Genomic DNA, 57,671 nt, shown 5'->3' with positions numbered 1-57,671 from the left:
CGGCAAGCCGAGCTGGTGCAGCGCCAGGCGGTGTCACAGGCGACACTCGACACCTCAACGTCCAACCGCGACAACGCGCAGGCCAGTCTCCAGCAGGCGCAGGCCAACACCCGAATTGCCGAGGTCAATTACGGCTACACCAAGGTGACCGCGCCGTTCGACGGCGTCGTCAGCGCCCACATGGTCTCGATCGGCGAGCTCGTCGGCGTGTCCTCCCCGACCCAGCTCGCCACCATCGTCGCGATGGACCCGATCTACGTGAACTTCACCGTCAACGAGCAGGACGTACTGCGCATCCGCGCCGAGGCGGCTCGCCGGGGACTGACGCCGGCCGACCTCAAGCAATTTCCGATCCAGCTCGGCCTCCAGACCGAGACCGGCTATCCGCATGAAGGCCATCTCGACTACGTCTCGCCGACCCTCAACCAATCGACGGGCACGCTGGCGGTGCGCGGCCTCGTCCCCAATGACAAGCGGGTGCTATTGCCCGGCTATTTCGTCCGCGTTCGCGTGCCCTTCGATCAGGAGAAGACCGCGCTGCTCGTTCCCGACACCGCGCTCGGGAGCGACCAGGGTGGCCGCTATCTGCTGGTGGTCAACAGCGACAACGTCGTCGAGCAGCGCAAGGTGCAGATCGGTCCCGTCGACAATGGCCTACGCGTGATCGAGAGCGGCCTGAAGCCGGAGGACCGCGTGGTCATCGCAGGGTTGCTGCGGGTGATTCCGGGTCAGAAGATCGACCCGCAAACAACGAAGATCGAGCAGCCGCAGGCGTCTGCCAAGTAATATCTGCCAAGTAAGTTCTGCAAGTGAGGGGTCGCCAGCCATGATCTCAAAGTTCTTCATCGAGCGGCCGGTCCTCTCGAACGTAATCGCGCTTCTGATGATCCTGATCGGCGGCGTCGCGCTGTTCAACCTCGCGATTGCGCAATATCCCGACGTGGTGCCGCCGACGGTGCAGGTCACCACCCGCTATCCCGGCGCCAGCGCCAAGACCGTGATCGACACCGTGGCGCTGCCGATCGAGCAGCAGGTCAACGGCGTCGAGGACATGCTCTACATGCAGTCCTACAGCGGCTCCGACGGCACTTATACGCTGACTGTCACATTCAAGATCGGCACTGACCTCAATTTCGCGCAGGTGCTGGTGCAGAACCGCGTCTCCAGCGCGCTGTCGCAACTGCCGCAGGCGGTGCAGAACCAGGGCGTCACCGTGCAGAAGCGGTCGACCTCGATCCTGCTGTTCGTGACCCTGACCTCGCCCGACGCGAAGTACGACAGCCTGTATTTGAGCAACTACGCCACCATCAACATTCGCGACGAGCTCTCGCGCCTGCCCGGCGTCGGCAACGTCACGGTGTTTGGCGCAGGCCAATATTCGATGCGAGTCTGGCTCGATCCGAACAAGCTGCAGGTCCGTGGCCTCGTGCCGCAGGACGTCATCCAGGCGATCCAGCAGCAGAGCCAGCAGGTCTCCGCCGGCCAGGTCGGCGCGCCGCCGACGCCGCCGGGCCAAGCGTTCCAATACACACTCAACGTCAATGGCCGGCTCGACGACACCAGCCAGTTCGAGAATATCATCGTCAAGACGGGCAGCAGCGGCGACGTCACGCGCGTGCGCGACGTCGGCTGGGTCGAATTGGGCGCGCAGACCTATAGCCAGATCTTCTCGCTCAACAAGCAGCCGGCAGTCGGCATCGGCGTATTCCAGTCGCCCGGCGCCAACGCGCTCCAGGTCGAGCAGGCGGTCGAGAAGAAGATGGCGGAACTCGCCAAGCGCTTCCCGGAAGGCATCAAGTACGACACGCCGTTCGACACCACCAAGTTCGTGGAGGCCTCGGTGCACGAGGTCTATATGACGCTGATCGAGGCCGGCTTGCTCGTGCTGGTCGTGATCCTGGTTTTCTTGCAGGATTGGCGCGCGATGCTGGTTCCGGCGACCACCGTGCCGGTGACCATCATCGGCGCATTCGCTGCGATGGCGGCGCTCGGCTTCACCATCAACATGTCGACGCTGTTTGCGACCGTGCTCGCGATCGGCATCGTCGTCGACGACGCCATCGTCGTGGTCGAAGGCGCCGCCCACAACATCGAGCAGGGCATGAACGGCCACGACGCCGCGATCAAGGCGATGGATCAACTGTTCGCGCCGATCGTCGGCATCACCCTGGTGCTGATCTCGGTGTTTCTGCCGGCCTCGTTCCTCGCGGGGCTGACCGGGCGCATCTATTCGCAATTCGCGCTGGTGATCGCCGCGACCGCTCTTCTATCCGCCATCAACGCGGCGACGCTGAAGCCGACGCAGTGTGCGCTCTGGCTGCGGCCGGCGGTGCCGCCGGAACAGCGCAATTTCTTCTACCGCGGCTTCAATGCCGTCTATAACAGGCTCGAACGCGGCTACACCCGCTTGATCGGCTTCCTGGTCAGACACGCCACTGTCTCGGTCGCGGTAGCGCTGGTCCTGATCGGGATCGGCGGCTATGGCCTGTCGCGGGTGCCGACCGGCTTCCTGCCGATCGAGGACCAGGGCTATCTGATCGCGGCCGTGCAGCTGCCCGACGGCGCCGCCCTGGAGCGGACCCAAGCCGTGCTCGACAGAGCCAGCGAGCTGATCAAGGACACGCCCGGCGTCCAGCAGGTCATCACCATCGCCGGCATCTCCGCGCTCGACAACAGCGCCAGCCTCGCCAATACCGGCGTCGCCTACATCATCCTGAAGGATTGGGAGGCGCGCAAAGGACCCGGAGAGGATTTGCGCTCGCTGGTGTACGGGCTCAACGACAAGCTCGCGACTATCATGGAGGCGCGCACCATCGTCTTGCCGCCGCCGCCGATCCAGGGCATCGGCAATGCCGCCGGCTTCTCGATGCAGGTCGAGCTGCGCGACGGCAATAGCGATTTCGCCAAGCTGCAAGCGATCACCGGAGCGATGGTCAGTAACGGCCAGAGTCAGAGCGCGCTGCAGCGCGTGCAGTCCTCTTTCCGCTCCTCGGTGCCGCAATTCAACGTCGAGATCGACCGCGTCAAGACCCAGACGCTGCATGTGACCACCGATCAGGTGTTCTCGGCGCTATCGACCTATCTGGGGTCGTCCTACGTCAACCAGTTCAACAAGTTCGGCCGCGTGTTCCAGGTCTACACCCAGGCCGATCCGGCCTTCCGTGTCACCGAGCGCGACATCGCCAACATGCAGGTCCGCAACTCGAACGGCGACATGATCCCGATCGGCACCGTCGCCAAGATCACGGCGGCCACCGGTCCGTCGCTGATCAGCCTCTACAATCTCTATCCGTCCTCGACCGTGATCGGCCTGCCGGCGCAGGGCTATTCCTCCGGGCAGTCGCTGAAGCTGATGGAGGAGATCGCGGATAAGACGCTGCCGCCGGGCACCGGCTATGAATGGACCGCGATGTCCTACCAGGAGAAGGCGGTCTCTAACCAGATCTACTGGGTGTTCGGCCTCGCCATGCTGCTGGTCTATCTCGTGCTCGCCGGGCAGTATGAGAGCTGGTACGCGCCGATCTCCGTGATCCTCGCCGTGCCGCTGTCGCTGCTCGGGCCGATGCTGATCCTCAGCGGGCTCAAGATCGACAACAACCTCTATTGCCAAATCGGGCTGATCCTGCTGATCGCGCTCTCGGCCAAGAACGCGATCCTGATCGTCGAGGTCGGGCTCGAGCTGCACGGCCGCGACGGCAAGCCGATCCTGGACTCCGCGATCGAGGCCGCGCGCGCCCGCTTCCGTCCGATCCTGATGACGTCGTTCGCCTTCATCCTTGGGGTGGTGCCGCTAGTGCTGGCCACCGGTGCCGGCGCCAGCGCGCGCAAGTCCATCGGCATCACCGTGTTCTCGGGCATGCTGGCCTCGACCTGCCTCGCGGTGTTGTTCGTGCCGGCCTTCTTCGTGGTGGTGCAGCGCTTCGAGAACTGGCGGGCGTCGAAGAAGGTGGTGAAGGTGAAAGCGGCGGCGGAGGTGAAGCCTTAAGCGCCGTTGGGTGCACCGGCGAGGCTCCGGGCTCGCTGCGACCTCTCCCGCTTGCGGGAGAGGTCGACGCGCGGAGCGCGGCGGGTGAGCGCTCTCTCCTCTTGGGGAGTGTCCCGATGAGGAGACACCCTCTCCCCGACCCTCTCCCGCAAGCGGGAGAGGGAGCGCACCGTCGGCGCGGCTCCAGTCCACCCCACTAAGCCTTCTCCGCCGGCGGCCGCTGCGCCTCGCCGCTCGACACCAGCAGCACCGAGGCCTTCGACTGCCTCAGCACGGCGGCGGCGACGCCGCCGAAGGAGAGATGATTGGCCTCGATCCGGTCGACGCCCATGACCACGAGGTCGACGTCGGTGGTGTCGATCTCGCGCAGGATCGCCGCCTCCGGCGCCCGGTTCACGCGCAGCGTCGTGGTGATGTCGACCTCGTAGCGGGCGGCGAGATCGCTGGTGTCCTTGAGGATGCCGGTCTCCTGGCTCAATCCGCGGGAGGTGCCCCGCTGCGCGCCCTTGTCGCGCGTCGTCGCCACATAGATCACGCGGAGCGAGCCTGAGCCGGCCTGCGCCAGCGCCACCGCGACCTCGGCGCCGCGCTTGGAGATGCCGCTGCCGGAAACCGGAACGAGGATGTTGAGGGCGTCGGGTATCGGCTGCTTCAGGTGCTTGCCCTTGGCCGCCACGATCGCGAGCGGCCCCTCGAACTCGGCGGCGATGTCCTCGATCTTCCGATTGAAGCGATCCTTGGCGGCAGCGACCTTGTCGATGCCGACGACGAGGAGATCAAAGCCCTTGCGTGCTTCGTCGGCAATGGTTTCGGCCAGCTCTGCGCGCCTGGCCCGGGTAACGACATCGACGCTGCCGGCATTCCCGTCACCACTGGCGGAGACGGTTTCGGCGGCCTTCTTCACCACGGCTTCGTGGCTCTCGTCCTCGCCCTTGTCCTTTTCCTTGGCGCGCTCGCCGATGTGCAGAACGGTGATCGGCAGGCCGCGCATGCCGGCGATCAGGCCCGCGACGTGGGCGGCGAAGGTGGCGTTGACGCTGTCGTCGACAGCGAGCAAAGGACGTTCGAGATTGGCGATGAAGCCGCGTCTCTCGAATTCTTCCCGCTCCAGCCGCTCCCTCTCCTCTTGGTTCATCGGCAGCTTTGCCAGCGCCGCGCGCAGCATCGGCGGCATCGCCATCGTGGTCAAGATCGCCATGGTCACGATCATCGTGAACAGGTTCTGGCTGAGCACGCCGATGGAGAGGCCGATGGTCGCGATGATGACCTCGGTCGAGCCGCGCGCGTTCATGCCGCTGGCGAGCGCCAGCGATTCCCTCGCATTCAACCCGCCCACGGTGCCGCCGACGAACGCGCCGCCGAACTTGCCGACGCTGGCGATCACGACCAGCAGGCCGGTGAGCATCAGCAGATTGGGGTCGCGAAGCACCGAGAGATCGGCGCTGAGCCCGGCGAGGCCGAAGAACACCGGCATGAAGAAGCTCGAGATCAGGCCGCGCAGGCGCTCGTCGATCTGCCGGGTCAGGATCGGGGACTCCCCGACCAGGATGCCGGCGACGAAGGCACCCAACACGGTGTGCACCCCGATCAGATGCGTGATCATTGCCATGACGCTCATCAACAGCAGGATCACCGTGATGACCGCGGCTGCGCTGACGAGATTGTCGTTGGCCCAACGGATCAGTTGGAACACCAGGCGGCGGCCGATGGTGAAGCTGACGGCCAGGAAGGCGAGCGTCCCCAGCACGGCTTTCGCCACGGAGCCGAAGTCAAGCGTGCCGTGCGAGGCCAGGCTGAAGATGACGGCGATAATGATCCAGCCGATGGTGTCGTCGATGACGGCGGTCGCGACGATGATCTGCCCGACATTGCGGCGCATGAAATTCATCTCGCGCACGACCACGGCGACGATCTTCACAGACGAGATCGACAGCGCCGTGCCCATGAACAGCGAGGCCACGAGGCGCGCTTGCGGATCGGGCAGCAGCGCATCGGGGAGGAATTCGCCGAGCGCAAAGCCGCAGGCGAAGGGCACGAGGATGCCGGCAATCGAGATCGCGATCGCCGCCCTGCCGACCTTCCGGACCAGCTTGAGGTCGGTCTCCATGCCGGTCAGCAGCAGCAGCAGCAGAATGCCGAACTGGGCGATGCCGTCGATCATCGCCTTCTGTTCGGGCGTCTTGGGAAAGATCGCGTGCTGGGCCTCGGGCCAGATCCAGCCGAACAGCGACGGCCCCAGGATGATGCCGGCGAGCAGTTCGCCGATCACCGAGGGCTGGCCGATGCGCTGCATGAGCTCGCCGAGACCGCGGCCGACCGCGATCAGCAACACGATCTGCGCCACCAGGAGGAATTCGGACGGGCCGGCCGATTTGCCGCCCTCGGCACTCGCCGCAATGGTGGTGAGGACAAGCGCCGCGGGGACAAGGCCGACCGGTCGGAGCAGGCTCCACTGCATGCAGGTGTCATTCCCCCTTCATCTGTCCGGCGCAGCGCCGGGGCGAGAGGGGTAGAACCCGCAGGAGGCGGAGCGGGTTCCGCGCGCGCGGCGGAGTCAAAAAACGAAAAGCGCGAAAACAACCCCATGCACAGTAGAGATGGAGTTGAGAAACCTCACGAAATCTCGATTTTACCGAAACGGCTTGCTACGTCGGGCAAAACACTGGCAGAATGGCATCGTAGCTGGCATGGGCCGGGTGCCTCCTCATCTTCCGTCATTGCGAGGAGCTCTTGCGACGAAGCAATCCAGAGTCCCTCCGCGGCAAGATTCTGGATTGCTTCGCTTCGCTCGCAAAATGACGATGTGGAGAGAGTCCCCGCCTTAGGCCCGTTCGTGCCGCGGACGCAGCGCGTAGCCGGGATGAAGCGCAGCGAAATCCGGGTTCTAGCCGCGCGGTGAAACGCCTCGGATTGCGCTTCGCTCGATCCGGGCTACGGGACGGAGCCACGCGGCGCGAGTCGGCTACCTCACGCCGCCTGCGATGTCCGGATCTCGCGCGGCAGGATTAGCGCGGCGGCGATCGCCAGCAGGCAGAGGGCGGCGAAGGCGTGCAGCATGGTGACGAAGCCGCCCTGCTCGTAGAGCCAGGCGACCAAGCCGACCGAGGCGCCGGCCGCGGTGAAGCCGACGAAATAGCGCACCGCATAGGCGCGCGAGCGCCACTCCTCCGTCGTGTATTTGCCGACCATGGCATCGTTCACCGTGACCTGCCCGAACGCGCCCATGACGATGCCGATCGAGACCACGATCAGCGGCAGATTGGACATGCTGGCGGCCAGATACAGGAATGGCGCCAGCATGAAGGACAGCGGCAGCGCCACCGTCTTCAGCGAATAGCGGTCGAGCAGCCGCCCGATCGTATACTGCGTCATCGCGCCGAACACGTAGACGCCGGCCGCGATGACACCGAGCAGCGCCGGGCTCTTGGTCAGGTCCGAGAGCCGCTCGGCAAACAGCTTTGGCAGCGCCACCGTAACGGCGTTGAAGGTCGTCGAGATCGCGATCACCACGATCAGCAGCGCCAGGATCACGCGCCACATGTCCTGCTTGGCGACGCGCGCCTGCGCCGCCGCCTGCTTGGCACCCTTGCGGTCCTCATGCACGACCGTCAGCGCAAAGGCGATGCCGATCAGGATGGTGACGACGCCGGGAACGATGAAGGCGAAGCGCCAGCCGAGATATTGGCCGATCACGCCGGTGACCAGCGCTGAGGAGGCAACGCCGAGATTGCCCCAGACGCCGTTGAGCCCCATCTCGCGGCCGAGCTTATCGGCATAGGACACGATCATCGCGGTGCCGACAGGATGATAGATCGAGGCAAAAATGCCGATCGCGAGCAGTGCCGCGCCGAGCTGCGCCGGGCTCGTCGCGAAGCCGACCGCGATCATGGACGCGCCGATGCCGACGAAGAAGATCAGCATCATGTGGCGGCGGCTCCAGCGGTCGCCAAGCCAGCCGGTGAGCAGCGAGCCTGCACCGAAGGCGACGAAGCCCGGCGTCGCATAGGGCAGAAGTTCCGAATAGGCCATGCCGAGCGCCGGCCCCATGATGATCACGGCGGCGGCAAAGATCAGCATCGCATAATGGTCGATGAAATGGCCGGCATTGACGAAACTGATGACCCGGCTGGGGTTGTTCATACGAATCCTCTCCTGCACCGAAATCAGTTATATGTCGGGCGAATGATGGGATGCCGCCAATGAGTGTCGTCGAAACGCCAATCCTCCGGGAGGTCCGGGGCAACCGCCGCTCGACCGCGGGCGTGCACCTGGTCGCGCGCGACTATCCCAAAGGCTTGCGGCTCGATCCGCATCTGCACCGCGAGGCGCAGCTGGTCTATGCCGCCAAGGGCACCATGCAGGTGACGACGCCCGGCGGGCGCTGGCTGGTGCCGCCGGACCGCGCGGTCTGGGTCCCGGCCGGGCTCGAGCATGCCATCGACCTGCTCGCCGACATCGAGATGCGCACGCTGTATTTCGACCTGCCCTGGCTCAAGCGCGAGCAGCGTTACGAGGGACTGACCAAGGAGTTCGTGGTGCGGGTGTCGCCGCTGCTGCACCAGGCGATCCTGGCGCTGTTCGACGCCCGCAACACCGAGGCGCGAACCGAACTGCTGGTTCGCCTCGTGATGCTGGAATTGCACCAGGCCGAGGATTCCGCGACCTTCGTGCCGTTGCCGCGCGAAGTGCGATGCCGCCGCGCCGCGATGATCGTGCTCGACGATCCCACCGGCCTGCACGACATCGACACGCTGGCGCGCGAGGTCGGAACCTCCGCGCGCACGCTGTCGCGGCTGTTCTCGACGGAAACGCAGCTCAGCTTCAAGAGCTGGTGCCAGCGTGCCCGCATCGCCGCGGCGATCCAGCTTCTGTCGACCGATGCCACCGTATCGGTGAAGCAGCTCGCCACATCGCTCGGTTATGCCAGCGTGCCGGCGTTCTCGGCCGCGTTCCGGCAGGTGACGGGGCGCACACCGACGGAATTTGCGGGGAAGGGGTAAGGCGGCCGTACCCTCCGAACCCGTCATTGCGAGGAGCCCTTGCGACGAAGCAATCCAGACTTTCTCGGCGGAGGGACTCTGGATTGCTTCGCTGCGCTCGCAATGACGGTGTTTGAGGGAGCTTCGTTCTTCTCCAAATGTCACCGGATGCCCGCTCCCACCGGGCATGCCGCCATTCTCCCAACGCAGTGCCCGACGAAAGATGCCGCATTCCCCTGCTTGATTGTGATCGGCTTCGGCCTAAATCCGATGTAAGCTCCCGCATCGCACAAACCTGACACGAAAGCCCAGATGGCCAACGCCTTCTTCTCCGACCTGCTCGCCACCATCTCCGAGCGCGGCCGCACGCTGCTTCGCCGCAGCGACGGCTTGAACACCAGACGCGATGCCGCCGGGCTGATCGCGCTTTGCGACGCGCTGCTCTCGGGCCGCGGCGAAGCCTCGGGCACCGCGATGGCGCGCGAGGTGCTCGACCTCTACCGGGAATTGGATGCGGCCGGACGCCGTGCCTTCTTCGAGGCGCTGGTGCGCGATTTCGGCCCGGATCGGGAACGGCTGTCCAGGGCGATCGAGAAATGGCGTGCCCAGCCCACCGATGAGGACGCGAGCTCGCTGCATTTCGCTTCCGAGCCGCGGCGGCAGGAGCTGATCCGCCGCCTCAACCGCGCGCCGGGCGGCACCGGCGATCTCGTCAGCATGCGGGCCGACCTGCTCGGCATGATGAACGGGCACACCGATCTCGCCGCGCTCGACCGCGACGTCTCGCATCTTCTCTCTTCGTGGTTCAACAGGGGGTTTCTCGTGCTGCGCAGGATCGACTGGTCGACCCCGGCCAACATCCTCGAAAAGATCATCCGTTACGAAGCCGTGCATGAGATCTCCGATTGGGACGATCTGCGCCGCCGCATCGATCCGGTCGACCGCCGCTGCTACGCCTTCTTTCACCCCGCGATGGTCGACGAACCCCTGATCTTCGTCGAGGTGGCGCTGACCGAGACCATTCCGGGGGCAATCGCGCCATTGCTTGCGGTCGATCGCCAGCACCTGCCGATCGAGCGCGCGCGCACCGCGGTGTTCTATTCGATCTCCAACACCCAGCGCGGCCTGGGCGGCATTTCCTTCGGCAGCTTCCTGATCAAGCAGGTGGTGGAGGAGCTGCGCCGCGAGCTGCCGAAGCTCGACACTTTCGTGACGCTGTCGCCGGTGCCGGGCTTCATGCCATGGGTGAAGCAGGACAAGGAGCTGCCGCTATCGGACGAGGACCGTGAGATGTTGAAGCGTCTCGACGATCCCAAATGGTTCGAGAACCCTGAGACGACCACGCTGCTCCGCAGCGTTCTGGAACCGCTCGCGGCGCACTATTTCCTGAAGGCGCGCACGCCGAAGGGCAAGCTGATCGATTCCGTCGCCCGCTTCCATCTCGGCAATGGCGCCAGGCTCGAGCGCATCAACTGGTTAGGGGACCTCTCGCCCAAGGGCGTGCGCGAGTCCGCCGGCGTCATGGTCAACTATCTCTACCGCCTCGACGACATCGAGAAGAACCACGAAGCCTACGCCAACGACGGCGAGGTCGTGGCGTCGAGCGCGGTGAAGAAGCTGCTGAAGGGCGAAGGACGAAGGCTGCTGGATATGCGGTTGTCGTAGGGGGGCGCTTGCTCGCGCCACACCGTCATTGCGAGGAGCTCTTGCGACGAAGCAATCCAGACTGCCTCCGCAGAGAGACTCTGGATTGCTTCGTTTCGCTCGCAATGACGGAGTGCGTTGCAGCAACTCGCCTATCCCGACCTGCCATTCGCGGAGGACCAAGGCGTCCGCGTGGCTCTCGCTCTCTCCACCGTCATTGCGAGGAGCCCTTGCGACGAAGCAATCCAGACTTCCTCCGCAGAGAGACTCTGGATTGCTTCGCTTCGCTCGCAATGACGGAGTGCGTTGCAGCAACTCGCCTATCCCGACCTGCCGTTCGCGGAGGACCAAGGCGTCCGCGTGGCTTTCGCTCTCTCCACTGTCATTGCGAGGAGCCCTTGCGACGAAGCAATCCAGACCGCTGCCGCGGAACGATTCTGGATTGCTTCGCTGGCGCTCGCAATGACAGGGTGCGTGGCGACTGTCTCGCCCAGCCGCCCCCCTGCAGTCAGATCAGCGTCTCGTACAAATCCATCCAGTCTGGATTAGCGCTCTCGATCAGCGCGAGCTTCTTGGCCCGGCTACCGCCCTTGATCTGCTTCTCGCGTGCTATCGCGTCGGTCATGGTCGCGTGCAGCTCGTACCAGACGAGGAGCTTGCAACCGTACTTAGACGAGAACCCCTTCACCAGACCCTCGCGATGCTCGAACGCACGACGCGGCGGATTCGAGGTGACGCCCGTGTAGATCGTCCCGTTGCGCCGACTGGCGAACATGTAGACGCAGGGCTGCTTCATGACCACCCTCTTTTGCGAGAGAAGGCTATCACAACCAAGAGGCGATTGCGAGCACAGGCTGCGAGTGGCGCGACAAAGCGCACGCTGTCACCACCTCGTCATTGCAAGGAGCGAACCGACGAAGCAATTCAGACTGCTTCCGCCGAAGGATTCTGGATTGCTTCGCTGCGCTCGCAACGACGGAGATTGTAGCGCGGCCGTCGCGCCTCAACCCAACACTACTCCGCCAGCGCCTTCATCTCCTTGTAGAGGTCCGACTTGCCTTCGAAGCCGATGCCGGGGAGGTCGGGCATGGTGATGTGGCCGTTCTCGACGCGGACGCCGGCCGGGAAACCGCCGTAAGGCTGGAACAGGTCGGGGTAGCTTTCGTTGCCGCCGAGGCCCAAGCCGGCCGCGATGTTGAGCGACATCTGGTGGCCGCCATGCGGGATGCAGCGGCTGGGGGACCAGCCGTAGGTCTTCAGCACCTCCAACGTGCGCTGGTATTCGCACAGGCCATAGGACAGCGCGCAGTCGAATTGCAGCCAATCGCGGTCGGGGCGCATGCCGCCGTAACGGATCAGGTTGCGGGCGTCCTGATGGCTGAACAGGTTTTCGCCGGTCGCCATCGGGCCCGGGTAGAACTCGGCGAGCGCGGCTTGCAGCGCGTAGTCGAGGGGATCGCCGACCTCCTCGTACCAGAACAAGGGATAATCGCGCAGCATTTTTGCGTAGGCGATGCCGGTCTCGAGGTTGAAGCGGCCGTTGGCGTCGACGGCGAGCTGCGCGTCCCTGCCGATCTCCTTCAGCACCGCCTCGATGCGGCTGCGGTCCTCCTCGATCGCCGCGCCGCCGATCTTCATCTTCACGACGTTGTAGCCGCGATCGAGATAGCCGCGCATCTCGCCACGGAGCATCGACAGATCCTTGCCGGGATAATAATAGCCGCCGGCGGCATAGACGAAGACGCGCGGATTGGCGGTCACGCCGTGACGCTCGGCAAGCAGGCGAAACAGCGGCTTGTCGGCGATCTTCGCCACCGCGTCCCACACCGCCATGTCGATGGTGCCGACCGCGACCGAGCGCTCGCCATGGCCGCCCGGCTTCTCGTTGGTCATCATCGCGGCCCAGACCTTATCGGGGTCGAGATTGTCGCCCGCGGCATCGAGCAGCGACTTCGGATCGGCTTCGAGAATGCGCGAGGCAAAGCGCTCGCGGATCAGGCCGCCCTGCCCGTAGCGGCCGTTGGAGTTGAAGCCGTAGCCGACGACGCGTTTTCCCTCGCGCACGACGTCGGTGACGACGGCAACCAAGCTCGTCGTCATCTTGGTAAAGTCGATATAGGCGTTGCGGATCGGCGAGGAGATCGGTTTTGTGATCTCGCGGACGTCGACGATGCGGACGGACATGGGGGTCTTCCTGGCTGGATCTCTCCGCTCGTCATGGTCGGGCTTGACCCGGCCATCCACGTCTTTGCCACGGAGCAAGTTCGAAAATGTGGATGCCCGGGTCAAGCCCGGGCATGACGACAGAGTGTGGGGCGAACGGCGTGCTTACTTCTTATCCCGGAAGTACGGCTCGACCGGCCCGTGCACCTTGATGGTCAGCGGGTTGCCATAGCGATCCTTGGCGTTGCCGGCGGCGACGCGGACCCAGCCTTCACTGATGCAGTATTCCTCGACATTGGTTTTCTCGATGCCCTTGAAGCGGATGCCGACATCGCGCGCCAGGATGTCCGCGTTGTAATAGGGGCTGTTCGGATCGACCGACAGGCGGTCTGGAAATTCGTCGCTCATGATTGTCTCGCTCACAACAGTGTTTCGATTTGATTCCGCAATCCTTCGGGCCGCGCGGTCGGCGCGTAGCGCGCGACCACCTTGCCGGCACGATCCACCAGGAATTTGGTGAAATTCCATTTGATGGAGGCGCCGAGAAGTCCGGATTGCTGCCGTTTCAGGTACTCATACAGAGGGTGCGCATTGGCGCCGTTGACGTCGATCTTCTCGAATAGCGGGAAGGTGACATCGTAGTGGGTCGAACAGAATTCCTGGATCTCGCTCGCCTGTCCCGGCTCCTGCGCGCCGAACTGGTTACAGGGAAAGCCGAGCACCGAAAAGCCGCGCGGCGACAGATCGCGATAGAGATCCTCCAGACCGCGATATTGCGGCGTGAAGCCGCATTTGCTCGCGGTGTTGACGATCAAGAGCACCTGCCCCTCGAAGCGGCGCATCGGCACCTCCTCGCCGGCAAGCGAGTTGGCCTTGAAGTCATAGATGGCAGTCATCGCTAGCCCACGGGATCGATCGGCGACGGCGGCACGCCGCCGGCCTCGATCGCCTCGCCCGCGAGCAGGCACAGATCCTCGCGATAGCGGCCGGAGACGATGTGTACGCCGACCGGCGCCTTGCCGACGAGACCGGTGGAGACCACGAGGCCTGGCAGGCCCATGAAGGGAATCGCGATCTGTGGCAGCTGCGCTTCCCAGACGCGCTTGAAGGATTCATCGCCCTTGCGGTCGAGATGATCGGGGAACGGCAGCTCGCCAGAGACCGGCGTCAGCAGCACCGCATATTGTTCGAAGAACAGCATCCATTCGCGGGTCAACGTGGCTCTTCGGGTCAGCGCCTTCGCGTAATTCGCCTGGTCCATTGGTGTTACCCTGCTGCGGTTGCCGCGCAGGCACGCCAGCGCGCCGGGATCGCCCTCGCGCTCGGCCATCTCAAGCTGCGCCTCATAGCCATCGCCGAGCCAGAGCTTGATCTGCCACTCGACCGCTTCGCGCATCGGCGGCGTGTCCTCGATGATGTCGACGGTCCAGCCCGCGCGCTCCAGTCGCTTGCCGGCATCGCTCACCGCGGCCTTCACCTCCGGCGCGGTAGCAAGGCCGCCCGGATTGAGGCAGAGCGCGGCGCGCTTCGGCCTGGCCGGGCCTTCCAGCGGCACCGGCACGAACCAGGGATCACGGACGTCGCGGGCCGACATCGCGGCGAGTGAAATTCGCAAGTCGTTGACGGTGCGCGCCAGGGGGCCGGACACGGCCATGATCTGCGGCCCGATCGGGCGCTCCGGCAGCGCCGGATTGAAAGCGGGAATGCGGCCGAGCGTCGGCCGCAGGCCGTGCACGCCGCAGGCATAGGCGGGATAGCGGATCGAGCCGGCAATGTCGGTGCCGTGGGCGATGTGGCCGATGCCGGCTGCAACCGCCGAGCCGGCGCCGCCGGAGGATCCGCCTGGAGTCAGCGAGGCATCGCGGGGGTTCTTGGTGTCGCCATGGATCAGATTGGTGGTGAACCAGCGATAGGAGAAGGCGGGGCAATTGGTGCGGCCGAGCAGGATGGCGCCCGATTTCCGGAAATTGGCGACCACCGGATTGTCCTCGCGCGCGATCACGTCGCGCTGGAGCTTTAAGCCGTTGGTGGTGGCAAAGCCCTCCTGGTCGACATTGGCCTTGATGGTGACGGGCACACCGGCGAGAACACCGGGGTCCTCGCCCCGCGCAATGGCGGCATCGACGGCGTCAGCCTGCTTGATCACGTCGTCCGGGCGGTGGTCGATCACCGCATTGAGCGCGGGATTGACGGCGTCCAGGCGGGCGAGACCAGCTTGAGCTGCCTCCCTGGCGGACACCTTTTTGGACTTGACGAGAGTGGCGAGGTCGGCGGCCGACAGGCGCCAGAGATCTTGCATGACATGCTCCGTATGACCGGGGTCTTTTAGCGCCGGGAAGGCGGCAAAGCCATGCGGATTTCGCAGGGATGAAGGCCGGGTGCTAGTGCGGATTGGATTGGCCGACCGGGCTGCTCGCGAGCGTCTAATGCCGCGTCGCGGACTGGTCGGGTATGTCCAGCAGCGCCTCGGTGAAGGGAAACTCCAGCACGATTTCCCCGTCGTCGTCGGTCACCTCGATGACGGCCTCGAGCAGGGCCGGCTGGGCGCCCTCCGACTTCACCACCTCCAGGATCATCTGGCGCGCGACCTCCCAGGCGCGATCGGGATTGCGCAGATCCTCGCCGTCGGGATCCACGATCAACTCGTCGCCGATACGGGTGTTGAAGAAATATCTGGGCATTACCGAGTTCCAGTTTGGGTCGCCGGTACCGGATTGAAAGCTGCACTGCACTCACAACCGCTTTATCAGGACAGGGTTCGCGACCGAATGCGCCATGCGCAAGGCAGGGTCATCAGAAGTGACGTTCCCCGACATTTTTCGCGATGCAACATGGGCTTCTCGGGAAAATTTCACTGGCGAACTTTTGCGCCCGCATTACTTTACCAGCGGGCGGATACGTCCGATTTCGCGAAAATGGAGAGCCAAAATGGCCTGGAAAGCCCCGAAAATCGTCGAAGTGCCCTGTGGCATGGAAATCAACATGTATGTGAGCGCCACCCGCAAGTAAGCGGTAGGCGATTGCGTTCAGCGCAGGTGGATCTTTCGGTCACAATAGGTTGCCGGAAGACACGATGTGTGTCGGCGTTCGGTGTCGACCCGAGATCCACCTCGCAGCGTTCCCTCCAGGAGACGGATCATGCTTCGCGTCGTCGTCCTGGGCGCCGCAGCCGGCGGCGGAGTGCCGCAATGGAATTGCGGCTGCGAGGGCTGCCGAGCAGCCCGTGCCAGCGGCCATGAGCTTCAGCGAACCCAGGCGTCGGTCGCCTTCAGCGGCGACGGCGAGCACTGGTTCCTGATCAACGCCTCCCCCGACCTCCGCCAGCAATTGAACGCCACGCCGCAGCTGCACCCGAGGGCGGGCGCGCTGCGCCATACGCCGATTGCGGGCGTGATCCTCACCAACGGCGAAGTGGACGCGGTCGCAGGCCTGCTGTCGATGCGCGAGGGCTCGCCTTTCACGGTCTATGCGCATGAGAAGGTGTTGGCGATCCTGAAAGCCAACAGCATCTTCAACGTGCTGAACGAGAAGAACGTGCGGCGCCAATCGATCGGAATCGGCGAGCCGTTCGAGCCGCGGCTGCCTGACGGCGCGCGCTCGGGGATCGAGGTGCTGCCGTTTGCGGTATCAGGCAAATCGGCCTGGTATCTGGAAGGCAAGGCGCATCCCGGCGGGGCGACCGGCGACGGCGACACGCTGGGCCTCAAGGTCACGGACAAGACAACCGGCAAGTGCTTCTATTTCATCGCCGCCTGCGCCGAGGTGACCGACGCGCTCAAGGGCGAGATCGACGGCGCAGCGCTGGTGTTCTTCGACGGCACGGTATGGCGCGACGACGAGATGATCAGGGCCGGGCTCGGCCACAAGACCGGCAAGAGCATGGGCCATGTCGCGATGTCCGGCGACGACGGCGCGATCGCGCGGCTTGCCGATCTCGCTATCGACAGGAAGATATTTCTGCATATCAATAACTCGAACCCGGCACTGCTGCCCGCTTCACCCGAGCGGAAAGCCACTGAACAAGCGGGCTGGCAAATACCCGCTGACGGAACGGAGATCGTGCTGTGAATGCCGCGTCACTGACAGGAATGACCGCGCTCTCGATCGGCAAGGACATCAAGCTCAACTCGGCCGAGGAGCTCGAGGCGACGTTGCGCCATATCGGGGCGACGCGCTATCACAGCCTGCATCCGTTCCATAAGCTCTTGCACGGCGGCAAGCTGAACAAGGGCCAGGTGCAGGCCTGGGCGCTCAACCGCTACTATTACCAGAGCACGATCCCGATCAAGGACGCGGTGGTGATCTCGCGCTTCCGCGACCGCGCCACACGGCTGGAATGGCGCCACCGCATCGAGGACCATGACGGCGATCTCGGTAGCGAGGGCGGCATCGAGCGCTGGCTGAAGCTGACCGAAGGCCTCGGGCTCGACACGACTTACGTGGAATCGACGGAAGGCATCTTGCCGGCGACGCGCTTTGCGGTCGAGGCCTATGTCCATTATTGCCGCGAGAAGAGCCCGCTGGAGGCGATCGCCTCCTCGCTCACCGAGCTGTTCGCGCCCAACCTGCACGAAGAGCGCATCTCCGGAATGCTGGAGCACTACGACTTCGTCAATCCCGATATCATGAGCTACTTCGAGCGGCGCCTGGCGCAGGCGCCGCGCGACGCCGGCTTTGCGCTCGACTACGTCAAGGCGCACGCCAAGACGCCGGAGCAGCGCGCGCAGGTCTGCAATGCGCTGATCTTCAAAACCAATGTGCTGTGGGTGCAGCTCGATGCACTCTATCATGCCTATGTCGAGGGCCACATTCCACCGGGCGCCTTCGTGCCCAAAGCGAGCTGAAGAGGAACTGTAATGGCCGGGCCGCGGAACATCAGCGTCAGCGAGGCAAGCCGCCCCGTGCTGCCGCGGCACGCCAAGCTCAAATATGACGAGACCCGAAAGGTCTGGGTGATCCTAGCACCGGAACGGGTGCTGGCGCCGGACGAGATCGCAGTCGAGGTCTTGCAGCTTTGCGACGGCCAGCGCAATGTCGGCGAGATCGCCGATCGGCTGGCGGCGAAATACGCCGCGCCGCGCGAGGCGATCCTCGCCGACGTCATCGTCATGCTCCAGGATCTCGCCGAGAAGGGCTTTCTCACTGAGGCCCGGGAGAAGACGCCATGAGCGATGTGCTCGGCATTCCTACCATCCCGCCAGACGCCAGCGACAGCCTCGCGGTGCTGGAGAAGCAGCGCTCGACGGCGGAGACGTTTGGCATTCCGCTCGCGGTGCTGCTCGAGATCACCCATCGCTGTCCGCTGCAATGCCCCTATTGTTCCAATCCGGTCGAGCTCGACCGCGCGGGCAAGGAGCTGACCACGGATGAGTGGAAGAAGGTGTTGAGCGAGCTCGCCGAGATCGGCGTGCTCCAGGTCCACTTCTCTGGCGGCGAGCCGACGGCGCGGAAGGACCTGGTCGAACTGGTCAAGCACGCGAGCGATGTCGGGCTCTACACCAACCTGATCACCTCGGCCGTGCTGTTGACGCGCGAGCGGCTGAGCGATCTCGCGGATGCCGGGCTCTGCCATGTACAGATCAGTTTTCAGGGCGTGGAGGAAGGCCTCGCGGATCGAGTCGCCGGCTACAGGAATGGCCACCGCAAGAAGCTGGAAGTGGCGAAGTGGACGCGTGAGCTCGATTTGCCGCTCACCGTGAACGCGGTCATGCACCGGCAGAACCTGCATCAGCTCCCCGACATCATTCAGATGGCGGTCGATCTCGATGCCGACCGGCTCGAGGTCGCCAACGTGCAATATTACGGCTGGGCGCTGAAGAATCGCGCCGCCTTGATGCCGACGGTGGCGCAGCTCGACGAGTGCACTGAAATCGTCGAGGAGGCGCGCGAGCGGCTCAAGGGCCGGCTTACGATCGACTACGTCGTTCCCGACTATTACGCGCTGCGGCCGAAGAAGTGCATGGGCGGCTGGGGCCGGCAGTTCTTCAACATCTCGCCCGCCGGCAAGGTGCTGCCGTGCCACGCCGCCGAGAGCATCACCGGGCTCGAGTTCGAATCCGTGCGTTCCAATCACTCGATCGCCTGGATCTGGCAGAACTCCGACGCCTTCAACCGCTATCGCGGCACCGGCTGGATGAAGGAGCCGTGCAAGAGTTGCGAATTCCGCGAGATCGATTTCGGCGGCTGCCGCTGCCAGGCCTTCGCGCTGACTGGCGACGCCGCCAACACCGACCCGGCCTGCGCGCTGTCGCCGCTGCACGAAACCATCTTCAAGCAGGCCGAGCGCGAGGCCGAGGGCGAGACCAACCGCTTCCTCTATCGCAACTTCGCCGGCGGCACTCTGGAATCCGAGAATGGGACCTGACGTCGACGCGGCCGCATCCGCCAGACGCGCCGATCCCTTTGCGCCGCTGACGTCCGACATGCTCGATGTCGGCGAGGGTCACGAGCTCTATGTCGAGAGCGTCGGTCGCGCGGACGGCATTCCCGCGGTCTATCTGCATGGCGGACCCGGCAGCGGCTGCCAGCCCGATCATCGCCGCCTGTTCGATCCCGACCGCTTCTGCGCGGTATTGCACGACCAGCGCGGCTGCGGCCGCAGCCGGCCGAAGGGATCGCGCGAGCACAACACGACGGCGCACCTCATCGCCGACATCGAGAAAATCCGAGAGAAGTTCGGCTTCGACCGCTGGATCGTGGTCGGCGGCTCCTGGGGCGCGACGCTGGCGCTGGCGTATGCAGAGGCGCATCCCGAGCGCGTCTCTGGCATCGCGCTGCGCGCGACGTTCCTCGGCACGCGGGCAGAGGTCGAAGCGGCGTTCACGTCGCGCCTGTCGCAGTTCCATCCTGCGCTCTACGAGGATTTTCTTGGCGTGCTGCCGCTCGAAGAGCGCGCGCGGCCGGTGGAGGCCTATTGGCGCCGCATCCTTGATGCTGATCCCGCCGTGCACGGTCCGGCCGCGCGGGCTTGGCACGACACCGAGCGCACCTTGTCCGAGCACAAGCCCGCAAAGACGCGGCTCGATCTCGCATCGCTGAACGTGTGGCGCACGCTGCCCGCGACCCCATTCATGGAGGCGCATTATTTCGTCAGCGACAGCTTCATGACCGAGAGCCAGCTGTTGCGCAATGCGGGGCGGCTCAAAGGCATCCTTGGCATCATCGTCCAGGGCCGCTACGATCTGTTGTGCCCGCCCGAGACGTCGCAGGCGCTCGCGAAAGTTTGGCCGGGTTCCGAGCTTCGCATCGTGGAAGAAGCCGGCCATTCGCTCTATGATGCCGGCGTGAGAGACGCGGTCATGAAGTCGATCGCAGACCTCGCCTCGAAGACCGCGCGATAACAGGATAAGAAAAATGCCGCTCGCCGGGAAAGGCATGCTGCTGACCTCGATGAACATCGAGGCGGCCGACGAGGCCGATTTCAACCGCTGGTACGATCGCGAGCATCTGGAAGAGCGCGTCGCGATCGACGGCTTCCTGGAGGCGCGGCGCTATGTCGCGCATGCCGCCAATCCCAAATATCTCTGCCTGTATTCGACCGCCACGCTCGACGTGCTCGACAGCCCGGCTTACCGCGCGCGGCTTGCGAGCCCGACCGACTGGTCGCGGCAGAGCATGGCGCGTTTCAAGGACATGCTCCGCGTCGTCGCGCGCATCACCATCAGCAACGGCACCGGACGCGGCGCCGCGCTCGGCGTGGTGCGGCTGCGGCCAAGGCCCGACAACGCAGCGCCATGGCGTGATGCACTGCAAGACAAGCTGGCGCCGGACACGTGCGACGGCATCGTCTCCATGCACCTCCTGGAGAGCGAGCCCGAATTGTCGGGTGCAACGGCGGAAATTCCAGCGGTACGCCATGAAGGCGCGCGCGACTGGTTCGTGCTGATCGACGGCACCCATGTCGGCGCGGTCTCGGCCGTGATCGCCGAGCGCTTCACCGGTCCCGCCGCGGCGCCCTTTCCGCTTCCGATCTCCGTCGGCACCTATTGCCTGATGTGGGACCTCGCGAAGAGTGACCTTACGCGCAGCTAGCGCGCACACGCATCGCAACATGTTGCACCGCACGCACCTCGCGCGCCGCGTTGATGCTGTGCGCGCGTGGCTCCTATGAAAGGCGGTGATCGCGTAAATTTGCCGTTGTACTTCGGAGCCGTTCTAATAAGCTAACCCAATGATGCCATTCAGAAACCAGATCGAGACGCAATAAGCGTCCGCCAAGCTCAAGAAAAGGCCGCGGGGTCTTTGAGCCTGCGCGGACAGGGTAGGAATGAAACCGACCGATATCGCGGCCCCCGACTACTTTCACAAAGTGGTCGATTGCCAATGGGCCTGTCCTGCGCACACCCCGGTTCCCGAATACATCCGACTGATCGCACAAGGCCGCTACAGCGACGCCTACATGATCAATTGGAAATCGAACGTGTTTCCCGGAATTCTGGGACGCACCTGCGACCGTCCATGCGAGCCGGCGTGCCGCCGCGGACGCGTCGAGGAAACTCCGGTCGCGATCTGCCGCCTCAAGCGCGTCGCCGCCGACTTCAAGGACGATATCAAGCAGCGCCTGCCGCGACCCGCGCCGAAGAACGGCAAGCGCGTTGCGCTGGTCGGCGGCGGTCCCGCCTCGCTGACCGTGGCGCGCGATCTTGCCCCGCTCGGCTATCACTGCACCGTGTTCGATGCCGATCCGGAAGCGGGCGGCATGATGCGCACGCAGATCCCGAAATTCCGCCTGCCCAATTCCGTGATCGACGAGGAGACCGGCTACATCCTGGCTCTCGGCATCGAGTTTAGAGGCGGCCATCGCATCGATAGCATGAAGGCGCTGCTTGGGGAGAATTATGACGCGATCTTCGTCGGCTCCGGCGCGCCGCGCGGCCGCGAGCTCGACATTCCCGGCCGGAAAGAGGCAGCCGCCAACATCCATATCGGCATCGAGTGGCTGGCCTCGGTGTCGTTCGGTCATACCGACAAGGTCGGCAAGCGCGTGATCGTGCTCGGCGGCGGCAACACCGCGATGGATTGCTGTCGCACAGCGCGCCGCCTCGGCGGCGAAGACGTCAAGGTCGTCGTGCGCTCCGGCTTCGAGGAAATGAAGGCCTCGCCCTGGGAAAAGGAGGACGCGCTCCACGAGGACATCCCAATCCTCAACTTCCTCGTTCCCGTCGCCTTCATCCACGACAATGGCAAGCTCACTGGCATCACCTTTCAGAAAGTGAAGGCCGAATACGACGCCAAAGGCCGCCGCAACCTCGTTCCATCAGGTGAGCCCGACCAGACCTTCGAATGCGACGACGTCCTGGTCGCGGTCGGCCAGGAGAACGCCTTTCCGTGGATCGAGCAGGATTGCGGCATCGAGTTCGACAAATGGCACATGCCCAAGGTCGATCCGAAGACCTTCGTCTCGACCAATCCAAAAGTCTTCTTCGGCGGCGATGCGGCGTTCGGCCCGAAGAACATCATCTGGGCGGTCGCGCACGGCCATGATGCCGCGCTGTCGATCCACAAGATGCTCTCGGGCGAGGCTATCGAAGATCGCCCGCTGCCGGAGGTGCACGTCTCCTCGCAGAAGATGGGCATCCACGAATGGAGCTATGACAACGACATCTCCATCGACAAGCGCTTCAAGGTGCCGCATCGCGACAAGGTCGTCGCGTTGAAGGACATCCGCGCCGAGGTCGAGCTCGGCTACGACGTCAAACTCGCGCTCGGCGAGGCGCATCGCTGCCTGAACTGTGACGTGCAGACCGTGTTCTCGACATCGCTCTGCATCGAGTGCGATGCCTGCGCCGACATCTGCCCGATGGATTGCATCACCTTCACTGACAACGGCGAGGAAAGCGACCTGCGCCAGCGCCTGAAGGCCCCCGCGCCGCATCCCGACCAGGACCTCTACGTCTCCTCGGATCTCAAGACCGGGCGCGTGATGGTGAAGGACGAGGATGTCTGCCTGCATTGCGGGCTGTGCGCGGAGCGTTGTCCCACCGGCGCCTGGGACATGCAGAAATATTTCATCGAGATGACCCACGCAGGTTCAGCATGCCCGACAAAAAGCCGATCAGCAGCGTAAACGACTTCGTCGTCCGCTTTGCCAACGTCAACGGCTCGGGCTCGGCCAGCGCCAACGAGATGTTCGCGCGCGCGATCCTGCGCCACGGCGTTCCGGTCTCCCCACGCAACATCTTCCCCTCCAACATCCAGGGCTTGCCGACCTGGTACGAGGTGCGGGTGACGGAAGACGGCCATCTCGGCGCCCGCGGCGGCGTCGACATGATGGTGGCGATGAACCCGCAGACCTGGGACAAGGACGTCGCGGGCATCGAGCCCGGCGGCTATCTGTTCTACGATTCCACCAAGCCGATGCCGTCGAGCAAATTCCGCGACGACATCACCGTGATCGGCGTGCCGCTCACCGCGATCACCAACTCGACCTACACCGATCCGCGCCAGCGCCAGCTGTTCAAGAACATCATCTATCTCGGCGCACTCAGCGCGCTGCTCGACATGGATCCGAAGCTGATCGAGCAGCTGATCGGCGAGCAGTACAAGGGCAAGGAGAAGCTCTTGTCCTCCAACGTCCACGCGCTGCATCTCGGCCGCGACTGGGCACTCCAGAACCTGAAATGCCCGATCGGGCTGCGCGTGAAGAAATCGGACAAGGTCGGCGACCGCATCTTCATAGAAGGCAACAGCGCCGCCGCGCTCGGCGCCGTCTATGGTGGCGCCACGGTGTGCGCCTGGTATCCGATCACGCCGTCGTCGTCGGTGGCGGAGGCCTTCACCGCCCATTGCAAGAAGTACCGGCATGATCCTGAGACCGGCAAGGCGAAATACGCGATCGTGCAGGGCGAAGACGAACTGGCTTCGATCGGTATCGTCATTGGCGCCTCCTGGAACGGCGCGCGCGCCTTCACCGCGACCTCCGGCCCCGGCATCTCCTTGATGACCGAGTTCATCGGCCTCTCATATTTCGCCGAGATTCCGGCCGTGATCATGAACATCCAGCGCGCCGGCCCTTCCACGGGCATGCCGACCCGGACCCAGCAATGCGACATCATCGCCTGTGCCTATGCTTCGCATGGCGACACCAAGCATGTGCTGCTATTCCCGGAAGATCCGGCGGAAGCGTTCGAGTTCGCGGCTGCCGCGTTCGACCTCGCCGAGCGGCTCCAGACCACGATCTTCCTGATGCTCGATCTCGACATCGGCATGAACCACCGCCTCTGCCGTCCGCTGAAGTGGGACGATTCAAGGCAATACGACCGCGGCAAGGTGATGACCGCGGAAATGCTGGAGGAAGGCCGCGATTTCGGCCGCTATCTCGACGTCGACGGCGACGGCATCCCCTACCGCACCTATCCCGGCACACATCCTACCAAGGGCTCCTACTTCACCCGCGGCACCTCGCGTGACCGTTACGCGCGCTATTCCGAGGAAGGCACGGTTTATGCCGACAACATGCAGCGCCTGGTCCGCAAGTTCGAGACCGCCCAAGACCTGGTCCCGCGGCCGCTGCAGGCCAATGCGGAACGGCCGACCAAATACGGCGTGATCTATTTCGGCTCGACCTCGCCGGCGATGGACGAAGCCATCGGGCTGTTGGAAGCGCGCGGGCATCAGCTCGACCGCCTGCGCATCCGCGCCTTCCCGTTCCACTCCAGCGTCGCCAGCTTCCTCGCCGAGCACGACTTCGTCTACGTGGTCGAGCAGAACCGCGACAGCCAGCTGCGCCAGCTCATCGTCAACGAGAACGGCATCGACCCGGTCCGGCTCGTGCCGATCGTGCATTACGACGGCACCCCGATCACCGCCCGCTTCATCGTAAAAGCCATTGGCGACCATCAGGATCACCTCAAGGTGACCCCGCTCCGCAAGGCCGTGTCATGACCTACATTGCTAAGCCGAAATTCCATCATCCCGGACTGAAGCAGAACGAGCTCGGCTACACCCGCCGCGATTACGAAGGCAAGATTTCGACACTGTGCGCCGGCTGCGGCCACGATTCGATCACCGCCTCGATCATCGAGGCCTGCTATGAGCTCTCGATCGAGCCGCACCGGGTCGCAAAAATCTCCGGCATCGGCTGCTCATCGAAGACGCCGGACTATTTCCTCGGCAACTCACACGGCTTCAACTCCGTGCACGGCCGCATGCCCAGCGTGCTGACCGGCGCCAACCTCGCCAACCGCGATTTGATCTATCTCGGCGTCTCCGGCGACGGCGATTCCGCCTCGATCGGCTTCGGCCAGTTCGCGCATTCGATCCGGCGCGGCGTCAACATGACCTATATCGTCGAGAACAACGGCGTCTATGGCCTGACCAAGGGCCAGTTCTCGGCGACGGCAGACCGTGGCTCGAAATCCAAGAAGGGCGTCACCAACACCGACAACGCCATCGACCTCGTCGCGATCGCGCTGCAACTCGGAGCCACCTTCGTCGCGCGCTCGTTCTCCGGCGACAAGAGCCAGCTCGTGCCGCTGATCGCGGCCGCAATCCGGCACAAGGGCGCGTCCTTCATCGACGTCATCAGCCCCTGCATCGCCTTCAACAATCACGCCGGCTCGACCAAGAGCTTCGACTATGTCCGGGAGCACAACGACGCGGTGAACCGGCTCGACGTGCTGGTCGGCCGCGATCCGATCGCGGTGGACTATGCGCCGGGCACGGTGCAGCTGGTCGAGCAGCATGACGGCAACAAGATCGCCCTGCGCAAGATCGATGCCGATTACGACCCGCACGACCGTCTCGGCGCGATGACATTCCTGCAGAAGCACGCCGCCAAGGGCCAGATCGTCACCGGCCTGCTCTATGTCGACCCCGACGCGGACGATCTGCACGAGCACCTCAACACCGTCGAGACGCCGCTCAACTCGCTGGAGGCGGATACGCTCTGCCCAGGCTCGGCAGTGCTGGACAAGATCAATGCCAGCCTGCGGTGATCATTTGCTCCGCGCCGAGACCGTCGGCCGGATGCGTATCGTGATCTTCTCCGACGCGACGGGGGGCTCGAACGGATAGTGCTTGGCGTCGCCGAGCACCAATTGGAGCGTGTGAGTCCCCGGTGGAAGGTCGAGCATGGTTTCGGTCTGCCCTGCACCGAAATGCAAGTGCGACTTATCCTGCGGGATCGGCTCCTTGGGATCGATGGGATCGTTGACGTCGACCAGCAGATGGTGATGACCGGCGTTCTGGTAGTCGTCGCCGGCATGCGTCACGCCCATGTTGCGCAAGCCGAACCGGACCCAGAATGCACCGCGAATCTTTTGTCCGTCGCGCGGCGTGATGAAGTACAGCTTTGCATCCTTCGGCGCGGTCTTGCCCTGCGCACAGGCTGCGCCCGGGAGCAATGCGATGGCCGCCGCCAGTGCGACACAAGAAATGATCTTCATCAAATTGACTCCTGCACTTACGGACTGAGTGCGACACGGAATCCATGCGTGGGGTAACGGACATTGGTGTCGTAACCATCGCGGTTTGACGGCCGCACATATCTTGAGTCGTTCTTCCAAGAGCCCGACCTCAGGACATGAGAGCTGCAATCTCCGCTGCTCCACGCCGAGCCGTCGCTCGGCGCGCCCTGATAGGTCCTGTGCCAGCAGTCCTCGACCCACTGATCGATGCCGCCGCCCATGTCATAGAGCCCGAATGGATTCGGCTTGAAGCTGCCGACCTTGGCCGGCTGCTCGGTCGCAAGATCACCGCAATCCTTGCACCCGGCCATGCCCGGCTGAAGCTTGTCGCCCCACCAATATTTCGTCTGCGTTCCGCCGCGCGCCGCATATTCCCATTCGGCTTCGCTCGGAAGCCGGTAGGGCTTCTTCGTCGCCTGCGCAAGCCACGTGACATATTGCTGCGCATCGGTCCAGCTCACATTGCTGACCGGGGCATCGTCCTTGCCGGTGGCCGTGAATCCGCACGCCTTGGCGGCGGCGCATTCGTTCCACTCCTGCACCGTCACCGGATATTTGCCGATCGAGAACGGCTTGACCGTGACCTGGTGGACAGGCCGTTCGGTCGGATCGTCATTGCTTCCCATCGCGAAGCTGCCGCCGCGAATGGCGATCATCCCGGGTTCGCGGGGCGGCGCCGCCGATGGGCTGGGTGCCGGTGACGGCGACGCAGCCAATGACGGAGATGGTTGCGGCGTCTGGGTCGCCGCCTCGCGCGGCAGCGGCTGGGGGATCGGTGATGCGGCCGGAGAAGCGGTTGGCGTGGCGGCGTGCTCGTCGATCCTGCCGGGCTGCGCCAAGAAATACCAGAGCACGCCTGTGGCGATCACCATGACGGTAATGCTCAGGAGGAAGATCAGGACATTCTCGCGCCGGCCTCGCGTCCTGCCGACAGCATCTGCGTCCGGCAGCACGCGATAGACGCGCACCGGATCGGTGATGTTCTTGACCTTGCGGTCCCCAAGCGACTCATAGCCGCACACCACCTTGTGCTTGATCTGCTCGTAGATCGCGCCCGAAATATAGACCTGACCGGGCTCGGCAATGCCCTCAATGCGTGTGGCAATGTTGACGCCATCGCCGTAGACATCGTCCGGCTCTACGATCACGTCGCCGAGATTGACGCCAATTCGGTATTCGAGCCGCGAATGCTTCGGAAGCGAGGCGTTGCGGCCGAGGAGATTTTGTTGAATGACAATGCTGCATCGAACGGCCTCAACAGGACTGTCGAAAATGGCGATGAAACCATCGCCCGTCGTCTTCACCAGACTTCCGTGGTGCTCGACGATGCTGGGCTGGATGATATCCCGCTCGATCCGCTTGACCCGGGCATGCGTTCCCTCCTCGTCAGCCTGCATCATGCGGCTGTAGGAGGCGATGTCGCCGACGATGATCGCCGCGAGACGACGAGGCATGGGGCCGTGCGGGGGCGGCCCATCCTGATTTCCGGATCTGAAGTTGCGAATTTCGCCCATTGCGGGGGGACTCCACAAACTTACAAGGCAGCCCCAGCTTACGACAGCCAAGGCCGTCGTTCTGTGAAGGCTACCACATTGACGAACCGAGACAATGTCGCAGCAATCGCCAGCATCGAGTTCCGAAGGATCGAAGCGCAACACCGCTTGAACCTTCTTGATCCCGCCGATGACTAAGGCCCGGCGCGAAAGCACAGGGCCGAGGCCGCGCCGCCGATGGTCGCACGAGCGACTTGCTCAGCTTGAACGCGGTGCGCCTCGCCTGCGTCTAACAGACAGCAGTTCTGTCCGGGTGCGGTCGAGTTGTCACGCGCTCGAGGGCATCATGAAGCTCTCGATCGTTGCTGCCCTGACTTTGGCTGCGCTGAGCAGCGTCGCCCGTGCCGACAAGGCCGACGAATATCCGTGAGGCCAGCAAGGCCGAAGCCGAAACCTTCAATGCGCGCATGTATGCCGGCGCGCCCGGCAACAAGGCCTATGCCTGCTTCGTGCGGCGCTACGATACCGAGCACCTGGCGCGGCACCCGAAGCAGAAGGTCGCCGCGATGAAGCTGCTGATCTCCGCAGAGATCGAGGAGGACCAGGAGCTCCACAACTCCTTCCGCCTCGGCTTCAGGTACCGTCACCGCCCCGGCGATTTCGATTCCAGCGGTTCGTGTAGCCACGCCGTGTTCACCAAGAGCGGCAACGAGGTGCGTCGACTGCGAGGGCGGCGGCATCGGTGTTGCGCTATCGAAGGACGACAAGTCGGCAATCGTGCGGCTCGAACGGGTGCGGGTCTAGCAGAACAACAAGCCGGACCACGAGGCCGAACAATCGCTGGTGGCCGGCGCGGACGACAGGATTTTCCGCCTCGACCGTACCGACACGAGCGAGTGCGCCTCTCTCGTGACCGACCGCAAGGAACTCGCCGCATTGCGTCACGACTGATATGTCTCCGGCGAATTCGGTCAGTCGAGCGAGATCGCCGTGAACCGCCGCAACCTCTTGTGGAGCGCCGTCTCGGCGCTGGGCGCGGCGCTTGAGCCCTCGCCTGCACAAGCCGCCACCGAAGCCAGCGCGGGCAGCAGGTTGAGGACCTCACCCGACGCTTCGCGTCGACCTCTCCTGCAAGCAAGCGGGAGAGGTTAGAGGGAGCCCCCGGTGCCGACTTCTCACTCATTCGCATCGCACTTGACGCATCCATAACTCTATGGTTATGAGTTCATCATAACTTATGAGTTATGGATCCTCCATGTCCGCCGCTCACGACCTCCTATTCAGGACGCTCGCCGATCCGACGCGGCGGGCGATCTTCGAGCGGCTGTGCCGCGAGGGCGAGCAGACGGTCGGAGCACTGACCGCGCGATCCGGCGTGTCACAGCCGGCGGTCTCGAAACATCTCGGCGTCTTGAAACAGGCCGGGCTGGTGCGCGACCGCCACGAGGGACGCCAGACCCATTACAGCGCGCAGCCCGGCGCGCTCAATCCGCTGATCGACTGGACCAGCCAGATGGCCGGCTTCTGGCAGAGGCGGCTCGACGCCCTCGACGATCTCCTGAAGAGGATGGACCAATGAACGAAGCCTCAAGCGAAACGCGCTCCGTGGTGATCGAGCGCGAATTTGCCGCCCCGGCGGAGCGAATCTGGCGCGCGCTGACGCAGCCGCATCTGATCGAGGAATGGCTGATGAAGAACGACTTCAAGCCCGTCGTCGGCCACCGCTTCAATCTTCGCGGCGAATGGGGCGGCGTGCTGGATTGCGAGGTGCTCACTATCGAGCCGGAAAAGACGCTCGCCTATACCTGGAATTTCTCGCATCAGGATGCGGCGTTCGACCTGAAAAGCGTCGTGACCTTCACGCTGACACCGACGGGCGCAGGCACTCATTTGCGTGTCGAGCAGGCGGGCTTCAGCCCGACGCAGAAGCAGGCTTATGGCGGCGCGCATGCCGGCTGGAAGCAGTTCTTTGCCAAGCTGGACGAGCTGCTGGCGCGGGCAGGCTAGCTCCGTCGGCGTCCATCCGATCCATTTCAAAAGGAGGTCCCAATGAGCACGCATATCTGGATTCGACAGATTCATCGCTGGCTGTCGATGGCTTTCACGCTCGCCGTCATCGCGAACATCGTCGCCATGGCCATGCAGGTCCAGGCGCTCTGGATCGGCTTCCTGGCGCTCGTCCCGCTCATTCCGTTGCTTGCGACCGGGCTATATTTGTTCGCGCTGCCCTATGTCAGCCGCAGCAACGCGTGAACGAGGCGAGATGATGAAAAACGTTGGCAGCGCGAAGAAGCACAGCACGACAGACTCGACTGAAGCTTCACCCTCCAAGCTGATCGATGGCAGGATCAAGGAGCTTGGCGACTGGCGCGGCGAGATGCTGGGGCGAATTCGCGAGCTGATCAAGGAGGCCGATCCTGATGTCGTCGAGGAGTGGAAGTGGCGCGGCGTTCCCGTGTGGGAGCACGACGGCATCATCTGCACCGGCGAGACCTACAAGGCTGTGGTCAAGATGACGTTCGCCAGGGGCGCGGCGCTGGAGGATCCGGCGGGCCTGTTCAATTCCAGCCTCGACGGAAACGTGCGGCGCGCGATCGATATTCGCGAGGGCGAGAAGCTCAACGAGAAAGCGTTGAAGGCACTGATCCGCGCGGCGGTAGAGCTGAATGCGAGCAAGGTGAAGAAGAGACCGGTGAAGCGGCCGGCTTAGAATACAACGGCCATGTTGGTCACTTGAGCAGCCGCGGGCTCGCTTCAACCTCTTCCGCTTGCGGGAGAGGTTGGCGCGTAGCGCCGGGTGAGGGCTCTCTCGTCTGGGGGAGTCCCACTGCGGAGACACCCTCTCCCCAATCCTCCCCCGCAAGCGGGGAGGGAGCGCACCTTCGCCGGCGTCTAGCTGAGTCTCAGCCAATCAGGCGTCGCGCGTACCAAACCGCCTCAGGCTGCCGCGGTGATCGGGCGCGGGCTCACGACATATTCGCGCAGGACCTTGTCGTTCGCGTCGACCTCGATCAGTGCGACGTCATACGTCCAGAGATCGGCCAGGTGCTGGAGCACGCGCTTGGCGTCGGTCTCGTTGAGCTGCGAGCCTTTGATGACGTGGTGATGCAGGATCAGCCGGCGGTCGCCGGAGAGATCGACGTCGACGACCTCGATATTGGCGTCGATGTAGCCGACATCGTGCTGCCGTGCCAGCTCGCGGCGGACGCGGCGGAAGCCGCGCTCATCGTGGATGGCGTCGACCCGGATCCCCGCGCGCTCCTCGGGATCGTCATGCAGGTGGAACATGCGGAAGTGCCGCATCAGCTTCGGGCTCAGGAACTGGCCGACGAAGCTCTCGTCGCGGTAATTGGCCCAGACGTCGCGCAGCACGCCCATCACGTCGTTCTTGCCGGCGATATCGGGGAACCATTCGCGGTCCTCATCTTCCGGCCTGGTGACGATGCGCTCGATGTCCTGCATCATGGCGAAGCCGAGCGCATAGGGATTGAAGCCGGAGAAGCGCGGATCGTCGAATTCTGGCTGGAACACCACGTTGGTGTGCGACCCCAGGAACTCGAGGAAGTTGCCGTCGGTGATGCGGCCCTGCTCGTGCAGCTTGGTCATGATGCGGTAGTGGACGTAGGTCGCCGTCCCCTCGTTCATGACCTTGGTCTGGCTCTGTGGATAGAAATACTGCGCGATGTGGCGGACGATGCGCAGCAATTCGCGCTGCCACGGGGCCAGCCGCGGTGCGCTCTTCTCCAGGAAGTACAGCAAATTCTCCTGCGGCAAGCCGAGCAGCTTGCGGCGGCGTTCGACGCTGAGTGCGGACCGGCTCTTGGCAACCCCCTTCGGGACCGTGCGCCAGAGATCGTTGAAGACCTCCTCCTCATGCTGACGGCGGCGCCCTGCCCGCTTCTCTTCAGCGCGCAAATCGAGCTTCTTCTTGCCGGGATAGCGGTCGATACCGTGCGACATCAGCGCGTGCGCAGCGTCGAGCGTGCGCTCGACCTCGATGCGGCCGTAGCGCTCCTCGCAGCTCGCGACATAATTCTTGGCGAAGTCGAGATAATCCAGGATGCCGTCGGCGTCGGTCCACTGCTTGAACAGATAATTGTTCTTGAAGAAGTGGTTGTGGCCGAAGGCCGCGTGCGCGATCACCAGCGTCTGCATCGTCGCCGTGTTCTCCTCCATCAGGTAGGAGATGCAGGGCGAGGAGTTGATCACGATCTCGTAGGCGAGCCCCATCAGGCCCTTGCGATAGGAGGCCTCATGGAACGCAAAATGCTTGCCGAACGACCAGTGCTTGTAGAACAGGGGCATGCCGACCGACGAGTACGCGTCCAGCATCTGCTCGGCGGTGATGACCTCGATCTGGTTCGGATAGACGTCGAGCCCGAGATCCTGCAACGCCACCTCCTCGCAGGCATCGGTGATACGCTGCAAGGTGTGGAAATCCCAATCCGCGCCTTCGAACAAGCGTTCCGTCATGGAGCGGCCTTCTCCTGGCTGGTTTCGCGGCGTTGGAACAGGTCGTGGAACACCGGAAAGATCTCGCTGCGCTCCGAGACCTTGCGCATCGAGAGCGGTGCGCCGCTGCTGCGCAGGCGCTCGTAAAGGGTCCAGAGCGAGGAGTCGGAGAGATCGAAGGCACTACCGCCGGACTCGCCGACCTCGAGATAGGCAAAAAACTGACAGACCGGCAGGATCTTATCGGTCAGCAGCAGGCCCGTGAGCTCGCCGTCGGAATAGGAATTGTCGCCGTCGGAGGCTTGCGCGGCATAGATGTTCCAGTCCGCCGGATTGAAGCGCTCGCGCACGATCTCGTGCATCGCCTGGAGCGCGCTGGAGACCAGCGTGCCGCCCGAGGCCGGGCCGTAGAAAAAGGTCTGCTCGTCGACCTCCTCGGCGCGGTCAGTGTGCCGGATGAAGACGATCTCGACATGCTTGTAGCGGCGCTTCAGAAATACGTAGAGCAGCATGTAGAAGCGCTTGGCGAGATCCTTCATGTGCTCGGACATCGAGCCCGAGACGTCCATCAGGCAGAACATCACCGCCTGCGCCACCGGCCGCGGCACCGTCTCGAAGCGGCGGTAACGGATGTCGAGCGGGTCGATGAAAGGGATGCGCTTGGATTTCGCCTTGAGTTTTGCGAGCTTGTCGAGCAACTCGACGCGAACCTCCTCGTCGGTGCAGGCGGCGATCTCGGCCTCCAGCTCCTCGATCTCGCTCTTGCGGGGACGCCGGAGCGCGATGCGGCGGGCGAGTGCGAGCTGAACCGTCCGGCTCACTGAGATGTTGGCCGGCGAGCCCGAGGTGGTGTAGCCGGCGCGCTGGATGCCCTCGCTCTCGGTCTGCGCGATCTTGCGCTTGGCAAGATCGGGCAGTTCGAGGTCGTCGAGGAAAAGGTCGACGAACTCGTCGCGGCTCAGCACGAACCGGAAGGCATCCTCGCTGTCGCCCTCGCCCGGACCGGAATCCTTGGCGCTGCCCTGGCCCGAGCGCTGGAGATAGTCTCCCTCGACGAACTTCTTGTTTCCGGGCAGCACCATGTCGCGCGTGCCGCCCTCCCGGCGGAAGCGCGGCTCGTGCATTCCGTCGAGCGGGATCGTGACCTCACCACCCTCCAGGACGTCCTTGATGTCGCGTTCCTGCGAGGTCTTCTTGACGGCGCCCTGCACCAGGGATTTGGCCCGACGCAAGAACCGCTGCCGGTTCTCAAGACTCTTGCCGCCTGGATTCAGGCGCCTGTCAATAATGTGAATGGCCACTTTCCCATCCGCCTCAACCGGCCTGCTTCACGCGCATGTACCATTCGACGAGCCGGCGAACCTGACGCTCGGTGTAGCCGCGCTCCACCATGCGTGCGACGAACTCGCCGTGCTTCTTCTCCGTCTCGCCGTCCTTCTTGGACCCGAAGGAGATGACCGGAAGCAGATCCTCGACCTGGGAGAATATCCGCTTTTCGATCACATCGCGAATCTTCTCGTAGGAGGTCCAGGTCGGGTTCTTGCCGCCGTTCTGGGCCCGCGAGCGTAACGAGAATTTGACGACCTCGTTGCGGAAGTCCTTCGGGTTGGCAATGCCCGCCGGCTTCTCGATTTTGGTCAGTTCCTGGTTCAAAAGCTCGCGATCGAGCAGCTGGCCGGTGTCGGGATCCTTGAAGTCCTGATCCTCGATCCAGGCGTCGGCGTAATCGACGTAGCGGTCGAACAGGTTCTGGCCGTAATCGGAGTAGGATTCGAGATAGGCCTTCTGGATCTCGTTGCCGATGAACTCGGCATAGCGCGGCGCGAGCTCCGCCTTGATGAACTCGAGATAACGTTTCTCGGTTTCCTCCGGAAGCTGCTCGCGGCGGATCGCCTGCTCCAGCGCGTACATCAGGTGCACGGCGTCGGCGGCGACCTCCTGCGGGTCGTGATTGAAGGTCGCAGCCAGGACCTTGAAGGCGAAGCGGGTGGAGACACCGTCCATGCCCTCGTCGACACCGGCGGCGTCGCGATATTCCTGGACGCTGCGCGCCTTCGGATCGGACTCTTTCAGGCTCTCACCGTCATACACCCGCATCTTGCCGAACAGCGTGGAGTTCTCGTGCTTGCGCAAGCGCGACATCACCGAGAACCGCGCCAGCGTCTCCAGTGTCGACGGCGCGCAAGGAGCCGATGCGAGCTCGGAACCCTGGATCAGCTTCTCGTAGATCTTCTGCTCTTCGGTGACCCTGAGGCAGTACGGCACCTTGATGACGCAGATCCGGTCGATGAAGGCCTCGTTGTTCTTGTTGGCCTTGAAGCTCGCCCACTCGGCTTCGTTGGAATGTGCGAGGATGATGCCGGTGAAGGGGATCGCGCCGATGTTCTCGGTGCCGATATAGTTGCCTTCCTGCGTCGCGGTCAGCAGCGGATGCAGCATCTTGATCGGCGCCTTGAACATCTCGACGAACTCGAGCACGCCCTGGTTGGCGCGATTGAGGCCGCCGGAATAGCTGTAGGCGTCCGGATCGTTCTGCGCATAGGTCTCGAGCTTGCGGATGTCGACCTTGCCGACCAGCGAGGAGATATCCTGGTTGTTCTCGTCACCGGGCTCGGTCTTGGCGATCGCGATCTGCCGAAGCCGCGACGGCTGGATCTTGGCGACGCGGAATTGCGAGATATCGCCGCCGAAGGCTTCCAGCCGCTTGTAGCACCACGGGCTCATCAGTCCGGTGAGGCGCCGGCGCGGAATTCCGTACTTCTCTTCCAGCATCGGCCCGAGCTGATCGGGATCGAACAGGCTGAGTGGGCTCTCGAACACGGGCGAAAGTTCATCGCCGGCCTTCAGCACGTAGATGGGGTGCACTTCCATCAGCGACTTCAACCGCTCGGCGAGCGAGGATTTGCCGCCGCCGACCGGGCCGAGCAAATAAAGGATCTGCTTGCGCTCCTCCAAACCTTGCGCGGCGTGGCGGAAGAAACCGACGATGCGCTCGATGGTTTCTTCCATTCCGTAGAAGCCGGCGAAGGCCGGATAGGTGCGGATCGTGCGGTTCAAAAAAATACGGCCAAGGCGTGGGTCCTTGGCCGTGTCAATCGTCTGGGGTTCGCCGATGGCAGCTAGCAGGCGTTCGGCCGCGTTCGCGTATTTCATGGGATCGCTTCGACACGATTCCAGATATTCCGCCATCGATAAGTCGTGCTGGCTTCTCGCCTCGAACGACCGAGCGAAAGCGTTGAATAGAGAATCGTTGTACATGATCCCTCTCCGCGTGAGTTCCGCTACAAGCTGAAACGAATGCAGTTACCGGACCGTTCCTCAGGCCGTTTCGAATCAGCGTGAGCACATGACGATCATTGGACACCCGGGTGCCGGCTCGACGCAACGCACAACGTAGGCACTCGTTGAGTTACGAACAGGCACATGCCTGTAATTTGAGCGAATCTACATCCATATTGGCTCATTTCCAGAAAATGTCACTTGCTCGCAACATCCGGGCATTACCGGGGAGAAAGCTCATCCGGCGCTGCAGCATAGCGGTCTGCCAGCGGCGATCTTATGACGCTTGTACGGCGAAGCCTTGAGCGCCGCGTTCATCTTCCTGCTGCAATGCGGTGCGTGGACCGGCGGCAGCAATCGGGACAAGCGTGCAGCGACGTATCCAAATCGGTCGAACGGCTCTCCGATCGAAGACGATGCGATTGCCACGCGCAGATTTCTGCGCGCCGCGATCAACAGCCGCAGTGCGTCACGGGTTACGTCACTTCAGGATCGCAGCAGCCTCGATGCTCGTGGCCGGCGCAACGGATTGCGGAGCTTGGCAACGACGAGCATGAGAACGTCAGGATGTGCTGCATGCTTCTCAGCACAGCCATTTCGCCGCCGCGCGACAGACGGATCGGAGGCCGCCGGTGGCACTCCATGTCGCTGCCGGCTGCTGCCGCCTGGATCGCCATGATCGCGGCCCAGTTACACCTGAGGGTATGACTCCCGTCCCCTTGATTGGTTCCCTCGCGGGGGCATGTAAGCTAGAGCATAGCGCGTCAGGACCGGCGCGGAAACCCCTCGCCCGCAGGCTTGGAGATAGATAAACATCATGAATCCCGTCAAAGAACTGGAAAAGCACGGACAAGCCGTCTGGCTCGACTTCCTGGCCCGCGGCTTCATCGCCAAGGGCGACCTGAAGCGACTGATCGATACCGACGGCGTCAAAGGGGTCACCTCCAATCCCTCGATCTTCGAGAAGGCAATCGGCAGCTCGGACGAATACGATGCGCCGATCGGCAAGGCGCTGAAGCGTGGCGACCGCGCCGTGGCCGACCTGTTCGAAGCCGTTGCGGTCGAGGACATCCAGAACGCCGCCGACGTGCTGCGCCCGGTCTACGACCGCCTCAAGGGAGGCGACGGCTATGTCAGCCTGGAGGTCTCGCCCTATCTGGCGATGGACACCGCCGGCACGGTCACCGAGGCGCGGCGGCTCTGGAAGGACGTCAACCGCAAGAATTTGATGGTGAAGGTACCGGCGACGCCGGAGGGCCTGCCGGCGATCGAACAGCTCATCGGCGACGGCATCAGCATCAACATCACGCTGCTGTTCTCCAGGGACGTCTACCTGAAGGTCGCCGAGGCCTATCTCGCCGGTCTGGAGACATACGTCGCCGGCGGCGGCGACCCGTCGCATGTTGCGAGCGTCGCGAGCTTCTTCGTCAGCCGGATCGACTCGGTGGTCGACAAGCAGCTCGACGAGAAGATCGCCCGCGCCAACGATCCCTCCGAAAAGGAACGGCTCGCCGCGCTCAAGGGCAAGGTCGCGATCGCCAATGCCAAGATCGCCTATCAGGATTTCAAGCGCCTGTTCTCGGGGCCACGCTGGGACAAGCTCGCCACCAAGGGCGCCAAGCCGCAGCGCATGCTGTGGGCGTCCACCGGCACCAAGAACAAGGATTACAGCGATGTCCTCTATGTCGAGGAACTGATCGGCCCCGACACCATCAACACGGTGCCGCCGGCGACGCTGGACGCGTTCCGCGATCACGGCAAGCCGCGCGACAGCCTGGAAGAGAATGTCGACGACGCCCGCCGCGTGCTCGAGGAGCTGGAGCGCTCCGGCATTTCGCTCGATGCGATCACCGAGGAGCTGGTCAAGGACGGGGTCAAGCAGTTTGCCGATGCCGCCGACAAGCTCTATGGCGCCGTCGCGCACAAGCGGGCCGTGGTGCTCGGCCCGGCGCTCGACCGCCAGCTGCTCTCGCTCGGCGACGGGCTCGGCAAGAGCCTGGCCAAGAGCACCGAGGAATGGCGCGCATCTGCCAAGATCCGCAGGCTGTGGGCGCGCGACAAGTCGGTCTGGACCGGCACCGACGAGGACAAATGGCTGGGCTGGCTCGACAGCGCGGCAAGGGCCGACATCGCCGACTACGAGGACTATGCGGGCCGCGTGAAGGGGCAGAAATTCTCCGACGCCGTCGTGCTCGGCATGGGCGGTTCGAGCCTCGGGCCGGAGGTGCTGGCCGAAACCTTCGGGAAAAAGCCCGGCTTCCCAAAACTGCATGTGCTGGATTCCACCGACCCGGCCGAAGTGCGGGCAGTGGAGGCCAGGATTGACATCGCCAACACCGTCTTCATCGTCTCCAGCAAGTCCGGCGGCACCACCGAGCCGAACGCGATGAAGGACTATTTCCATGAGCGGGTTGCCAAGGCGGTTGGGCCGAAGGTGAAGACCGGCCACCGCTTCATCGCGGTGACCGATCCGGGCTCGTCGCTGGAGAAAGCCGCGAAGAAGCTGAAATACGCCCGCATCTTCCACGGCGAACCCACGATCGGCGGCCGCTATTCGGTGCTCTCGCCGTTCGGCCTGGTGCCGGCGGCAACCGCAGGCATAGACGTCAAGACCTTCATCAAGCATGCGCTGGCGATGGCCCGCTCCTGCGGACCGGACGTGCCGCCATCCGAGAACCCGGGCGTGCAGCTCGGCCTCGCCATGGGCCTCGCCGGCCTTGAAGGCCGCGACAAGGTGACGATCCTGGCATCGAAGAAGATCGCCGATTTCGGCGCCTGGGCCGAGCAGCTGATCGCGGAATCGACCGGCAAGGAGGGCAAGGGCCTGATCCCGATCGAGGGCGAGCCGCTGGGCGAACCCGCGATTTACGGCGACGACCGCTTCTTCATCGACATCCGCATCGAAGGCGAGGCGGACGCGGCCCATGATTCCAAGCTTGCCGCGATCGAAGCCGCCGGGCATCCCGTGGTGCGGATCGTCATGAAGTCGATCGACCATCTCGGCCAGGAGTTCTTCCGCTTCGAGATGGCGACGGCCGTGGCCGGCAGCATTCTCGGTATCAACCCGTTCGACCAGCCGGACGTGGAAGCGGCCAAGATCAAGACCCGCGAGCTCACTTCAGAGTTCGAGAAGACCGGCGCGCTGCCGGCCGAGCAGCCGGTGGTCAGCACCGATGAAGCTGACCTCTACACCGATGAAGCCAACGCCACGGCGCTGCGCGCCGCCGGCGCCAATGGCGACCTTACCTCATGGCTGAAGGCGCATCTGTCGCGCTCGGGCCACGGCGACTATGTCGCCCTGCTCGGCTACATCGCGCGCGACAAGACCACCATCGACGCACTTCAGGCCATGCGGCTCGAAGTGCGCGAGAAGCGGCATGTCGCGACCTGCGCCGAATTCGGACCGCGCTTTCTGCACTCCACCGGGCAGGCCTACAAGGGCGGGCCAGATAGCGGCGTGTTCCTCCAGATCACCGCCGACGACGCCAAGGATCTGCCGGTGCCGGGCCAGAAGGCGAGCTTTGGGGTGATCAAAGCGGCGCAGGCGCGCGGCGATTTCGACGTGCTCACCGACCGGGGCCGGCGCGCGCTGCGCGTCCACCTGAAGGGCGGGCTCAAGAAAGGTCTCGCGGCGCTCAACACGGCGCTTAACGACGCATTGGACTAAAGGAAGCTCTCACATGCAACTCGGCATGATCGGCCTCGGCCGGATGGGCGGCAACATCGTTCGCCGCCTGATGCGTCACGGTCATTCGACCGTGGTCTACGACAAGGACGCCAAGGCCGTCGCCGGCCTTGCCGCAGATGGCGCGATCGGCTCCGCGACGCTCGAGGAATTCATCTCGAAACTCGAGCGGCCGCGCACCGCCTGGGTGATGCTGCCTGCGGGGCGTATCACCGAGACCACGATCGAGACGATCGCGGGCGTGATGCAGGCGGGCGACGTCATCATCGACGGCGGCAACACCTTCTGGCAGGACGACGTCCGCCGCGGCAAGGTGCTGAAGGAGCGCGGCATCCACTATGTCGACGTCGGCACGTCCGGGGGAGTGTGGGGGCTCGACCGCGGCTATTGCATGATGATCGGCGGCGAGAAGCAGGTGGTGGACCGGCTCGATCCGATCTTCGCCGCGCTCGCGCCCGGCGCCGGCGACATTGCGCGCACGCCGGGGCGCGAGGGCCGCGATCCCCGCATCGAGCAGGGCTACATCCATGCCGGCCCTGTCGGTGCCGGCCATTTCGTCAAGATGATCCATAACGGCATCGAATACGGTCTGATGCAGGCCTATGCCGAAGGTTTTGATATCCTCAAGAATGCCAATATCGAGGCGCTGCCGGCGGACCACCGTTACGATTTCGATCTCGCCGACATTGCCGAGGTGTGGCGGCGCGGCAGCGTGATCCCATCCTGGCTGCTCGACCTCACCTCGACGGCGCTCGCCGACAGCCCGGCATTGGCGGAATATTCCGGCTTCGTCGAGGATTCCGGCGAAGGACGCTGGACCGTGAATGCGGCGATCGACGAGGCGGTGCCTGCCGAAGTGTTGACCGCGGCCCTCTACACACGTTTCCGCTCCCGCAAGGAACACACCTTCGCCGAGAAAATTCTCTCCGCAATGCGCGCCGGGTTCGGCGGCCACAAGGAGCCGAAGCAGCCCGGCGTGCCGAAGTCCAAATAGTTCGAAGCTGCAGTGAAACGTACTCAAGCGAAGGCCAACAATTCGTGACAAAAGACCCGCAGCCAAAGCGCAAGCCGGAAAATTGCGCCTTCGTCATCTTTGGCGTGACCGGAGATTTGACCCATCGGCTGGTGATGCCATCGCTCTACAATCTCGCCGCCGAAGACCTTTTGCCGGAGAAATTCTGCGTCGTCGGCGTGGGCCGCAAGGCACAATCGGATGACGAGCTGCGCGACAGCCTGATGAAGGGCCTGCGCGAGTTTGCAACGCGCCCGGTTGACGACGTCGTCGCAAAACAGCTGCTGCAATGCGTGACCTTCGTCGAGGCGGATGCGAAGGATCCGCCGTCGTTCGACCGCTTGGGCGAGCATCTCGACACGCTGGAATGCTCAGAAGGCACCGGCGGCAACCGGCTGTTCTATCTCGCCACCCCGCCAGCGGCTTTCGCGCCGACCGCGCGCGAGCTCGGCCGCACCGGCCTGATGAAGCAGAACGGCACCTGGAGGCGCCTCGTGATCGAGAAGCCGTTCGGCACCGACCTCGCCTCGGCGCGCGCGCTGAACGCCGAACTTTTGAAGATCATGGATGAGCACCAGATCTACCGGATCGATCATTACCTCGGCAAGGAGACGGTGCAGAACATTCTGGTGCTGCGCTTTGCCAACGGCATGTTCGAGCCGATCTGGAATCGCAACCATATCGACCACGTTCAGATCACGGTAGAGGAGAAGCTCGGCGTCGGCCATCGCGGCGGCTTCTACGATGCCACCGGTGCGCTCCGCGACATGGTACCGAACCATCTGTTCCAGTTGATGTCGCTGGTGGCGATGGAGCCGCCGAGTCGTTTCGACGCCCATTCCGTCCGCTCGGAGAAGGCCGAGGTTCTCACCGCGATCCAGCGGCCGAGCCAGCAGGAAGCGTTGAGGAGCTCGGTGCGCGCGCAATATCTCGCCGGCCGCATCGGCGACGAGGAGATTCCGGACTATCGCAAGACGGCGGACGTCAAGCCCGGCAGCACCACCGAGACCTATGTCGCGCTCAAACTGATGATCGACAATTGGCGCTGGGCCGGCGTCCCCTTCTATTTGCGCACCGGCAAGGCGCTGAGCCACAAGCGCACGGAGGTCGCGATCAAGTTCAAGCAGGCGCCGCTGTCGATGTTCTCAGGCACGACGGTCGACCGCCTGTCGCAAAACTTTCTCACCATTGGCATTGCACCGACCGAGACCATCGAGCTCCAGTTCAACGCCAAGATCCCGGGACCGAGCGTCACCGTCGACGGCGTCGAGATGAAGTTCCGCTATGGCGATTATTTCCACGCCGATCCCTCGACCGGCTACGAGACACTGATCTACGATTGCATGATCGGCGATAACATCCTGTTCCAGCGCGCCGACGGCATCGAGGCCGGGTGGGATGCGGTGCAGCCGTTCCTGGACGCCTGGCAAAGCGCGGGCACCAACGGCATCGAGACCTACAAAGCCGGCAGCGACGGCCCGGCCTGCGCGGACGAGCTGCTCCGGCGCGACGGACGAAGCTGGCGGAAGTACTCGTGATGGAAGCAGCCGAGCAGCCGAAGCTGATCGTCGCGGCCGACGCCGAGGCGTTGGCGCTTACCGCGGCCGAACGGGTTATGGCGCGGATCGCCGCCAATCCCTCGCGCATCGCAATCTGCCTCACCGGCGGCTCCAGCCCGAGGAAGCTCTATCAATTGCTCGGCAGCGATGCCTGGCGCGAAAGAATTCCGTGGGAGCGCGTGCACTGGTTCATCGGCGACGAGCGTTTCGTGTCGGAAAGCGATCCCCTCAACAACATGGCGGCCGCCCGCGCGACCTTCCTCGATCGCAGTGCGCCCTCAGGCCATATCCATCCGATCCCAACCACGGCCGAAAATCCTGATCGCGCCGCCGAGGCCTATGCTCGCGAGCTGCAAGCCTTCTATGGCGCTGACCGGCTCGATGCGGCACGGCCGCTGTTCGACATGGTCCTGATGGGCGTAGGCCCGGACGGCCACACCGCTTCGCTGTTTCCCGGCTATTCCGAAGTTGAGGAGACCGAACGCTGGGTCGTCGGGGTGCCCAAGGCCAGTGTCGCGCCGTTCGTCCCGCGGGTCTCGCTCACCCTGCCCGTTCTGGCATCCTGCCGCGAAATGCTGTTCGGGATCGCCGGGCACGACAAGCGGCCGATCTTGACGCGCCTCCTCAATGGCGAGACTCTGCCGGCGTTGCGCGCGCGTTCGAATGGTGAGACCGTTTGGCTGGTGGACCAGGCCGCGCTTCCGGAGGGAATTCGTGGCGGGCGTTGAAGCACCTTGTGCATTGATCGTGATGGGCGTGTCTGGCTCGGGCAAGAGCACGATTGCGGCGGCGCTCGGCGAGCGCCTCGGCTGGCGCTTCAAGGACGGCGACAGCTTTCATCCCGCCAGCAATGTCGAGAAAATGAAGGCGGGCCATCCGCTCACCGACGAAGACCGCTGGCCTTGGCTCAATGCCATCGCCGACGAGATCGCGCGGGTCTGCGGACGCGGCGAGCACGTCATCATCGCCTGCTCGGCGCTCAAACACGCCTATCGTGACGTGCTGCTGCGCGGACGCGACGACGTCCGCTTCGTCTTCCTGAAAGGCACGAAGGAGCTGATTGCCGAGCGGCTCGCCCACCGCAAGGGTCATTTTATGCCGCCCGAGCTGTTGACCAGCCAGTTCAACACGCTGGAGCCGCCGGAGGCGGGCGAGCACGTCATCACCGTCTCGATCGACGAATCCGTCGAGGCGATCGTGGACGGCGTGGTGCGGCAATTGAGGTTGGGCGGGGCGAAGCGCTAAGGCCAAGATATCTGAATAAGAAAACCTGAATTAAGGTCCTGCCATGACGAAGATCTCACTGGTCGTCTCCGACGTCGACGGCACGCTGCTGACCAAGGACAAGACGCTGACGGAGCGCGCGAGGTCTGTCGTGCAGCGGCTGCACCAGGCAGGCATCGGCTTCACCATCACCTCCAGCCGCCCCGCGATCGGCATGCGCTTCCTGATCGAGCCGCTGGCGCTCTGGCTTCCGGTCGGGCCGTTCAACGGCTCCTCGATCGTCGATCCCGAGATGAGACCGGTCGAGCAGCACCTTATCCCGGCGGGCGCGGCCGAGAGATCGCTGCGGATCCTCCGCGAATACGGCGCCGACGTCTGGCTCTTCACCACCGACAAATGGCTGATCGACAATCCCGAGGGCAGCTACGTCGCGCATGAGCAGCGCACGATCCGCGCCGATCCGACCATCGTGACGGATTTTTCGCCGTACCTTGCGAGCGCCTGCAAGATCGTCGGCGCCAGTGCCGATGCCGCCGGCCTCGAGCGGTGCGAGAAGGCGATGCAGGAGGCGCTCGGCAACGAGGCCACAGCAGTACGTTCGCAAACCTACTATCTCGACATCACCCCGCCCGGCTTCAACAAGGGCACCTTCGTGCAGGCGATGGCCAATCGCCTCGGCATTTCCACCGACGCGGTCGCCACCATCGGCGATATGCAAAACGACCTCGCGATGTTCCGCGTCAGCGGCGTCTCGATTGCCATGGGTAATGCCGCTGACAACGTCAAGGACCACGCCACTCACGTCACCGCGACCAACGAGCAGGACGGTTTTGCGGAGGCGATAGAGATGATCTTGAAGCGGAATGGGGTGGGCTGAGTTTGCCGCCAGCTGGTTTCAACCTCTCCGCTTGCGGGAGAGGTCGCCGCGTAGCGGCGGGTGAGGGTTCTCTCCTCTTAACTGTTTTCGCCCAGCGGAGACACCCCCCGCAAGCGGGAGAGGGAGCGCACCTCGGTAGCGGAAGCAATTAACCTACTCTCGGCAGGCGCCCGCTGCGTCACTACTACTGCGAGCGCTGCACGGCCGGCTTCTCGCTCTCCTGCCTGGCCGCCGACAGATTATGCGCAGTGTTGATCAGCGCGATGTGGGTCAGCGCCTGCGGGAAGTTGCCGGTCTGGCGCCGTGCCACGGAATCATATTCCTCCGCCAGCAGCCCGACATCGTTCGCAATGCCCACCACGCGATCGAACAACACTTGTGCTTTGTCGAGATCGCCCGACAGCACATGAGCATCGGCCAGCCACAGCGTGCAAGCCAGGAACGCGCCTTCGAGCGGCGGCTGCCCCGCCGGCAGCTCGCGCGGGTCATGCCGCAGCACGAAGCCGTCGCGCATCAGCCATTTCTCGACAGCGGCGATGGTGCCGCGGATCCGTGGATCCAATGGCGACAGGAACCCGACGGCAGGCAACAGCAGCACGCTGGCATCGAGCAGCTTCGAGCCGTAGGACTCGACGAACGTGTTTTCGCCCGCATCGAAGCCGTGGTTGCAGACGTCACGATGAATGGCCTCGCGCAAGGCCTGCCAGTGCAACAGCGGCGCCTTGAAGCCGAAGGTCTCGGCACTCTTGATGCCGCGATCGAAGGCGACCCAGGTCATGACCTTGGAGAAGACGTAGTGCTTGGGCTGCCCGCGGCGCTCCCAGATGCCGTGATCGGGCCGGTCCCAGACCTCGGCGAGATGATTGAGCACCGCGCATTCCAGCGCCCAGGTCTCCTCGTCGAGCTTGAGCTTGGCCATGCGCGACTGGTGGAAAGCGTCAATCAACTCGCCATAGACGTCGAGCTGAAGCTGCGCATGCGCGGCATTGCCGATGCGCACCGGCTTGGCGCCCTCATAGCCGTCGAGCCAGCCCGCCTCCCATTCCAACAGCCGGCGCTGGCCCCAGATGCCGTACATGATCTGCATGTTCGACGGCGAGCCGGCGGCGGCGCGCAGGAGCCAATTGTGCCACGCCAAGGCCTCCTCGGTGTAGCCCGAGTTCATCAGCGCCAGCAGCGTGAAGGTGGCATCGCGCAGCCAGCAGAAGCGGTAGTCCCAGTTCCTGCTGCCCCCGAGCTTCTCCGGCAATGACGTGGTCGGTGCCGCGACGATGCCGCCGGTCGGGGCGAAGGTCAGCGCCTTCAGCGTGATCAGCGAGCGCATGATGAGATCGTGATAGTTGCCATCGCGGGTGCAGTGGCTGCACCAGTCCTGCCAGAACCTTTCGGTCTCCTCGAGCGCGATCTCTGGATCGATCGACTCGGCCGGCGGCAGATGCGAGGGGCCGTAGGTCAGCACGAACGGTACGGTCTCGCCGGCCGTCACCTTGAAGTCGGAAACCGTGGTCAGATTCTCCCCGCGGGTCTCAACAGGCGTGCGCAGCACAGTCATGTCCTGGCCGGCAATTGCCATCAGGGAATGGTCGATCCGTCGCACCCACGGAATGTCGGCCCCGAAGCCGAAGCGGATCACGAGCTCCATCCGCATCTTCACCGCACCCTTGATGCCGCGGACCAGCCGCACGATATCAGACGCCTTGCCGCGCGGCGGCATGAAGTCGATCAGCGCGACCGTGCCACTGTCCGTTTCGAAGCGGGTTTCGAGGATGAGTGAATCGCCAAGATAACGGCGCGACGTAGCCGTGACATCCTCGCTGGGTGCAATCAGCCAGCGGCCGTTCCTGTGGGTGCCGAGGATCGCGACAAAGCAGGCGTCGGAATCGAAGGCCGGCCAGCACAGCCAGTCGATCGAGCCGTTGCGCCCGACAAGCGCGGCCGTCTCGCAATCGCCAATCAGCGCATAGTCCTCGATCTTCTGAGACAAAGTCGTCGAGCCTAGATTTCAGCTTCCGCCATTCAATGAACGTTCCCGCGTCGCGGCCTTCAAAGCCGCGAGATCGATCTTGGACGCGATCTTGTCGAGCGTAACAGGGAGCCGCTGGCGCCAGTTCGGATGCTCGTCGATCGTGCCGGGAATGTTGGGCTGGTCGATCACGCCGAGCAGATCCTCCAGCGACACCGCGAGCAGCCGCGACGGCGTGCGCGACAGGAAGGCGAGCACCGAATAGAGGTCGTTCGCATTGATGCCGTTCTGGCGCAAAATCTCGTCGAGCCTGCCGAGCGCATCCCAGCGCGCCTGATCGTTCTCGCCGGGATCGATACCGAGCGAGCGCTTCATCCTGAGATCGCCGAACGAGCGCCAACCGGCATAGGTCGACAGGTCATGGGTGTTCAGCGTGACCAGTGCGTTGGGCCGGTAGTGGTCGACGTTGCGGAAATGGCCGGTATCGTCGCGCTCGAACATCATGACGAGGTAGGACCAGATGCCGAAATCCTGCATCATCTCGCGGAAGCCTTCCGGCACGGTGCCGAGGTCCTCGCCGATCACGATGCATTTATGGGCCGCGCTCTCGCACGCCACCGCCGCCAGCAGCGCCTCGAACGGCATCTGCACATAGGCGCCGTTGTCGGGCTTGAAGCCGCGCGGCACCAGATAAAGCCGCTTCAAGCCGAGCACGTGATCGAGCCTGATGGCCCCAGCATGGCGCATCGAAGCGGCGAGCATGTCGGCGAACGGCACGAAGGATTGAGCTTCCAGGCCGCCTGCGTTGAAGCCGGCAAGACCCCAGTCCTGGCCGACGGTATTGAGCACGTCGGGCGGCGCACCGACGGCGAGATGGCGGGAAATCGCCATCTGCTCGTTCCAGGCATCGAAGCCGTTGGATTGCACGCCGACGGCAACGTCGAGATAGAGTCCGACGCGCATGCCGAGCTGGCTCGCCAGCTCCTTGGCCGCGTGCAACTGGCTGTCAGCCGTCCATTGCACGAATTCGACGAACTCGACGTCGCGCTTGTCGGCCCCATTGCGCAGCTCGGCGCATTGCGCATCGTCAGGCTTTTGCCATTCCACCGGCCATTCCCACCATGGCGCGGTGAAGCGATGACGCAGCACCTCGAAGCAGGCAAAGCGGGACAACAGCGGCGCGCGGGCGGCGCGGAAAGCGTCGAACTCCTTGCGGCGCGCTTCGCTCGCGCTCGTCACGAAACTGTTGTAGGCAGCGCGCAGGCCCAGCCATTTCAACGCCGCCATGTCCGTATAGGGCACACGGTCGCCTTCGCGCAGCCGCGCTGCAGTCGCGGCGGCATCCGGCACGAGGTCGGCCGAGAATTCCGGGATCGCCTCGACGTCGATATAGAGCGGATTGAGAAACAGGCGGCTGTTCGGCGAATAGGGACTGCAATCGGCCGGGTGGTCGTCGAACAGCACATGCAGCGGATTGAGCCCGACACCGTCGGCTCCCAATTGCTTGGCGAGCCGGACGAGATCGGCCAGGTCGGTAAAATCGCCGATGCCCCAATTGCGGCTGGAGCGGACGCTATAGAGCTGCACGGCAAGCAGCCAGCCGCGGTCGAAATCGCCGCCGAACGCGCGCTCGGGCGCCACGATCATCGGCACCTCTTCCGTCACGCCTTCCGCGTCGGTCAGAGTCAAACGATGATAGCCGAGCGGCAGGCCGGCAGGCCAGGCGATCACGGGCTCGCGCGTCTCGCCTTGCGCGATCATTTTGCCGTTTGCCGTCAACTTCCATTGCAGGGGTGGCGCACCGATGGCCGCCAATTCCGTTCGCGGATGCCCTAAGGCGCGCACCACGACCGGCCCGCCGACAAAGCGGTAAACCCGCTTTTCCGGCAGGGCGTCGAGGATCGATTTGAGGGCCACGGGGTCGGTGACCCGCAGCTTTCCCAAGGCATCAACGAATTCAGATTGAACGCCCTTGATCCGGGCTTGAGCTAAAAGATCCATTCGGCACGCAGCTTGCAAGCCACCCACTCGCCGGGGGCATCGATTTTAACGAGGCAGCGGAAGACGTTAGTCGGGCTTAACTCACAAACTGCGCCTGCCGTTCCCAGGGGGAACTAATGACACACAAGCGGCTTTCTATATAGGTCTCAAGCGTAGGTTCCCGACAAGGGAAACGGGCCCCTGCTTTCTTGTCAATGGCATCACCGTGAACAAGACAATTCAAACTGTCGAAAGTGCCGCAGCCGGCAGCGCTTTCCTCATCGAAGACGTCTATCCCTCGATTGAGGGCGGCCGCTTTGCAGTGAAGCGGATCGCGGGCGACCGGGTCGATGTCTGGGCCGACATCTATCGTGACGGTGATGCCGTGATCGGCGCCGCGCTGCTATGGCGCCGTGAGCAGGACCGCGAATGGCAGCGTGAGCCGATGACCCATCACGGTAATGACCGCTGGTCGGGCGCCTTCGTCCCGACCGAGGCCGGGCAATACATCTACGCTATCGAAGCCTGGACCGACGAGTTCGCCACCTGGTCCCACGGCATCGCGCGCAAGCAACGCTCCGGTGCGGACGTCACCCTCGACGCCATCGAGGGCGCCGGCCTGTTGACCAAGGCGCATGGCGCGCAACAAGACGCAGCACTGGTTATCCTCAGGCAGTGCGAGGATTTTCTTCAGAGCGGCGACGTCGGCCCGCTGCTCGCAACCGAGCTCGGCGAAGCCATGGCCGAGAGCCAGTCGCGGCCCGACCTCACCCGCTCAGCTTCTTTTCCGCTGATCATCGACCGCGATAGGGCACGCTTTGGCGCCTGGTACCAGATGATGCCGCGCAGCCAGAGCCGGATCCCCGGCCGGCATGGCACGCTGAGAGACTGCATCGCCCGCGTGCCCGACATCGCCGCGATGGGGTTCGACGTGCTCTACTTCACGCCGATCCACCCGATCGGCCACACCCGCCGCAAGGGCCGCAACAATGCGCCGGTGGCGGGTGAAGGCGATCCCGGCTCGCCCTATGCGATCGGCACCACGGAAGGCGGACACGATGCGCTGCATCCCGAGCTCGGCACGATCGAGGATTTCCGCGCACTGGTTGCGACCTGCCTGGAGTACGGTCTCGAGCTCGCGCTCGACTTCGCCGTGCAATGCTCCCCGGACCATCCCTGGCTGACGCAGCATCCGGAATGGTTCAGGTGGCGGCCGGATCGCTCCGTGCGGACGGTGGATGGCGCCTATTCGGATATCGTCATCCCCGATTTCAACTCCGTCGACAGGGCTGGGCTGTGGAACGCGTTTCGCGATGCCATGCTGTTCTGGATCGATCATGGTGTGACCATTTTCGCCATCGACAATCACGACACCGCGCCATTTCCGTTCTGGGAGTGGCTGATCCGCGACATCCGCCGCCGACATCCCGAAGTGATCCTGTTCTCCAAGACCTTCGCCCGACCGAAGCTGATGAAGGGGCTCGCCAAGCTCGGCTTCGCGCAGTCCTTCACCTATTTCCCCTGGCGCACCTCGCGGTGGGAGCTGGAGCAATATCTCGGCGAACTGACCCGTTATCCCGAACGCGACTTCTATCGCCCGAACCTGTTCGTCAACACAGCCGACCTGCTGCCCTTTCACCTCCAGAGCGGCGAAGCCTGGGCATTCAAGTCGCGCCTTGCGCTGGCCGCGACGCTGTCGGGCAGTTACGGCATCTACAGTGGCTTCGAGCTGCTTGAGCACACGGCGATCCCCGGCCGTGAAGAATATCTGGATTCCGAGAAATACCAGATCAAGCAGCGCGACTGGGACACGCCCGGCAACATCAAGCCCTACATCACCGCGCTCAATCGCGTCCGCAACGAGAATGCGGCGCTCCAGCAAACGGCCAATTTGCGCTTCCTCGGTATCGAGGACGGCGAAACCATTGCCTTCGTGAAGGAGGCCGCCGAGCCTGCCCACACCGTCGTCGTCGTAATCGCGCTGTCGCGCCATGCGCGCGAATTCTGGCTGCCGCTCGGTGACGTCACTGTTGACGCCAGCGGGCAGCGACATCATGTTGCGGCACTCGAAAACCTCCTCACCGGCGAACGGTCCTGCATCGAATGGGGCGGGGTCAGGTTGCGTATCGATCCCGATCGCGATCCGGCGCTCCTGTTCCGCGGCCTGGCGTAAGGGTTCACGCCATGAATGTTCTGTCTTCCGTCGACACCAGGAAAGCCGAGGCTGCCGAGATCGTGGATGAGCTCTGGTACAAGGACGCCATCATCTACCAGCTCCACGTCAAGGCCTTTGCCGACAGCAACAATGACGGTATCGGCGACTTCGCCGGGCTGACCGAGAAGCTGCCCTATCTCCAGGAGCTCGGCGTCACCGCGCTGTGGCTGCTGCCGTTCTACCCCTCGCCCGGCCGCGACGACGGCTATGACATCGCCGATTACGGCGCGGTCAACCCCGATTTCGGGACGATGAAGGATTTCAAGCGCTTCATCCAGGAGGCGCAGAAGCGGGGCCTGCGCGTCATCACCGAGCTCGTCGTCAACCACACCTCGGACCAGCACAAATGGTTCAAGCGCGCGCGCCGCAGCCATCCGGGCTCGAGCGCACGCAACTGGTACGTCTGGAGCGACACCGATCAGAAATACCAGGGCACGCGCATCATCTTCACCGACACGGAGAAGTCGAACTGGACGTGGGATCCCGAGGCTGGCGCCTTCTACTGGCACCGCTTCTTCTCGCACCAGCCGGACCTCAATTTCGACAATCCGCGCGTGGTGAGCGCCATCATCCAGGTGATGAAGCGCTGGTTGGATGCCGGTGTCGACGGCTTCCGATTGGACGCCATTCCCTATCTGTGCGAGCGCGAGGGCACCTCGAACGAGAACCTGCCCGAGACGCATGCGATCATCAAGCGCCTGCGCCAGGAGCTCGACGCCTACTCCAAGGGCAAGCTGCTGCTGGCCGAGGCCAATCAATGGCCGGAGGACGTGCAGGAATATTTCGGCCGTGGCGACGAGTGCCACATGGCCTACCACTTCCCGCTGATGCCGCGCATCTACATGGCGATCGCGCAGGAGGACCGTTTCCCGATCACAGACATCCTGCGCCAGACTCCGGACATCCCGGCGAGCTGCCAATGGGCGCTGTTCCTGCGCAATCATGACGAACTTACGCTGGAGATGGTCACCGACGTCGAGCGCGACTATCTCTGGACCACCTACGCCAACGACCCACGCGCGCGGATCAATGTCGGCATTCGCCGACGTCTTGCGCCGCTGATGGACAATGACCGCCGCAAGATCGAGCTGATGAACTCGCTGCTGCTGTCCTTCCCCGGCACGCCGATCATCTATTACGGCGACGAAATCGGGATGGGCGACAACATCTATCTCGGCGACCGCAACGGCGTCCGCACGCCGATGCAGTGGAGCCCGGACCGGAACGGCGGCTTCTCGCGCTGCGATCCGGCCCGCCTCTATGCGCCGCTGATCATGGACCCGGTCTACGGCTATGAGGCGGTGAATGTGGAGGCGCAGTCGCGCAGCCTGTCTTCACTGCTCAGCGCCACCAAGCGGCTGATCTCGGTGCGCAAGTCGACGCTCGCCTTCGGCCGCGGCACCATGACCTTCATCCGCCCCGCCAACCGCGCCGTGCTGGCCTATGTCCGGCAATATCGCGACGAGGTGATCCTCTGCGTCGCCAATTTGTCGCGCGCCGCGCAGGCAACCGAGCTCGATCTGTCGCCCTGGAAGGACCGCATCCCACAGGAAATGCTCGGCCGCACGCGCTTTCCTCCGATCGGTGAACTGCCCTACATGATCACGCTGGGGCCCTACGGCTTCTACTGGTTCCAGCTTCAGGAGCGCGACAAGTCCGAGCCGGTGACGCCGCGCGCGGTGCCGGAGTTCGAGACCTTGGTGGTGCCGGTGAACTCGAATTGGGTGTCGCTCGCCCGCGAGCGTGGCGTGTTCGAGCGCGATGTGCTGCCGGGGTTCCTCTCGCGGACGCGGTGGTATCCCGAGCACAATGCCAAGCACATCAAGACCGCGTTGACATCGGCGGTGCCGTTCTGCGACATCGGCGACAACCGGCCCTGGATCGCGTTCTTCGAGACCAACCAAGGAGACGTGGCGACACGCTACGTGCTGCCGTTGCAGATCGAGTGGGTGCGTTTCGACCGCGAGCGCTTCAATCCGAAGGCGCTCGCCGCCGTGCGACAGGGCGCGCGCGAAGGCACGCTGCTCGATGTCGCGACCGACCAGATCTTCATCGGCCTGTTCCTGCGCAATTTGTCGCAGAACCTAGTGGTGGAGGAGAACAATCTGCGGCTGGAGTTCAAGGCAACCAGCCGGTTTGCCGATTACATCATCAAGGAGCCCGAACGCATCCGCGCGATCGAACAGTCGAACAGCACGGCGCTGGTCGACAACCAATACGTCGCCAAGATCTATCGGCGGCTCGAAAGCGGCGTCAGTCCCGAGATCGAGATCGGCCATTACCTCACGGAGGTCGCACGCTTTGCCAATACGCCGCCGCTGCTGGGCAGCGTCGAGCTGGTCGAGGGCGAGCAGCGCAGCACGCTCGGCGTGCTGCATGCCTATGTCGAGAACCAGGGCGACGGCTGGACGATGACAACGGGCTATCTCGATCGCTATATCGACGAGCAGCGCGTATTGCCAGCGGGCGAAACGCTGCGCGAGACCCAGGAGCAGGCACCTTATCTGCACTTCGTGGCGCAGATCGGCCGGCGGCTCGGCGAACTGCACGTCGCTCTGGCCGCGGCAACGCCGGACGATCTCGCTCCGGAGCCGATCGGCTCCGCGTACGTCAAGCACCTCGTATCCGACCTCAAGGCGCGCGCCGAGCAGGTTTTCGAACGGCTGGCCGAGAGCCGCGACGGCCTGCGGGAGGCGGACCGGCCGCTGATCGATCAGCTCACGGAGGCGCGCGCGACCCTGCCCGACCGACTGAATGCGCTATTGCCTTCCGGGATCGGCGGGTTGAACATCCGTCATCATGGCGACTTCCGCCTCGGGCAAACTCTGATCGTGAAGGACGATATCTTCATCATCGACTTCGACGGCGATCCGCGTGTTCCATTGGCCGACAAGCGGCGCAAGGCGCCGGCCGCGCGCGACGTCGCGGGCCTGATCCACTCGATTGATGTTTCGGTTAACACGGCTCTCGGTCGCGCGCTCACAGGCGCCTCCGACGAGCAGGGCCGGCTCACGGCCGCGCTCGACGAATGGCGCGAGCGCGCCACCGCAACCTTCCTGTCCGCCTATCGCGAAGCCATGACCGATCGGCGGCTGTGGCCGGACAATCCGCAATCCGCGCAAGGCCTGTTAAGGTTCTTCCTGCTTGATCAAGCGTTCGACGAAGTAGAGTACGAGCTGTCCCACCGGCCTGAGGGGCTCCATGCGCCGCTGACCGGACTGCTTCGCATTCTGTCCAGTGCCGAGGGCGAAGCCCATGCCTAAACTGCCTGCCGAGGCCTACGCGATCATCGAGGGCCGCCACTCCGATCCGTTCCACTATCTCGGGCTGCACCCCGAGGGCGGTAGAAGCGTGGTGCGCGCCTTTCTGCCCGAAGCCTCCAATGTCGAGGTGGTCGGCGAGCATGGCGAAGTCGCCCCGCTCGACCGCGTGCACGATTCCGGCCTGTTCATCGGGGCGCTGCCTAACGCCTCGAAACGTTATCAGCTGCGCGCAAAATTCGGAGGCAACGTCGTCGAGTTCGAGGATGCCTACCGCTTTCCGCCGATCCTGACCGATTTCGACCTTTATCTGCTCGGCGAAGGCACTCACCAGCGCCTTTACGACAAGCTCGGCGCCCATCCGATGCGGCACGAAGGTGTCGATGGCATCGGCTTCGTGGTGCTGGCGCCGAATGCGCGGCGCGTCTCCGTGGTCGGCGATTTCAATTTCTGGGATGGCCGGCGCCATCCCATGCGCGTACGCGGTAGCGGCTATTGGGAACTATTCATCCCGCATGCGAAGGTTGGTGATCACTACAAGTTCGAAATCATCGGCCCGCACGGCCATCTGCTTCCGCTGAAGTCCGATCCGCTGGCGTTCGCGAGCGAGGTGCGGCCGAAGACCGCCTCCATCGTGTTCGACGAGGCGCATCTGCCGCGGCCACGGCCGGCGCCCGACGGCATCAACGCGCTGTCGGCGCCGATGTCGATCTACGAGGTCCATCTCGGCTCGTGGCGGCGCAAGAACGGCAATGAATGGCTCACCTATCGCGAGTTGGCCGAGCAGCTACCGGCCTACGCGCGCGACATGGGTTTCACCCATCTCGAATTCCTGCCTGTCAGCGAGCATCCCTTCGACGGCTCGTGGGGCTACCAACCGACCGGCCTTTATGCGCCGACCAGCCGCTTCGGCACGCCGGAGGATTTTGCCGCGCTGGTCGATGCCTGCCATCGCGAGGGCGTCGGCGTGCTGCTCGACTGGGTGCCCGGCCATTTCCCTGACGATCCGCATGGCCTCGGCAGCTTCGACGGCACCGCGCTCTACGAGCACGCCAACCCGCTCCAGGGTCGCCATCTGGATTGGGGCACGCTGATCTACAATTACGGCCGCACCGAAGTGACGAACTTCCTGGTGTCGAACGCTCTGTTCTGGCTGGAGCGCTACGCGATCGACGGGCTGCGCGTCGATGCGGTGGCATCCATGCTCTATCTCGATTACAGCCGGCCGCCCGGAGCGTGGATTCCGAACCAGTACGGCGGGCGGGAGAACATCGAGGCGATCAACTTCTTGCGCCGCTTCAACACGGAAGTCTTCGCCCGCTTCGCGCAGGCGACCACGGCGGCTGAGGAGTCCACCGCCTGGCCTCAGGTCTCGCGCCCGGTCGAATTCGGCGGGCTCGGCTTCGGCTACAAATGGAACATGGGCTGGATGCACGACACGCTGAGCTACATCAGCAAGGATCCGATCTACCGCAAGCACCATCACGGCGAGATCCTGTTCGGCCTTCATTATGCGTTCTCGGAAAACTTCATCCTGCCGCTGTCTCATGACGAGGTCGTGCACGGCAAACGCTCGATTCTCGGCCGCATGCCAGGCGACGAGTGGCAGCGCTTTGCGAACTTGCGCGCCTATTACAGCTTCATGTTCGGCCATCCCGGCAAGAAGCTGTTGTTCATGGGCGCGGAGATCGCGCAGAGCCGCGAATGGAACCACGACCAGTCGCTCGACTGGCACCTGCTCGAATACAAGTACCATTCCGGCATCCAGGCGCTGATCCGCGATCTCAACCGGCTCTATCGCGCGGTGCCGGCGCTGCATCAGATGGATTGCGACCAGGCCGGCTTCGAATGGTTGATCACCGACGATGCCAACCGCAACGTCTTCGCCTGGCTGCGCAAGGGTTTCGACGAGCAGGCGCGATGCCTGGTGATCGTCAACTTCTCGCCGAACGTCTATCAGAATTACCGCGTACGCGTGCCCTTTGGCGGCAAGTGGAAGGAAGTGCTCAACTCGGATTCCGCCCATTATGGCGGCAGCAATGTCGGCAACATCGGCGAAGTTCACGCCGAGGGCGGCGAGCTCCGCCTCACGATTCCGCCGCTTGCCGCAATCTTCCTCGTTCCGGAAAGCTGACACATGCGCCTGACTGCTGGATCGCCCGCACGCCTCGGCGCAAGCTGGGACGGACGCGGCACCAATTTCGCGCTGTTCTCCGCCAACGCGCAGAAGGTCGAGCTCTGCCTGTTCGACACACAGGGCCGCCGCGAGCTCGAACGCATCGAATTGCCTGAGAGGACCGAAGACGTCTGGCACTGCTATCTCAACGACGTCTCGCCCGGCCAGCTCTACGGTTACCGCGTGCACGGCCCCTACGAGCCCGAGCACGGCCACCGCTTCAACGCCAACAAGCTGCTGCTCGACCCCTATGCCAAGCGGCTTGCAGGACGGTTGGTCTGGAGCGATGCGCATTTCGCCTACCGCACCGGGTCACCACGCGAGGACCTGTCGTTCGACCGGCGCGACAATGCGCGCGGCATGCCAAAGGCCGTCGTCGTCGACGAGACCTTCAACTGGGGCCGGCGTGAGATCAGGCCCAACATCCCCTGGGAAGACACCATCATCTACGAGGCCCACGTCAAGGGCCTGACGCAGAAGCGCGATGACGTGCCGCCGAACCTGCGCGGCACCTATGGCGGTCTGTCATCGCCGGCGATGATCGAGCATCTGAAGAGGCTCGGCGTCACCACGATCGAGCTCCTGCCGGTGCACAGCTTCGTCGACGACCGCATCCTGGTGGAGAAGAAGCTTGCCAATTACTGGGGCTACAATACGCTGTCCTTCTTCGCGCCCGAGCCGCGCTACGCGCAGGACAACGCGCTCGATTCCTTCCGCACAACGGTCGCGCGGCTGCACGACGCCGGCATCGAGGTGATGCTGGACGTCGTCTACAACCACACCGCCGAGGGCAATCACCTCGGGCCGACACTGTGCTACCGCGGCATCGACAACGCCTCCTATTACTGGCTGAACCGCGAGAACCCGCGCTATTACGACGACTTCACCGGCTGCGGCTCGTCGGTGAACCTCACCCATCCGCGCGTGCTCCAGATGGTGATGGATTCGCTTCGCTACTGGGTCGAGGTCTGCCATGTCGACGGCTTCCGTTTCGACCTCGCCACCACGTTGGCGCGCGGCCCGAACGGTTTTGATCGCGGTAGCTCGTTCCTGACCGCGGTCCGGCAGGATCCCGTGCTGGCGACCGTCAAGCTCGTCGCCGAACCGTGGGATCTCGGGCTCGGCGGCTACCAGGTCGGCGCCTTCCCCTCGCAATGGTCGGAATGGAACGATCGCTACCGCAGCGCCATGCGCCGCTACTGGAGCGGCGAAGGCAGCCTGATTGGCGACATCTCCAGCCGTATGACGGCGTCATCCGACCTCTTCAACCATGACGGAAGACGGCCGCGCGCCAGCATCAACCACATCACCGTGCATGACGGCTTCACGCTCGCCGACCTCTTCAGCTACAACGAGAAGCACAACGAGGCTAACGGCGAGGACAATCGCGACGGCTCCAATGACAACCACAGCAACAATTGCGGCGTCGAGGGCCCGACTGACGACCTCCAGATCCTCGGTCTGCGCCGGCAGCTTCGCAAGAACGTGCTGGCCTGCCTGATGCTGGCGCAAGGCGTTCCGCTGATCCTCGCCGGCGACGAGGTCGGCAATTCGCAAACCGGCAACAACAATGCCTATTGCCAGGACAACGAGGTCGGCTGGATCAATTGGGACAATCTCGGCAAAGAGGACGACGACATGGTCGATTTCGTCGCCCATCTCGCCGACATCCGCCGCCGGTTCTCGCAACTGCGCAGCCATCGCTGGCTCGATGGCCGCCCGAAAGACGGCATCTCCTACGGTGCGCTGTGGCTGACGCCGGCCGGCGACGAGATGACGGAGAACGATTGGAAATTCCCGGAAGGGCGGTTTCTCTCCTATGTGATGGGACCGATGGAACCGGGCAGCGCCGCGATCTTTATCGTTCTGAACGCCGCTCCTGAAGAGATCGCATTCAAATTGCCCAAAATGACCGAATACAAGAGCTGGCAGCAGATCCTCAACACGACCGAGGCCAGGCTGAACTCGATCGACTTCCTGCCCGGAAGCGACAGCAAAGCGCCGCCGCGATCCGTGCTCGCCTTCGCGGGGGCGCTATGAGGCCATCCTTCGGGGCGAGGCCGACCAAGGACGGCGTGTCGTTCCGGCTGTGGGCGCCCGGCGCGCGCCGTGTCGACCTCCTGCTCGACAGAAGGCACGCGATGCAGCGCCGGCAGGATGGCTGGTACGTGGCCGATATTGCCGGGCTGCGCGCCGGTAGCGATTACAAATTCCGGATCGACGACGAGATCGAGGTGCCCGATCCGGCCTCGGCATTCCAGCCGGCGGATGTGTTTGGCCCGAGCGAGGTGATCGATCACGACGTCTTCGCCTGGCGCG

At 63.9% G+C, this 57,671-nt stretch carries 44 protein-coding genes and 1 pseudogene (2 of these 45 only partly in view); 30 read left to right on the top strand and 15 right to left on the bottom strand.

Features of this window, described 5'->3' with window-relative positions; all coding sequences use genetic code 11:
- Positions 1-786, top strand: partial view of an efflux RND transporter periplasmic adaptor subunit gene (locus IVA78_RS15215; protein WP_247466151.1) — the 3' portion only. Its footprint begins 408 nt before the window's first position; the window shows 786 of its 1,194 coding nt (coding positions 409-1,194); its start codon lies off the left edge, out of view; the stop codon is at positions 784-786.
- A 40-nt stretch (positions 787-826) separates the two neighbouring features.
- On the top strand, positions 827-3,985 hold the full coding sequence (locus IVA78_RS15210; protein ID WP_247466148.1) for a multidrug efflux RND transporter permease subunit: 3,159 nt from the start codon (positions 827-829) through the stop codon (positions 3,983-3,985).
- Positions 3,986-4,181: 196 nt separating this feature from the next.
- Here IVA78_RS15210 and IVA78_RS15205 read toward each other — a convergent pair whose 3' ends face one another.
- Positions 4,182-6,443 (bottom strand): cation:proton antiporter, encoded by a 2,262-nt coding sequence (locus IVA78_RS15205; RefSeq protein WP_247278371.1) that lies wholly within the window; start codon positions 6,441-6,443, stop codon positions 4,182-4,184.
- Between the two features lie 509 nt (positions 6,444-6,952).
- Positions 6,953-8,125 carry an MFS transporter gene (locus tag IVA78_RS15200; protein ID WP_247278370.1) on the bottom strand — a complete coding sequence of 391 codons (1,173 nt, stop codon included), beginning with the start codon at positions 8,123-8,125 and terminating at the stop codon, positions 6,953-6,955.
- Between the two features lie 59 nt (positions 8,126-8,184).
- Here IVA78_RS15200 and IVA78_RS15195 point away from each other — a divergent pair, with 59 nt between their 5' ends.
- The gene (locus tag IVA78_RS15195) at positions 8,185-8,985 is read left to right on the top strand and encodes a helix-turn-helix transcriptional regulator (protein WP_247278369.1); all 801 of its coding nucleotides are present in this window, start codon (positions 8,185-8,187) and stop codon (positions 8,983-8,985) included.
- 291 nt (positions 8,986-9,276) lie between these two features.
- Complete coding sequence (locus tag IVA78_RS15190; RefSeq protein WP_247278368.1) at positions 9,277-10,629, top strand: malonyl-CoA decarboxylase; 1,353 nt, start codon at positions 9,277-9,279, stop codon at positions 10,627-10,629.
- Positions 10,630-11,116: 487 nt separating this feature from the next.
- On the opposite strand, the gene IVA78_RS15185 is transcribed toward IVA78_RS15190, so the two are convergent.
- From IVA78_RS15185 to IVA78_RS15160, 6 genes are all read right to left on the bottom strand, one after another.
- On the bottom strand, positions 11,117-11,404 hold the full coding sequence (locus tag IVA78_RS15185) for a GIY-YIG nuclease family protein (protein WP_247278367.1): 288 nt from the start codon (positions 11,402-11,404) through the stop codon (positions 11,117-11,119).
- Positions 11,405-11,622: 218 nt separating this feature from the next.
- Positions 11,623-12,792 (bottom strand): mandelate racemase/muconate lactonizing enzyme family protein, encoded by a 1,170-nt coding sequence (tarD, locus tag IVA78_RS15180; RefSeq protein ID WP_247278366.1) that lies wholly within the window; start codon positions 12,790-12,792, stop codon positions 11,623-11,625.
- A 144-nt stretch (positions 12,793-12,936) separates the two neighbouring features.
- Positions 12,937-13,179 carry a DUF3297 family protein gene (locus tag IVA78_RS15175; protein ID WP_212431912.1) on the bottom strand — a complete coding sequence of 81 codons (243 nt, stop codon included), beginning with the start codon at positions 13,177-13,179 and terminating at the stop codon, positions 12,937-12,939.
- 11 nt (positions 13,180-13,190) lie between these two features.
- A complete protein-coding gene (locus IVA78_RS15170) occupies positions 13,191-13,667 on the bottom strand; it encodes a glutathione peroxidase (RefSeq protein WP_247278365.1) in 477 nt (158 codons plus the stop codon).
- Between the two features lie 2 nt (positions 13,668-13,669).
- Complete coding sequence (locus IVA78_RS15165; RefSeq protein WP_247278364.1) at positions 13,670-15,070, bottom strand: amidase family protein; 1,401 nt, start codon at positions 15,068-15,070, stop codon at positions 13,670-13,672.
- A 124-nt stretch (positions 15,071-15,194) separates the two neighbouring features.
- A complete protein-coding gene (locus tag IVA78_RS15160) occupies positions 15,195-15,452 on the bottom strand; it encodes a hypothetical protein (protein ID WP_028177529.1) in 258 nt (85 codons plus the stop codon).
- A gap of 247 nt (positions 15,453-15,699) precedes the next feature.
- Here IVA78_RS15160 and pqqA point away from each other — a divergent pair, with 247 nt between their 5' ends.
- From pqqA to IVA78_RS15110, 10 genes are all read left to right on the top strand, one after another.
- On the top strand, positions 15,700-15,780 hold the full coding sequence (gene pqqA, locus IVA78_RS15155; RefSeq protein ID WP_007595659.1) for a pyrroloquinoline quinone precursor peptide PqqA: 81 nt from the start codon (positions 15,700-15,702) through the stop codon (positions 15,778-15,780).
- A 129-nt stretch (positions 15,781-15,909) separates the two neighbouring features.
- Positions 15,910-16,839, top strand: a complete 930-nt coding sequence (gene pqqB, locus IVA78_RS15150) for a pyrroloquinoline quinone biosynthesis protein PqqB (RefSeq protein WP_247278363.1) — start codon at positions 15,910-15,912, stop codon at positions 16,837-16,839.
- Complete coding sequence (pqqC, locus tag IVA78_RS15145; protein WP_247278362.1) at positions 16,836-17,615, top strand: pyrroloquinoline-quinone synthase PqqC; 780 nt, start codon at positions 16,836-16,838, stop codon at positions 17,613-17,615. Before pqqB ends, pqqC begins: the two co-directional genes overlap by 4 nt.
- 12 nt (positions 17,616-17,627) lie before the next feature.
- Positions 17,628-17,939, top strand: a complete 312-nt coding sequence (gene pqqD / locus IVA78_RS15140) for a pyrroloquinoline quinone biosynthesis peptide chaperone PqqD (protein WP_247278361.1) — start codon at positions 17,628-17,630, stop codon at positions 17,937-17,939.
- Complete coding sequence (gene pqqE, locus IVA78_RS15135; protein ID WP_247278360.1) at positions 17,936-19,135, top strand: pyrroloquinoline quinone biosynthesis protein PqqE; 1,200 nt, start codon at positions 17,936-17,938, stop codon at positions 19,133-19,135. The genes pqqD and pqqE overlap by 4 nt, the downstream gene beginning before the upstream one ends.
- The gene (pip, locus tag IVA78_RS15130; protein ID WP_247466145.1) at positions 19,125-20,111 is read left to right on the top strand and encodes a prolyl aminopeptidase; all 987 of its coding nucleotides are present in this window, start codon (positions 19,125-19,127) and stop codon (positions 20,109-20,111) included. The genes pqqE and pip overlap by 11 nt, the downstream gene beginning before the upstream one ends.
- Positions 20,112-20,124: 13 nt before the next feature.
- Positions 20,125-20,802 (top strand): DUF4286 family protein, encoded by a 678-nt coding sequence (locus tag IVA78_RS15125; RefSeq protein ID WP_247278358.1) that lies wholly within the window; start codon positions 20,125-20,127, stop codon positions 20,800-20,802.
- A 235-nt stretch (positions 20,803-21,037) separates the two neighbouring features.
- Positions 21,038-22,837, top strand: coding sequence for an FAD-dependent oxidoreductase (locus tag IVA78_RS15120; protein WP_247466142.1), 1,800 nt, complete (start codon positions 21,038-21,040; stop codon positions 22,835-22,837).
- Positions 22,807-24,654 carry a 2-oxoacid:acceptor oxidoreductase subunit alpha gene (locus IVA78_RS15115; protein ID WP_247466139.1) on the top strand — a complete coding sequence of 616 codons (1,848 nt, stop codon included), beginning with the start codon at positions 22,807-22,809 and terminating at the stop codon, positions 24,652-24,654. The genes IVA78_RS15120 and IVA78_RS15115 overlap by 31 nt, the downstream gene beginning before the upstream one ends.
- Complete coding sequence (locus tag IVA78_RS15110; RefSeq protein ID WP_247278355.1) at positions 24,651-25,706, top strand: 2-oxoacid:ferredoxin oxidoreductase subunit beta; 1,056 nt, start codon at positions 24,651-24,653, stop codon at positions 25,704-25,706. Before IVA78_RS15115 ends, IVA78_RS15110 begins: the two co-directional genes overlap by 4 nt.
- On the opposite strand, the gene IVA78_RS15105 is transcribed toward IVA78_RS15110, so the two are convergent.
- Together IVA78_RS15105 and IVA78_RS15100 are read right to left on the bottom strand one after the other, a co-directional pair.
- Positions 25,707-26,156 carry a DUF4399 domain-containing protein gene (locus IVA78_RS15105; protein WP_247278354.1) on the bottom strand — a complete coding sequence of 150 codons (450 nt, stop codon included), beginning with the start codon at positions 26,154-26,156 and terminating at the stop codon, positions 25,707-25,709.
- 17 nt (positions 26,157-26,173) lie between these two features.
- Positions 26,174-27,691: an SUMF1/EgtB/PvdO family nonheme iron enzyme gene (locus IVA78_RS15100; protein ID WP_247278353.1), complete on the bottom strand. Its 1,518-nt coding sequence runs from the start codon at positions 27,689-27,691 to the stop codon at positions 26,174-26,176.
- Between the two features lie 325 nt (positions 27,692-28,016).
- Here IVA78_RS15100 and IVA78_RS15095 point away from each other — a divergent pair.
- The 5 genes and pseudogenes from IVA78_RS15095 to IVA78_RS15075 all read left to right on the top strand — a co-directional run bounded on the left by IVA78_RS15095 (position 28,017) and on the right by IVA78_RS15075 (position 30,380).
- Positions 28,017-28,621 (top strand): annotated as a pseudogene (locus IVA78_RS15095) (hypothetical protein).
- 304 nt (positions 28,622-28,925) lie between these two features.
- Positions 28,926-29,249 carry a metalloregulator ArsR/SmtB family transcription factor gene (locus IVA78_RS15090; protein WP_247449812.1) on the top strand — a complete coding sequence of 108 codons (324 nt, stop codon included), beginning with the start codon at positions 28,926-28,928 and terminating at the stop codon, positions 29,247-29,249.
- Positions 29,246-29,677 (top strand): SRPBCC domain-containing protein, encoded by a 432-nt coding sequence (locus IVA78_RS15085; protein WP_247278351.1) that lies wholly within the window; start codon positions 29,246-29,248, stop codon positions 29,675-29,677. Before IVA78_RS15090 ends, IVA78_RS15085 begins: the two co-directional genes overlap by 4 nt.
- Positions 29,678-29,719: 42 nt before the next feature.
- Positions 29,720-29,923, top strand: coding sequence for a hypothetical protein (locus IVA78_RS15080; protein WP_247278350.1), 204 nt, complete (start codon positions 29,720-29,722; stop codon positions 29,921-29,923).
- Between the two features lie 13 nt (positions 29,924-29,936).
- Entirely contained in the window at positions 29,937-30,380 is a 444-nt protein-coding gene (locus IVA78_RS15075) for a DUF1801 domain-containing protein (protein ID WP_247278602.1), read from the top strand.
- A 227-nt stretch (positions 30,381-30,607) separates the two neighbouring features.
- Here IVA78_RS15075 and IVA78_RS15070 read toward each other — a convergent pair whose 3' ends face one another.
- The 3 genes from IVA78_RS15070 to IVA78_RS15060 are packed head-to-tail and all read right to left on the bottom strand — an operon-like array spanning position 30,608 to position 35,380.
- Positions 30,608-32,143 carry a SpoVR family protein gene (locus IVA78_RS15070; protein WP_247278349.1) on the bottom strand — a complete coding sequence of 512 codons (1,536 nt, stop codon included), beginning with the start codon at positions 32,141-32,143 and terminating at the stop codon, positions 30,608-30,610.
- Positions 32,140-33,417 carry a YeaH/YhbH family protein gene (locus IVA78_RS15065; RefSeq protein ID WP_247278601.1) on the bottom strand — a complete coding sequence of 426 codons (1,278 nt, stop codon included), beginning with the start codon at positions 33,415-33,417 and terminating at the stop codon, positions 32,140-32,142. Before IVA78_RS15065 ends, IVA78_RS15070 begins: the two co-directional genes overlap by 4 nt.
- A 19-nt stretch (positions 33,418-33,436) precedes the next feature.
- Complete coding sequence (locus tag IVA78_RS15060) at positions 33,437-35,380, bottom strand: PrkA family serine protein kinase (protein WP_247278348.1); 1,944 nt, start codon at positions 35,378-35,380, stop codon at positions 33,437-33,439.
- A gap of 838 nt (positions 35,381-36,218) precedes the next feature.
- Between IVA78_RS15060 and IVA78_RS15055 the strand changes: the two genes are divergently transcribed.
- The 6 genes from IVA78_RS15055 to IVA78_RS15030 are packed head-to-tail and all read left to right on the top strand — an operon-like array spanning position 36,219 to position 43,758.
- Positions 36,219-39,068 (top strand): bifunctional transaldolase/phosoglucose isomerase, encoded by a 2,850-nt coding sequence (locus IVA78_RS15055; RefSeq protein WP_247466135.1) that lies wholly within the window; start codon positions 36,219-36,221, stop codon positions 39,066-39,068.
- Positions 39,069-39,081: 13 nt separating this feature from the next.
- Entirely contained in the window at positions 39,082-40,080 is a 999-nt protein-coding gene (gene gnd, locus IVA78_RS15050) for a phosphogluconate dehydrogenase (NAD(+)-dependent, decarboxylating) (protein ID WP_247278346.1), read from the top strand.
- Between the two features lie 44 nt (positions 40,081-40,124).
- A complete protein-coding gene (zwf, locus tag IVA78_RS15045; protein WP_247278345.1) occupies positions 40,125-41,636 on the top strand; it encodes a glucose-6-phosphate dehydrogenase in 1,512 nt (503 codons plus the stop codon).
- A complete protein-coding gene (pgl, locus tag IVA78_RS15040; RefSeq protein WP_247278600.1) occupies positions 41,636-42,385 on the top strand; it encodes a 6-phosphogluconolactonase in 750 nt (249 codons plus the stop codon). Before zwf ends, pgl begins: the two co-directional genes overlap by 1 nt.
- On the top strand, positions 42,372-42,902 hold the full coding sequence (locus IVA78_RS15035; protein ID WP_247278344.1) for a gluconokinase: 531 nt from the start codon (positions 42,372-42,374) through the stop codon (positions 42,900-42,902). Before pgl ends, IVA78_RS15035 begins: the two co-directional genes overlap by 14 nt.
- A 43-nt stretch (positions 42,903-42,945) precedes the next feature.
- Positions 42,946-43,758 carry an HAD family hydrolase gene (locus IVA78_RS15030; protein ID WP_247449809.1) on the top strand — a complete coding sequence of 271 codons (813 nt, stop codon included), beginning with the start codon at positions 42,946-42,948 and terminating at the stop codon, positions 43,756-43,758.
- 184 nt (positions 43,759-43,942) lie between these two features.
- Here IVA78_RS15030 and IVA78_RS15025 read toward each other — a convergent pair whose 3' ends face one another.
- A complete protein-coding gene (locus tag IVA78_RS15025; protein ID WP_247278342.1) occupies positions 43,943-45,742 on the bottom strand; it encodes a glycoside hydrolase family 15 protein in 1,800 nt (599 codons plus the stop codon).
- Positions 45,743-45,760: 18 nt separating this feature from the next.
- Positions 45,761-47,722, bottom strand: a complete 1,962-nt coding sequence (gene malQ / locus IVA78_RS15020) for a 4-alpha-glucanotransferase (RefSeq protein ID WP_247278341.1) — start codon at positions 47,720-47,722, stop codon at positions 45,761-45,763.
- A 205-nt stretch (positions 47,723-47,927) separates the two neighbouring features.
- Here malQ and IVA78_RS15015 point away from each other — a divergent pair, with 205 nt between their 5' ends.
- The 5 genes in view from IVA78_RS15015 to treZ are tightly spaced (at most 11 nt apart) and all read left to right on the top strand, a layout consistent with a single transcriptional unit that may run on beyond the window.
- The gene (locus tag IVA78_RS15015) at positions 47,928-49,874 is read left to right on the top strand and encodes a maltotransferase domain-containing protein (protein WP_247278340.1); all 1,947 of its coding nucleotides are present in this window, start codon (positions 47,928-47,930) and stop codon (positions 49,872-49,874) included.
- 11 nt (positions 49,875-49,885) lie between these two features.
- Entirely contained in the window at positions 49,886-53,179 is a 3,294-nt protein-coding gene (treS, locus tag IVA78_RS15010; protein ID WP_247278339.1) for a maltose alpha-D-glucosyltransferase, read from the top strand.
- A complete protein-coding gene (gene glgB / locus IVA78_RS15005; protein WP_247278338.1) occupies positions 53,172-55,310 on the top strand; it encodes a 1,4-alpha-glucan branching protein GlgB in 2,139 nt (712 codons plus the stop codon). Before treS ends, glgB begins: the two co-directional genes overlap by 8 nt.
- Positions 55,311-55,313: 3 nt before the next feature.
- A complete protein-coding gene (gene glgX / locus IVA78_RS15000; protein WP_247278337.1) occupies positions 55,314-57,392 on the top strand; it encodes a glycogen debranching protein GlgX in 2,079 nt (692 codons plus the stop codon).
- A protein-coding gene (gene treZ, locus IVA78_RS14995; protein WP_247278336.1) for a malto-oligosyltrehalose trehalohydrolase crosses the window boundary here: on the top strand, positions 57,389-57,671 show its beginning. Its footprint extends 1,472 nt past the window's final position; 283 of the gene's 1,755 nt are visible here — the first part of the coding sequence; its start codon is at positions 57,389-57,391; its stop codon lies off the right edge, out of view. The genes glgX and treZ overlap by 4 nt, the downstream gene beginning before the upstream one ends.

It is taken from the genome of Bradyrhizobium sp. 137, assembly GCF_023074095.1.
In the GTDB taxonomy this organism is placed as follows: Bacteria; Pseudomonadota; Alphaproteobacteria; order Rhizobiales; family Xanthobacteraceae; genus Bradyrhizobium.
Note: the sequence above shows the minus strand (reverse complement) of the source record. Positions and strands in the feature narration are given on the sequence as shown.

What these genes read in the sequence shown, in the direction of transcription:
- IVA78_RS15200 (WP_247278370.1), bottom strand. Translation starts at nt 8,125, where the DNA reads ATGAACAACCCCAGCCGGGTCATCAGTTTCGTCAATGCCGGCCATTTC.
- pqqA (WP_007595659.1), top strand. Translation starts at nt 15,700, where the DNA reads ATGGCCTGGAAAGCCCCGAAAATCGTCGAAGTGCCCTGTGGCATGGAA.
- IVA78_RS15075 (WP_247278602.1), top strand. Translation starts at nt 29,937, where the DNA reads ATGAAAAACGTTGGCAGCGCGAAGAAGCACAGCACGACAGACTCGACT.
- IVA78_RS15090 (WP_247449812.1), top strand. Translation starts at nt 28,926, where the DNA reads ATGTCCGCCGCTCACGACCTCCTATTCAGGACGCTCGCCGATCCGACG.
- IVA78_RS15055 (WP_247466135.1), top strand. Translation starts at nt 36,219, where the DNA reads ATGAATCCCGTCAAAGAACTGGAAAAGCACGGACAAGCCGTCTGGCTC.
- treS (WP_247278339.1), top strand. Translation starts at nt 49,886, where the DNA reads ATGAATGTTCTGTCTTCCGTCGACACCAGGAAAGCCGAGGCTGCCGAG.
- IVA78_RS15100 (WP_247278353.1), bottom strand. Translation starts at nt 27,691, where the DNA reads ATGGGCGAAATTCGCAACTTCAGATCCGGAAATCAGGATGGGCCGCCC.
- IVA78_RS15080 (WP_247278350.1), top strand. Translation starts at nt 29,720, where the DNA reads ATGAGCACGCATATCTGGATTCGACAGATTCATCGCTGGCTGTCGATG.
- IVA78_RS15160 (WP_028177529.1), bottom strand. Translation starts at nt 15,452, where the DNA reads ATGCCCAGATATTTCTTCAACACCCGTATCGGCGACGAGTTGATCGTG.
- IVA78_RS15060 (WP_247278348.1), bottom strand. Translation starts at nt 35,380, where the DNA reads ATGTACAACGATTCTCTATTCAACGCTTTCGCTCGGTCGTTCGAGGCG.
- IVA78_RS15125 (WP_247278358.1), top strand. Translation starts at nt 20,125, where the DNA reads ATGCCGCTCGCCGGGAAAGGCATGCTGCTGACCTCGATGAACATCGAG.
- IVA78_RS15205 (WP_247278371.1), bottom strand. Translation starts at nt 6,443, where the DNA reads ATGCAGTGGAGCCTGCTCCGACCGGTCGGCCTTGTCCCCGCGGCGCTT.
- pip (WP_247466145.1), top strand. Translation starts at nt 19,125, where the DNA reads ATGGGACCTGACGTCGACGCGGCCGCATCCGCCAGACGCGCCGATCCC.
- pgl (WP_247278600.1), top strand. Translation starts at nt 41,636, where the DNA reads ATGGAAGCAGCCGAGCAGCCGAAGCTGATCGTCGCGGCCGACGCCGAG.
- glgB (WP_247278338.1), top strand. Translation starts at nt 53,172, where the DNA reads ATGCCTAAACTGCCTGCCGAGGCCTACGCGATCATCGAGGGCCGCCAC.
- IVA78_RS15110 (WP_247278355.1), top strand. Translation starts at nt 24,651, where the DNA reads ATGACCTACATTGCTAAGCCGAAATTCCATCATCCCGGACTGAAGCAG.
- IVA78_RS15210 (WP_247466148.1), top strand. Translation starts at nt 827, where the DNA reads ATGATCTCAAAGTTCTTCATCGAGCGGCCGGTCCTCTCGAACGTAATC.
- pqqD (WP_247278361.1), top strand. Translation starts at nt 17,628, where the DNA reads ATGGCCGGGCCGCGGAACATCAGCGTCAGCGAGGCAAGCCGCCCCGTG.
- gnd (WP_247278346.1), top strand. Translation starts at nt 39,082, where the DNA reads ATGCAACTCGGCATGATCGGCCTCGGCCGGATGGGCGGCAACATCGTT.
- IVA78_RS15190 (WP_247278368.1), top strand. Translation starts at nt 9,277, where the DNA reads ATGGCCAACGCCTTCTTCTCCGACCTGCTCGCCACCATCTCCGAGCGC.
- malQ (WP_247278341.1), bottom strand. Translation starts at nt 47,722, where the DNA reads ATGGATCTTTTAGCTCAAGCCCGGATCAAGGGCGTTCAATCTGAATTC.
- IVA78_RS15105 (WP_247278354.1), bottom strand. Translation starts at nt 26,156, where the DNA reads ATGAAGATCATTTCTTGTGTCGCACTGGCGGCGGCCATCGCATTGCTC.
- IVA78_RS15165 (WP_247278364.1), bottom strand. Translation starts at nt 15,070, where the DNA reads ATGCAAGATCTCTGGCGCCTGTCGGCCGCCGACCTCGCCACTCTCGTC.
- IVA78_RS15185 (WP_247278367.1), bottom strand. Translation starts at nt 11,404, where the DNA reads ATGAAGCAGCCCTGCGTCTACATGTTCGCCAGTCGGCGCAACGGGACG.
- IVA78_RS15085 (WP_247278351.1), top strand. Translation starts at nt 29,246, where the DNA reads ATGAACGAAGCCTCAAGCGAAACGCGCTCCGTGGTGATCGAGCGCGAA.
- IVA78_RS15030 (WP_247449809.1), top strand. Translation starts at nt 42,946, where the DNA reads ATGACGAAGATCTCACTGGTCGTCTCCGACGTCGACGGCACGCTGCTG.
- IVA78_RS15115 (WP_247466139.1), top strand. Translation starts at nt 22,807, where the DNA reads ATGCCCGACAAAAAGCCGATCAGCAGCGTAAACGACTTCGTCGTCCGC.
- IVA78_RS15175 (WP_212431912.1), bottom strand. Translation starts at nt 13,179, where the DNA reads ATGAGCGACGAATTTCCAGACCGCCTGTCGGTCGATCCGAACAGCCCC.
- pqqE (WP_247278360.1), top strand. Translation starts at nt 17,936, where the DNA reads ATGAGCGATGTGCTCGGCATTCCTACCATCCCGCCAGACGCCAGCGAC.
- IVA78_RS15195 (WP_247278369.1), top strand. Translation starts at nt 8,185, where the DNA reads ATGAGTGTCGTCGAAACGCCAATCCTCCGGGAGGTCCGGGGCAACCGC.
- IVA78_RS15120 (WP_247466142.1), top strand. Translation starts at nt 21,038, where the DNA reads ATGAAACCGACCGATATCGCGGCCCCCGACTACTTTCACAAAGTGGTC.
- IVA78_RS15070 (WP_247278349.1), bottom strand. Translation starts at nt 32,143, where the DNA reads ATGACGGAACGCTTGTTCGAAGGCGCGGATTGGGATTTCCACACCTTG.
- pqqB (WP_247278363.1), top strand. Translation starts at nt 15,910, where the DNA reads ATGCTTCGCGTCGTCGTCCTGGGCGCCGCAGCCGGCGGCGGAGTGCCG.
- tarD (WP_247278366.1), bottom strand. Translation starts at nt 12,792, where the DNA reads ATGTCCGTCCGCATCGTCGACGTCCGCGAGATCACAAAACCGATCTCC.
- IVA78_RS15170 (WP_247278365.1), bottom strand. Translation starts at nt 13,667, where the DNA reads ATGACTGCCATCTATGACTTCAAGGCCAACTCGCTTGCCGGCGAGGAG.
- glgX (WP_247278337.1), top strand. Translation starts at nt 55,314, where the DNA reads ATGCGCCTGACTGCTGGATCGCCCGCACGCCTCGGCGCAAGCTGGGAC.